This window comes from Rhizobium oryzicola (assembly GCF_030504645.1).
Classification (GTDB): Bacteria; Pseudomonadota; Alphaproteobacteria; order Rhizobiales; family Rhizobiaceae; genus Neorhizobium; species Neorhizobium oryzicola.
The window spans coordinates 1-56847 of sequence record NZ_JAUKWQ010000010.1 but is presented as its reverse complement, the minus strand read 5'-3'; the positions used below and the strand labels follow the sequence as shown (position 1 = coordinate 56847).

The following is a 56847-nucleotide window of genomic DNA, read 5'->3' as shown; positions in this document are numbered from 1 at the left end:
TCCACGGCCACTGGCTAAAGCAGTTTGGCTTGGCAGGCAGTTATGAAGCGATTGAAGTTTGGGAAACCGACTTTCCGGCGTTTGTCAAGTACCTGAAAAAGGAAGCCCTCTATCGCGGCGGCAATGTTACCATTCCTCATAAGGAAAGAGCCTGCCAACTTGTGGATAGGCTGGACGAGACGGCGCGGGAAATTGGTGCGGCCAACACGCTCTGGCTGGAAGACGGGCTGCTGCACGCGACCAATACGGACGCCTATGGTTTTGCGGCCAACCTCGACGAGCGTCATCCCGGCTGGGATCACGTGTCCGATGCGGTTGTTCTCGGAGCAGGCGGCGCAAGTCGCGCTATCATCCAGGCCCTGAAAAGCCGGAGCATCGCGTCGATCCATGTCGTCAATCGTACCGAGGCACGCGCCAGGGAATTGGCGGACCGGTTCGGGGAGCGGGTGCATGCCCATGCCATGCCGGCGCTGACCGAAGTCTTGCAGGGCGCGGGTCTCTTCATCAACACCACGTCTCTCGGCATGGACGGTGAGGGGGAGGTGGACATCGATTTTTCCAGCCTTGCATCCGGGGCTGTAGTTACGGACATTGTCTATGTTCCCTTGGAAACGCCGGTTCTGAAGCAGGCAAAGGCCCAAGGCTTTGCCACAGTCGATGGTCTTGGCATGCTGCTGCACCAAGCCGTACCCGGTTTTGAGAAATGGTTTGGTCAGCGCCCGCAGGTGACGGAAGAACTTCGCCAGCTCATTATCGCGGATATGGCTGGTCATTGAGATGATCAAGCTCGGTCTCACCGGTTCGATCGGCATGGGCAAATCCACAACGGCAAAACTGTTTGCTGACGCCGGTATTCCGGTGAATGACGCCGATGCGGTGGTTCATGATCTTTATCGGGGGGAGGCGGTGCCACTGGTGGAACGGGCTTTTCCGGGCAGTACATCCGGGGGCGAAATCGACCGTACTGTGCTGGCAAGACAGCTTGCGGAGCGGCCGGAACGTTTCAAGGAATTGGAGGCCATCGTTCATCCCCTGGTGCGGGAAAAGGAACGGCAGTTTGTCGAGCGCATGACTGCGGCCGGCTCCGATATGGTCCTGCTCGATATTCCGCTACTGTTTGAAACAAGAGCCGAACAGAGGGTCGATGTCGTCATTGTCGTGAGCTGCTATCCACAGCTTCAGCGCCAGCGGGTTCTTGCGCGGCCCGGCATGACGGAGGACAAGTTCAATATGATTCTTGCCCGTCAAACGCCTGATGCGGAAAAGCGGGCGCGCGCCGATTTCGTGATTGAAACGGATCACGGCCTGGATGCGGCAAGGATACGGGTGAGCGACATCATTGGCATGATCCGAAACGGCAAGCGAAGCGAGCGGATAAATGCGTGAAATCATTTTCGATACGGAAACCACTGGCCTCGAAAACAAGGTTGACCGCGTGATCGAAATCGGCGGCATCGAACTGCTCAATCATTTCCCCACCGGCCGTACCTTCCACGTCTATATCAATCCCGGTGACCGCAAGGTTCATCCGGATGCGCTCGCCGTTCACGGGATCACCGATGAATTCCTGAAGGACAAGCCGAGCTTCGCCGAAATCGTTGACGAATTGCGGGCGTTTTTCGACGGTGCCAAATGGATTGCCCATAATGCGACCTTCGACATGGGCTTCATCAATGCAGAATTCGACCGTCTCGGCCTTCCGCCGGTGCCGAATGATCAGGTCATCGATACCCTCTCACTTGCCCGGCGCAAACACCCGATGGGGCCAAATTCGCTGGATGCGCTCTGCCGGCGCTACGGCATCGACAATTCTCACCGCACCAAGCACGGCGCGCTTCTGGACTCCGAACTGCTGGCGGAAGTCTATATTGAGATGATCGGCGGCCGTCAGGCAGCTCTCGGTCTCGTTGGCAACGAACAGGTTCGCACCGTTGTCGAGGTTGAAGAGGTGGAGGTTTCTGTGTTGACGAGGCCGAGGCCGCTTCCGCCCCGTATCAGTCAAGCCGAAATCGAGGCGCATCAGGCTCTCGTCAAATCCCTCGGCGACAAGGGAATCTGGTCGCGCTATCAATGATTGGCGCAAAAAAAGCCCGGCGGAACCGGGCTTTTTCGATGCATCGATCTTGAAGATCAGCTGTTCAGAACAGTGCCTTCCGAACGGGACTGTTCTTCTGCAAGACGCTGCGCGAACATCTGGCCGAAATCGATCGGGTCGATCATCAGCGGCGGGAAGCCGCCATTACGCGTCACATCCGAAATGATCTGGCGCGCGAAGGGGAAGAGCAGGCGCGGGCACTCGATGAAGAGAACCGGCAGCATGTGCTCCTGCGGGAAACCGGTAATGCGGAAAACGCCGCCATAAACAAGCTCGGCAGCAAACACCACCTTGTCGCCTTCGGTTGCTTCGGCGCTGAGCGCCAGGACGACGTCGAAATCGGTTTCCGACAACGGGTTCGCGTTGACATTCACGTTGATGCTGATCGCGGGAGCCTTGTCGCGCGCCTGGAGCGAACGGGGCGCGCCCGGGTTTTCGAAGGAGAGATCCTTCGTATACTGAGCAAGAATGGTAAGCGACGGGGTCTCAATATCGGTGGACATGGCTGTTCCTCAGCTTGAATAGTCAGCCGCGTCTATCATTTCGACTGCGGCCTTACAACCCTGCCAAGGCTGGGCGGTAGGCAATGCGACGCAACCCATCATCTTTCATCGTCCAGTCGCTTCGTCGACCAAGGCGAGGGACCTTTCTGTTCGCGGCGGTAGTCGTCCGCGTTCAGATCAATCGTGGTACTGCGCGTTTCGCCATCTGAGGAAGATCGGTAGGAGGATGTTCGCACCACGGCCCGCTCTCCTATCATCCGCCAGATCGCATCCCGGACGGGCGGAACGAAAAGCAACAGGCCGAGGATATCTGTAAGGAAGCCCGGAATGATGAGCAGGATGGAACCCAGAACCATCATGGCGCCATCCACGATGGCTTTGGCAGGCACGCGGCCTTGGCGTCCCTCATCATTGATCTGGCGTAAGACCGCCACGCCCTGGGATCGCAGCAGAAGCGAGCCGACCAGTACGGAGAGAAGAACGAGCCCCAGCGTTCCCCAGACCCCGACGGCGCGGCCAACGATGACGAAGCCCGCGATTTCCGCCAGCGGCAGACCAAACAGGATCAGAGGAAAAAGAAAAAGGCGCATGGTTTCCCTTGTTGTTGTCTATCCGTCATCAGCCGCATCCTGGATCAGCGCGGTGCTTGGTATTTGAATGACGGAACATTCAGACTATATGAGATCAAAGGTTCTGCAATTCAAACGAGACCGCGAGTGAAAATGGGCGCCAACGATTTCATAACTTTGTTTTTCCTCGTGGCAGCGGTGCTGATCTTTCTGCAATTGCGCAGCGTTCTCGGCCGGCGGACCGGACATGAAAAGCCTCCAGTAGAGCCGTTTTCTCCGCGAGATGCGGTGCGCCAGCCGGCAGCCGACGATAGCAAGGTGGTAACTTTGCCCAGGCGCGATCAGGTGGATGAGGAACAGCGTTGGAGCGACGTCGATGCGATCGCGAAACCAGGCACCAGCCTGAACCAGGGCCTGCGTGAACTTGTCCAGGCGGATCCCTCCTTCAAGACGAAAGATTTTCTTAACGGCGCACGCATGGCCTACGAGATGATCGTCATGGCTTTCGCAGACGGCGACCGAAAGACCCTGAAGGGCCTGCTGTCGAAGGAGGTCTATGATGGATTTGAGGCTGCCATCACTGAGCGGGAACAGCGTGGCGAAACAGTCAAGTCGCATTTCGTTGGCATCGATAAGGCGGATCTGACCTCGGTACTGGTGAAGGGCAGTGAAGCGCAGGTCACGCTTCGCATTGTCAGCCAGTTGATTTCGTCCACCTATGACCGTGACGGCAAGCTGATCGATGGCGATGCCGAAGCGGTTGCGGAAGTCATCGACATCTGGACATTTGCCCGCGACACGCGCTCCCGCGATCCGAACTGGAAACTGGTCGCAACTGAATCCGAGCAATGAGCAACGATGATCCCTATCGGCTGACAGCCGTCGGCTTCAACGATCTGAGGGGGTGGGAGCGTGATGATCCCCGCCCCCTCTTTTCTGCCATGGCTGCCTGTCTGCGGCATGTGCGAAATGTGAAACCCTACAAGACCGGCTCGCTCGGTCTTTCCGCCTTGGAAGATCTGGCACCTCTGCTGGAAGCTGCGGGTCAGGCAGAAATCAATGATGCCGTTTCGGCCAGACAGTTTTTCGAACGTCACTGCCAACCCTTTTTGATCGAGCGCGAAAGCGGCACACAGGGCTTTGTCACGGCCTTCTATGAGCCGGATGTTGACGTTTCTGATCGGCCGGACTCCGACTATCGTTTTCCTTTCTATCGCCGCCCGGATGATCTGGTGGATGTGGACGACGCCAATCGACCCGCCTCCATGGATCCCTCCTACATGTTCGGGCGTAGGGAGAATGGCGGCATTGGCTTTTATCCGGATCGCCGGGATATCGATCAGGGTTATCTGGAGGGGCGTGGGCTGGAGATTGCGTGGGCAAAATCTAAGGTCGATGTCTTCTTCACCCATGTTCAGGGCGCTGCCCGCCTGCGGTATCGCGATGGTCGCATCGGCCGCATCACCTACGCCGCCAAGGCAGGCCACCCATTTTCGCCGGTCGGACGATTGCTGATCGATCGCGGAGAGCTGGACCGCGCCACGATCTCAATGCAGTCCATTCGCAAATGGCTGGCGGAGAATCCGGCTAAGGTTGATGAGGTTCTCTGGCATAACCGCTCCTACATCTTCTTCCGGGAGGCGGAGGTTGCCGATGATAATCTGGGACCGATCGCGGCTGCCAAGGTACCGCTGGTGCCTGGCCGGTCGCTTGCGGTCGATCGGCTGATCCATACATTCGGCTTTCCTTTCTTCATCCACTCGGAAACGCTCACACATCTGGATGGCGGTGAGCCCTTTGCACGTCTGATGCTGGCGCTCGATACGGGAACAGCGATCGTCGGTCCGGCGCGGGGCGATATCTTCACCGGTTCTGGCTTCGAGGCGGGCGAGCAGGCGGGCACGGTGCGCAATGCCGCTGATTTCTATATCCTCGTACCCAAGGCTGCTGCGGCAAGGTTCGGCGGATGAAGGGTGGGCGCAAACTCAATTCGGAGGAACGCATCCTGTGGGCCAAGGTGGCAAAATCCACCAAGCCCATGCCGGGGCGGCTCGAGGAGCTTTTAGGCTTCGAAGATGAGTTCGTGCCTGAGACAGCGGTGAAAGCATCCACAGAGAAGTCCGATCTAGCCAGCGCGCTCCCAGTGACTGATCCGGCAGATGGAAAGTCTGCCAAGCCGAGCGGTATCCACCATCCGCTGGAAAGGCCGGTCAAGCGCAAGTTGGCGCGGGGCAGGTTATCGATCGAGGCGAAGATCGATCTGCACGGCATGTTCCAGAGCGAGGCCCATGGGGTTCTCCTGGATTTCCTTTTGCGTGCGCATGAGCGCGGCCTTCGCCACGTGCTCATCATTACCGGCAAAGGAAGCTCCTATGGTAGCGAAGGGGCTTTGAAGCGTGCCGTGCCGCTTTGGTTTTCAAAGGCGGAATTTCGTTTCCTGATTTCTTCTTACGAGCCGGCTGCAAGACAGCATGGCGGGGAGGGTGCACTTTATGTGCGGCTGAGCCGCAAGGGGTCCGTGACGTGACGCCCTTCGGGGAGGCGTTGCGGGAACTGCGGCGACGCAAGGGCGTCAGCCAGCAGCAGATGGCCGCTGCCATCGGGGTTACTCCGTCCTATCTCTCGGCGCTGGAGCATGGAAAGCGCGGGAAACCGAGCTTTGACTTCCTGCAGCGCGTGGCCGGCTACTTTAACATCATTTGGGATGAGGCGGATGATCTCTTCCGTGTGGCCTATGCATCGGACCCGAGGGTGGTGGTGGATACAGCGGGACTGCCACCGGAATACACCGCCCTTGCCAACCGTCTGGCGAAGCAGATTCGCACTTTGTCACCAGACATGATAGAGCAACTGATGAAGCTGCTGGAAAATGCCCAAATTCGGGATTAACGCAGGCAGTCATCCCCTGTTTTCAGTGTTCCAACGCTTTGGAAACCACGCAGGAACTTCCTATAGTCCGTGATCAGGACAACGGTGATTCGCCGTCTCACCGTCCGCGACCAAAAGAATTGAGAAAGTCGATTGATGAGTGAAACACCCGTCAGCGCTAGCGCGAGTGCAGAATATGGAGCTGATTCCATCAAGGTCCTCAAGGGACTTGATGCAGTTCGCAAGCGGCCAGGCATGTATATCGGGGATACGGACGACGGGTCTGGCCTCCACCACATGGTCTACGAGGTCGTCGACAACGCGATCGATGAGGCCCTGGCAGGTCATGCCGATATCGTCACGGTCACGTTGAATGCCGATGGCTCCGTGACGGTAACCGATAACGGGCGTGGCATTCCGACAGATATTCATACTGGCGAAGGCGTTTCCGCAGCCGAAGTGATCATGACGCAGCTGCATGCGGGCGGCAAATTCGACCAGAACTCCTACAAGGTGTCCGGTGGTCTGCACGGCGTTGGCGTCTCCGTCGTCAATGCGCTCTCAGTCAAGCTCAGCCTCAAGATCCGCCGCAGCGGCAAGATCCACGAGATGAGCTTCACCCATGGCGTGGCGGATGCGCCGCTGAAGGTGACGGGGGATTACGAAGGCCGTTCCGGCACGGAAGTGACCTTCCTGCCGAGCGCCGAGACATTCACCAAGACGGAATTCGATTACGGAACGCTGGAGCATCGCCTGCGCGAACTCGCTTTCCTGAATTCGGGCGTCCGTATTCTGCTGACCGACAAGCGTAAATCCGACATCCGCCAAGAAGAGATGCTTTATGACGGCGGCCTAGAAGCCTTCGTACGCTATCTCGATCGTTCCAAGAAGCCGCTGGTCGACAAGCCGGTTTATATCAAGGGCGAAAAGGACGGCATCTCCGTCGAAGTCGCCATGTGGTGGAACGACAGCTACCACGAGAATGTGCTCTGCTTCACCAACAACATCCCGCAGCGCGATGGCGGCACGCATATGGCGGGCTTCCGCGGCGCGCTGACGCGCCAGGTCACATCCTATGCCGATACCTCAGGCATCCTGAAAAAGGAAAAGGTTTCTCTGACGGGTGACGACTGCCGCGAAGGTCTGACGGCGGTTCTCTCGGTCAAGGTTCCCGATCCGAAATTCTCCTCCCAGACCAAGGACAAGCTGGTTTCCTCGGAAGTTCGCCCGGTGGTCGAAAACCTGGTCAACGAAGCGCTCTCCACCTGGCTGGAGGAACATCCGGCGGAAGCCAAGGTTCTCGTCGGCAAGGTGGTGGAAGCCGCCGTCGCCCGTGAAGCTGCCCGCAAGGCGCGCGAGCTAACGCGCCGCAAGGGCGCTCTCGATATTGCCTCGCTGCCCGGCAAGCTCGCCGACTGCTCTGAACGTGACCCTTCGAAATCCGAACTCTTCCTCGTCGAGGGTGATTCTGCAGGCGGGTCCGCCAAGCAGGGCCGTTCTCGCGAGACGCAGGCCATCCTGCCGCTGCGCGGCAAGATCTTGAACGTCGAGCGCGCACGTTTCGACAAGATGCTGTCCAGCCAGGAAATCGGAACGCTGATTACGGCGCTTGGCACGTCCATCGGCAAGGACGAGTTCAACCCGGACAAGCTGCGCTATCACAAGATCATCATCATGACGGATGCTGACGTCGACGGCGCCCACATCCGCACCCTATTGTTGACCTTCTTCTTCCGGCAGATGCCGGCGCTGATCGAACGCGGTCATCTCTATATCGCCCAGCCGCCGCTCTATAAGGTGACGCGCGGCAAGTCGGTTCAGTACCTGAAGGATGAGAAGGCGCTCGAAGATTACCTGATCGGCCAGGGTCTGGATGAAGCGCGGCTGGAGCTGGGATCGGGCGAAGTTCGGGCCGGCGCCGATCTGCGCGATGTTATCCAGGATGCGCTCCGTCTTCGCTCGCTGCTCGATGGTCTTCACTCGCGTTACAGCCGATCGATCGTTGAACAGGCTGCCATTGCCGGTGCTCTCAACCCGGAACTCACGGACAATCGTGAACGTGCGCAGCAGACTGCTGACGAAGTCGCAACGCGCCTCGACCTCATTGCCGAGGAAACAGAGCGCGGCTGGAGTGGCCATGTCACCAACGAAGGCGGTCTGCGCTTCGAGCGCATGGTGCGCGGCGTGCGCGAAGTCGCCGTCCTGGATGTGGCCCTGATCGGGTCCGCCGATGCGCGCCATATCGATCAGATGACGTCACGCCTGCGAGAGATCTATGCGGTGCCGCCTGGTCTGGTGCGCAAGGATGGCAAGCTGGAGATCTCTGGCCCGCGCGCTCTGCTGGATGCGATCTTTGCGGCCGGTCGCAAGGGTCTTTCCATGCAGCGCTATAAAGGCCTCGGCGAAATGAACGCCGAGCAGCTCTGGGAAACGACGTTGGACCCCAACGTCCGCTCTCTGCTGCAGGTGAAGGTAAACGACGCAACAGACGCTGATGGCCTTTTCTCCCGCCTGATGGGCGACGAGGTCGAGCCTCGTCGTGAGTTCATCCAAGACAATGCGCTGAGCGTCGCAAACCTGGACATCTAATCAAAAATTGTTTCACGTGAATCTTTTCTGTGGATTGATTCACGTGAAACATCCGTTACCCGTCAACTCAACGGGTGGCACGATAGAGATTATTCTGCGGTGTCTTTCGGAACCGAAAACTCATTCGCAACATTTTCTACAGTGATTGGAAGTGTTTGCGGCGGAAGCCAGCTTTGCCGAGGCGGTTTATGTTGCACTGCACTCTTAACCTGTTAGTTTACTTCCTCATGCTATTGCTCTTTCTATCGCATCATTGTCGTGCGGTTTTGAGCCCCAGAGAAAGGTAGCGCCCGCATGTTTTACCAGCTCTATGAGTTGAATCACGCGGCGATGGCCCCCTTCCGTGCTGCAACGGAAGCCATGCGCCTGTTTTATAGCAATCCGCTCAATCCGTTTTCGCAGACTACCGTTGGGCGAACAATCGCTGCCAGCCTTGAAGTTTTTGAGCGCACGACGCGCCGTTACGGCAAGCCAAACTTTGATTTGCCCACCACCACAGTTGATGGGCAGATAGTGCCGGTGACGGAAAAGGTGGTCTGGTCCAAACCGTTCTGCAATCTGTTGCACTTCGAACGAGCTCTGCCGGAAAAGCGTCCGAAAGATCCCAAAATCCTGATCGTTGCGCCGATGTCCGGCCATTATGCGACACTGCTGCGCGGCACCGTTGAGGCCTTGATGCAAGGCGCCGATGTTTACATCACCGACTGGGTCGATGCGCGCCTCGTTCCGATCACGGAAGGTGCATTCGATCTGGATGATTATATCGATTATGTCATCGAGATGATCCATCACCTGGGGCCCGACACGCACTTGGTGGCAGTCTGTCAGCCTTCCGTGCCGGTGCTTGCTGCGGTTGCCCTGATGGAAGCCGCCGAAGATCCGCTGGCACCCGCCTCGATGACGTTGATGGGTGGTCCGATCGACACACGCATCAATCCGACAGCCGTGAACGAACTTGCCAAGGAACGCCCGTTGAAGTGGTTCAAGGACAATGTCATCATGACGGTTCCGTGGCCGCAGCCCGGCTTCATGCGGCCGGTCTATCCTGGCTTCCTGCAACTGTCGGGCTTCATGTCTATGAACCTCGATCGTCACCTGATCGCGCATAAGGAATTCTTCCAGCACCTGGTGAAGAATGACGGTGAATCCGCCGAGAAGCACCGCGACTTCTACGATGAATATCTGGCGGTCATGGATATGACGGCGGAGTTCTATCTGCAGACGGTTGAAACCGTGTTCATGAAGCACTCCCTGCCCAAGGGCGAGATGATGCATCGGGACGTGCCGGTGAAAACCCAGGCCATCCGCAATGTCGCGCTGCTTACCATCGAAGGGGAGAATGACGATATCTCCGGCGTTGGACAGACCAAGGCCGCGCAGACCATTTGCACGAACATTCCGGAGACCAAACGCCAGCACTATGTGCAGCCCGATGTCGGTCATTACGGCGTCTTCAACGGCTCGCGCTTCCGCCGCGAAATTGCCCCCCGCATTCTCGCCTTCGCAAGAGAACACGGGCGCGCTACCCAGAAGCCGCCGGTGCCGCGGGTCATCAAGGGTGGCAAATCCAGCTGACGTCTGCTGGAATATGCAGATTTCCTGAAATGGAATCAGGGCTTTCGCCGGTTTGGCGAAATCCTGTCTTGAAGGGCGTTTCACCCATCACCACATCGATTCTTGACGAGTTCGCATGAGGCGGCTCGTGACGAACGAGGTGTTGGACATCCATGAACCAGTCAGCAATGATACGTCCGGATTGGACACCGGCCACCATCGCTTTGATGGTGTTGGGCTTTGTGGTCTTCTGGCCGCTGGGCCTTGCCGTGCTCGCCTATATCCTGTTCGGGGAAAGGCTGAAGGATTTCAAGCGCAGCGCCAATGAACGTGCCGATGGCTTTTTCTCCGGATGCCGCAAGGCAAGCCGTCGCTACAATCGTTATGACGCAACCGGCAATGTTGCCTTCGACGATTGGCGCAAGGCAGAGCTTGACCGCATTGAGGAAGAGCGCCGCAAGCTTGACCGTATGCGCGACGAATTCGACTCTTACATGCGCGAGCTTCGCCGTGCCAAGGATCAGGAAGAATTCGACCGCTTCATGCGGGAGCGCAATGGCCGGAGCGACAATGGCTTTTCCGGAGCCTGATCAGCCTACGAGCCAGTGATAAATGCAGCCGGCGCCTTTGCGGTGCCGGTTTTTTGTTGATTCGGATCATCTCGAATCGGATAAACAGGCCCAATGTTTCCTCTCCTGAAGAAGCCGTTACGATCCCGTGTGAAGCCGTTGCGCAAGTTTGAGCGCAGCCTGCAGGTGGCTGACCGCACTCTACCGCTGACGATCCGCGAACATGCGCAGGCAACCCGCATCACCTTGCGCATTGAGCCCGGTGGCCGCGCACTGCGCCTGACGGTGCCGACGGGTTTGAAGGAGCGCGAGATCGATTCTTTTCTGCTTCGCCATGATCAATGGCTGCGGACCAAACTCGCGAAATTTGGATCGGCTGACAGCCTGCAGCCCGGAAGCTATCTGCCATTGCGCGGCGTTCCGCATCGCATTGTCCACACCGGCTCATTGCGTGGCCTGACGGAAGAGAGCCTCGAGGATGGCGAACCGGTCATCCGCGTCAGCGGTCTGGAGGATCATCTTGGTCGTCGGTTGGAAGCCTTCCTGAAGAAGGAGGCTCGGATCGATCTCGAACGTCTGGTCGCCATTCATGCAGGCAGGATCGGCAAGCCGGTCAAGTCCATCACCATGAAGGACACGCGAAGCCGTTGGGGTTCCTGTTCCTGGAACGGCAGCCTCAGCTTCTCCTGGCGCATCGTCATGGCGCCACCGCTTGTGATCGATTATCTGGCCGCGCATGAAGTGGCGCACCTCAAGGAAATGAACCACGGGCCGGACTTCTGGGCGCTTTGCGAGCGGCTTTGTCCCGCCACCGACGAGGCACGGCGCTGGCTGAAGAGCCATGGGTCGCAGCTGCATGCGATCGATTTCGCCTGATCGGCGTGGCCCGATTTTCGATTTGCCTCGACTCAAGACGGTTTTCATGTCACTTCCGCCCACTATGAAAAGACCCGATGTCAAGATTTGCGGATTGAAGAGCGCAGAGGCGATCGATCTTGCGGTCGCGCGTGGCGCAACCCATGTCGGCTTCATCTTCTTTGAAAAGAGCCCGCGCCATATCGATCCGCTGACGGCGGGCGAACTGGCCGACCGGGTGCGCGGCAAGACGAAGATCGTCGCCGTGACCGTCGATGCTGACAATGAAGAGCTGGAAGAGATTATTTCCTTCCTGAAACCGGACATCCTGCAACTGCACGGCCATGAAAGCCCGGAGCGCGTTCTGAACGTGAAGGCGGTCTTCGGCCTGCCGGTGATGAAGGTCTTCTCCGTGCGCGGGCCGGATGATCTCCGCGCGGTTTCCGATTACGAGGGGTTGGCGGATCGCTTCCTCTTCGATGCAAAGGCACCGGCTGGATCGGATCTTCCGGGGGGCAACGGCGTTTCGTTCGACTGGGACGTCATGGGCGCGCTTGACGAAAGCGTCGATTACATGCTTTCCGGTGGTATCAACAGGGATAATGTAGGCAGAGCCCTTTCTGCGACGCGTGCCAGCGGTATCGATGCATCTTCGGGAGTGGAGAGCGCGCCAGGCGTCAAGGACTTGCAGAAGATCAACGCCTTCTTCGATGCGATCGACGAATGGTGCGAGCAAGCGGGATCTAAGGGAGTGACGACGTGAACCAGCCTTTGAAACCCAACAGCTTTCGTGCCGGTCCCGACGAGGATGGGCGTTTTGGCATTTATGGCGGCCGCTTCGTTGCCGAAACGCTGATGCCGCTGATCCTCGATCTCGAGGCGGAATGGAACAAGGCAAAGACCGATCCCGCCTTCCAGGCGGAGCTTGCTCATCTCGGCACGCATTATATCGGCCGTCCGAGCCCGCTTTATTTCGCCGAGCGCCTGACGGCCGAGCTTGGCGGCGCGAAGATCTATTTCAAGCGCGATGAGCTGAACCACACCGGCAGCCACAAGATCAACAACTGCATCGGCCAGATCCTGCTCGCCAAGCGTATGGGCAAGAAGCGTATAATCGCCGAAACCGGTGCCGGCCAGCATGGCGTTGCCTCGGCAACGGTTGCCGCCCGCTTCGGCTTCCCTTGCGTGGTCTACATGGGCGCCACCGATGTGGAGCGCCAGGCGCCGAACGTTTTCCGTATGAAACTGCTCGGCGCGGAGGTCATTCCCGTTACGTCCGGTCACGGTACGCTGAAGGATGCCATGAACGAGGCATTGCGTGACTGGGTCACCAATGTCGAGGATACCTATTACATCATCGGCACGGCGGCCGGTCCGCATCCCTATCCGGAAATGGTGCGTGAATTCCAGTCCGTCATCGGCAAGGAAGCGCGCGAACAGATGATCGCCGCCGAAGGCCGCCTGCCGGACATGGTTGTTGCCGCCGTCGGTGGTGGCTCCAATGCCATCGGTCTCTTCCATCCCTTCCTGGATGATGAAAGCGTTCGCATCGTCGGCGTCGAAGCTGGCGGCAAGGGCCTGGATGGCGAAGAGCATTGCGCATCGCTGACGGCTGGACGCCCCGGCGTGCTGCACGGCAACCGCACTTACCTGTTGCAGGACAGTGATGGTCAGATCAAGGAAGGCCATTCGATTTCCGCCGGCCTCGATTACCCCGGCATCGGGCCGGAGCACTCCTGGCTGAAGGATACTGGCCGCGCGGAATATGTTCCGATCATGGACGACGAGGCGCTGGAAGCCTTTCAGATGCTGACCCGGACCGAAGGCATTATCCCGGCGCTGGAGCCGAGCCATGCGCTCGCAGAAGTCATCAAGCGCGCGCCAAAGATGGGCAAGGATGAAATCATCCTGATGAACCTTTGTGGCCGTGGCGACAAGGACATCTTCACTGTCGGCAAGATTCTCGGAATGGGCCTCTGATCATGACTGCACGTATGGACAAGCGTTTTGCCGATCTGAAGGCTGAAGGGCGCCCCGCGCTCATCACCTATTTCATGGGCGGCGATCCCGATTACGAAACGTCACTCGGCATCATGAAGGCCCTGCCGGAAGCCGGCGCCGACGTGATCGAACTCGGCATGCCCTTTTCGGATCCTATGGCCGATGGCCCCGCCATCCAGCTGGCAGGGCAGCGCGCACTGAAGGCAGGCCAAACTCTGGCCCGGACGCTCGATCTGGCGCGCGAATTCCGAAAGCAGGATCAGGACACACCGATCGTGCTGATGGGTTACTACAACCCGATCTACAGCATGGGTGTCGAGACCTTCCTGGATGCCGCTCTGGAGGCTGGCATCGACGGTCTGATCGTGGTCGACCTGCCACCGGAAATGGATGACGAACTCTGCATTCCGGCCGTTGCCAAGGGTATCAATTTCATCCGCCTGACGACGCCAACGACGGATAACAACCGCCTGCCGCGCGTTCTGCAGAACTCGTCGGGCTTTGTCTATTATGTCTCCATGAACGGCATTACGGGCTCTGCCCTGCCGGATTTGAGCGCGATCGCCTCCTCCGTCAACCGTATCAAGGCGCATACGCCGCTGCCGGTCTGCGTCGGCTTCGGCGTCAAGACGGCAGATCATGCCCGCGCCATTGGTGCCGCGGCGGATGGCGTTGTCGTCGGTTCGGCCATTGTCGCCCAGATCGCTGGCAGCCTTACCAAGGATGGCAAGGCCTCGCCCGATACCATTTCCGCAGTCTCGACGCTGGTGCGCGGTCTCGCCACCGGTGTCCGTTCGGCGCGCCTTGTTGTCGCCGAATAACATCACCACATTGACGAACGTCAATCAGGAGCTAAGCCAGTGAACTGGATCACCAACTATGTTCGTCCCCGGATCAATTCGATGCTGGGTCGACGGGAAGTGCCGGAAAACCTCTGGATCAAGTGCCCGGAAACGGGCGAGATGGTCTTCCACAAGGACCTGGAAGACAACAAGTGGGTGATCCCCGCTTCCGGCTTCCATATGAAGATGCCTGCCAAGGCCCGCCTCACTGATCTCTTCGACGGCGGTGTGTTTGAAAGCTTGCCGCAGCCGAAGGTGGCGCAGGACCCGCTGAAATTCCGTGATTCCAAGAAATACAGCGACCGCCTGAAGGACAGCCGCGTCAAGACCGAACAGGAGGACACGATCCTCGCCGGTCTCGGCAAGGTTCAGGGGCTGAAGCTCGTGGCCGTCGTGCACGAATTCAACTTCATCGGCGGCTCTCTCGGCATGGCAGCCGGCGAAGCTATCGTGAAGGCGGCCGAACGGGCACTGGCGGAAAAGTCCCCCTTGGTGATCTTCCCGGCTTCCGGCGGCGCGCGTATGCAGGAAGGCATCCTGTCGCTGATGCAGCTGCCGCGTACCACCGTCGCCGTTAACATGGTCAAGGAAGCAGGGCTGCCCTACATCGTGGTACTCACAAATCCGACCACAGGCGGGGTTACCGCCTCCTACGCGATGCTGGGCGATGTGCATATTGCCGAGCCCGGCGCGGAAATCGGCTTTGCCGGCAAGCGCGTGATCGAGCAGACGCTGCGCGAAAAGCTGCCGGAGGGCTTCCAGACGGCGGAATATCTGCTGGAGCATGGCATGGTCGACATGGTGGTGAAGCGCCATGACATTCCGAAGACGCTCGCCACCATGCTGAAGATCATGATGAAGAAGCCTGCGGAAGAAACGACCTCTCTCGCTCTCAGCGCATAACATTCAAGAAGACGGCTGCTTAAGAGCCTCCGGGGGACATTCATGAGCCACGTTGCCCATAGCGAGGCCGAAGACGTCATCAACGAATTGATGAAACTGCATCCCAAGGGTTTCGATATGACCCTTGGGCGCATGCGTCGTCTGTTGGAAACCCTTGGCAACCCGCACTTGAAGTTGCCGCCGATGATTCATGTCGCCGGTACCAACGGTAAGGGCTCGGTGTCCGCCTTCTGTCGTGCGCTTCTGGAAGCGGGCGGCTACGCCGTGCATGTCCATACCTCGCCGCATCTGGTGAACTGGCACGAGCGTTACCGCATTGGTCGCAAGGGAGAACCCGGCCAGTTCGTGGAAGACAAGGTTCTGGCCGATGCGCTCCGCCGCGTCGCCGAGGCCAATGCGGGTCAGGCCATCACCGTCTTTGAAATCCTGACGGCGGCAAGCTTTCTGCTGTTTTCAGAAATCCCCGCCGACGTGGTGGTGATCGAAGTCGGCATGGGTGGCAGGCTCGACTGCACCAATGTTGTCGATAATCCCGCAGCCTGCGTCATCATGCCGATCTCCTTCGATCACCAGGCCTATCTGGGCGACCGCGTCGAGCTGATTGCCGCTGAAAAGGCTGGCATCATGAAGAAGGGCCGTCCTGTGGTCATTGGCCATCAGGAATTCGATGCCGTGCATGATGTGTTTCTCTCGCACGCAGAGCGGCTGTCCTGTCCCATCACCTTCTATGGCCAGGAATTCTGGGCGCATGAGGAATTCGGGCGTCTCGTCTATCAGGATGAGTTCGGTCTGGCGGATCTGCCGCTTCCGCGCCTGCCGGGTCGGCATCAGCTCGCCAATGCAGCCGCCGCCATTCGCACGGTGAAGGCGGCGGGCTTTACAGTGACTGAGGCCATGATGGAAACCGCCATGACCAGCGTCGAGTGGCCGGGCCGCCTGCAGCGTTTGACGGAAGGCGATCTGATCGGTCTGGCGCCTGAGGGCGCCGAGATCTGGCTGGACGGTGGGCACAATCCGGGTGCCGGTGAGGTGATTGCCGAAGCCATGGCAGGCTTCGAGGAGCGCCAGCCACGCCCGCTTTACCTCATCATCGGCATGCTCAACACCAAGGACCCGCTGGGGTATTTCCGTGCCTTTGCGGATATTGCCGAATACGTCTTCACCGTGCCGATTCGCGGCAGCGAGGCCGGTCTCGATCCCGTTGTCTTGGCCAATGCCGCCTATGATGCGGGCCTTGTGGCGGAACCAGCTTCGACGGTCGCGGAAGCGCTGAAGGAAATCAAGGAACGTCAGCTAGAAGGCACGCCTCCGCCGCGCATCCTCGTTGGCGGGTCGCTTTATCTCGCCGGCAATGTGCTGGCGGATAATGGGACGCCACCGAAATAAGGTCCGCCCAGCGGCGAGCCTACCCGTTCGGGATGCTCCATGGAAACCTCTCTTTATCTGCCGGTGAAGGCTTTTCTGGAAAAGTCCGGTTACACCGTAAAAGGCGAGATTGGCGGCTGCGATCTCGTTGGCTTGAGCGATGGCGATCCGCCTGTCGTGGTCGTTTGCGAACTGAAACTCAGCTTCAACCTCGAACTCATCCTGCAGGCGGTTGATCGTGCAGCGATCTCGGACGAGGTTTGGATCGCCGCTAGAATTTCGGCGAAAGGCAAGGGCAGGGAGGCGGACAAGCGCTATCGCGATCTTTGCCGTCGTCTTGGCATCGGCATGCTGGGTGTCTCGGACGGTGGCGATGTCAACATTATCGTCAACTCCGTCTCGCCCATGCCGCGCACCAACCCCAAGCGGCGCTCACGCCTGATGCGTGAACACAAGAACAGGCGCGGCGATCCGGCGCTTGGCGGCAGCACGCGTATGCCCGTCATGACCGCCTATCGCCAGAATGCCCTCACATGTGCCGCAAATCTTGTCGACGGACCGGCCCGCGTGGGAGATCTACGCAAGGCGGTCCCGGATGCAGGCAAGATCCTGCTCTCCAATGTCTACGGCTGGTTCGAGCGGATCGAGCGGGGTGTCTACCAGTTGACGGATAGCGGGCGAGATGCGCTAAAGCGATGGCCGCAGGGACAGCCATAAAAAAAGCCCGGCGAAACCGGGCTTCTTTGCATTCCTAGTATCATGCCACTCAAGCGGCGCTGGAAATCCAGCTCGTCAGCGCGGTCTTCGGTGCGGCGCCAACCTTGATGTCGGCCACTTCGCCGCCCTTGAACATGGCGAGCGTCGGGATGGAGCGGACGCCGAACTGGGCAGCCAGTTCTGGGTTTTCGTCGATGTTGAGCTTGGCGATCTTCACCTTGCCGGCGAGTTCGCTGGCAATCTCTTCCAGGCTCGGCGCAATCATCTTACAGGGGCCGCACCACTCCGCCCAGAAGTCCACGACAACGGGCTCTGCGGAATTCAGGACTTCCGACTGGAAGTTGCTCTTATCGACTTTCACGGTAGCCATGGGGCTCTCCCTTCATAAATCTGTGTTGTCTGAAATGTGATGCGCCGCGTCACCTTATTCAATGGTGCCTATCTCACTTTGTGTTGAGCTCCGCAAGCGCACCATCCAGAACCTCTTGTGACAGACTAACCACGCGTGCTGATTCGGTATAGACCAGCACGCATTCGATTTCATGTTTCGGATAAAGCGGCTTCAGGACTTGAGCGTAGATCGCCAGCTGTCCTCGATGAGAGAGCGGAATGTCATGCATGCCGCGCGGCGGGAAGCGGTTGGTCTTGAAGTCCACGATAATGACCCGGCCATCGTCCGTGACGGCAAGCCGGTCGATGCGGCCGGAGACGGCGCGATCCTGGCCCTTGAGCCGGAAGGTGCCCATCAATGACACTTCGGCGCGGCTGCCTTTCGCGAACACTGGCTCCAGCTCTGGCTGCTCAAGCACCCTCAGAACGGCCTCTGCCAGTGCCTTTCGCTCCGCGCCCGGCCAATAGGCGGCGGCGCGCGACAGATAACGTTCAGTCGCCACGCGCCACTCGTTCTTCGGAAAATCCGGCAGCGTTTGCAAAAGACGGTGAAGAAGCCGCCCCTTCTGCAGGGCGCGTCCCGCAGACGCCGTTTCGCCAAACAGCGGTGAGACGAGCATGGTGTCATCATCTTCATCATCGATGCTGATGCCAACACCAGAGGGGCTCAAAGGGCGGGGCAAAGGCGGCATGGGTGGCGGCGGTGCATTAAGTGCCGCTGGCAACCCGATATCAGGCCGCTCCTCATGCCGAGCCTCTTCGCGTGGCAGCGAGCGCTGCGGGCCGGCGGGGGCTCGCCAGCGATAGCCGGCCCATTCCTCTCCGTTGGTCGAAAATTGCGCTGGCAGACACAGATCGGAATTGGCAGCGAGACCACGGGCAATCATCGCCTGCCAGCTGCCGTCATTTTCCAGCTTGCCGCGATAGCCGCAGACGATCAGCCGGTCCGCCGCCCGCGTCATGCCGACATAGAGCAGCCGGCGATATTCCTCTTCCGCCGCATTGCGCAGCCGCTCGTCATCGGCGCTGGTCAGCATATTGGTCAGCGTCTTCGAGGGTATCCAGGCCGGCACCGGCTGGCCCTCGACCTGCAAAAAGCGGAATTTCGGCACATGGGAGTGGACGAAGGCTTTGGAGCCGCTGTCAACCAGGAAGACGACAGGTGCTTCCAGCCCCTTGGAGGCGTGCACGGTCATGATCCGCACTTCGTCGCGACCGCTATCCTGCTCACGCTTGATTTCCGGCGTCTCCACCTCCAGAGCGGAGATGAAGGCCTGCAGGCCCGGCAGCGCTTTGCTCTCCTGCTCCAGTGCCAGAGTCAGGAACTCGTCCAGAACGTCGCTCGCCTCGCCACCAAGGCGACCCAGAAAACGCCGTCGCCCACCGGTGGCGCTCAACACATTTGCAAAGAAGTCGTGGACACTGAGCTGTCGCGACAGGGCCGTTAGCCGCTCAAGTTCATCTGCCACGGCCTTGAAGCGCGGCTGCCCGTCCTCCGCATAGGCCTTGAGGTGATCCCAAGCTGAAGCTTCCTCCGGTCGGAGCGCACAGACGGCAAACACGTCCTCTTCGCTCATGTCAAAGAGCGGGCTCTTCAGAAGTGCCGCGAGCGAGAGGTCGTCATGCGGCTGTAGCACGAAGCGGGCAAGCGCCATCAGGTCTTGGATGGCGATATGACTGGTCAGCTTCAACCGGTCGGCACCGGCAACCGGAATATTACCGCGTTTTTTCAAGGCACGGGTCAGGGCATTCACGAAGGCATCGCGCTTGCGCACCAGAACCAGTATGTCACCGGGGCGGATGAGCCGCTCCGTGCCTTTTTCAATGATCGTTTCACGCCCGACCAGCTCGCCGATATGGGCAGCGATCCGGCTCGCGAGAATGGCGGAGGGCGCCTTGTCGGGCGTCGCATCGAAGGGGGCCGTCCAGTCCTCCTCCATCTCGCTCGCTTCCGGCACGATCGTTTCCCAGAGGTCGACGGCGCCGGGATGACCGATGCGGTTGGAACGATGAATGACCGGATCGTTCCGCGCGCTGAGGCCTCGTGCGTTATCCTCCAGTGCGAAGACTTGATCGACCGCGCTCAACACATCCGAGGTTGAGCGGAAGGAAAGGGGAAGCCGGACGGAATGAAAACTCAGGCCGCTGTGGCGTACCCGGCGCTCGGTCAGGCTGCTTTCCTCGGCGAAGCGTTCCGGCCTCGCTCCCTGGAAGGAGTAGATCGACTGCTTCTCGTCGCCCACCGCAAACAGGGTGCGCCGGGCAGCGCGGGCGCTTTGGCCGGAAAAGAAATCCTCCGCCAGTGACTGGATGACAGTCCACTGCACGGGGCTGGTATCCTGCGCCTCGTCGACCAGAATGTGGTCAATGCCCTGGTCCAGCTTGTAATGCACCCAGGCACCCACGCCGTCGCGGGTCAGCAGGTCGGCCGTGCGGGCAATCAGATCCTCGAAGTCGAGCAGGCTGCGCTGGCGCTTAAGATCTTCATAATCATGGTTGAGCCGCTCCGCCAGAATGAGGGCTGCGCGTGTTGCCTCATACATGCGCACGACCCGCAGCTTCTCCCGGCAGGTCACCACATGCTCGCGGGCTTGAGCCACCGCATCCGCCAGTTGGGGAGCGGCGGTGACCATCGCCTTCGCATAGAGCGAACTATCTGCCTTCGCCTTGCCGTCGCGGGTCAGGAACACCTGATCGAGAATGCGGGCGCGCTGAAACACATCCTGTTCGGCAGTGGCCAGCTTCAGCTGATAGCCGGCTTCGGATGCCTTGGCGCCACCCTTGCTTTCCGCGAGATCCAGATAGAGCGTCAGCAGTGGGCCGGAGAGGCCGGCCAGCGGCCAATAGGCTTCGGCAAGACTGCGTTCCGTTTCATGGGGATCAAGACCGAGACGATCTCGAAGCACCGCATCGCGCCCACCCTCGGCTTCTGCCTGCATGAGGAAGGCGCGGATTGCCGTCCGGCTGGCGATGATATCCGAGAGCAGATTTTCCAGACCCGTCTCGTCGCCAAGATCGAGAACGTGCTCGAAGGCAGCTGCCAGATCCGCATCTTCCTCCGCCGAAGTCGCGGTCAAAAGCGAGCGCCGTGCCTCCGCCAGAAGGGCGGTCGCCGAGGCATCGTCCAGAACCGAGAAATGGCCCGCAACATTGGCTTCCAGCGGAAACTGGTGCAGCAGCGCCTCGCAGAAGGCGTGGATGGTTTGTATCTTCAGACCGCCTGGCGTTTCCAGGGCCTTCGCAAACAGGCGGCGGGCTTCCGCCAGCTTGATGCGATCCGGTTGCACACCTTCAATGGCGGCAATGCGATCGCTCAGCGCCTCGTCGGGCAGAACCGCCCATTCCGCCAGCCGCTGGAAGACGCGGTTGGACATTTCAGAGGCTGCGGCCTTCGTATAGGTGAGGCAGAGAATGGCCGAGGGGCGGCAGCCCGCCAGTAGCAGGCGGATGACGCGCTGGGTCAGCACATGCGTCTTACCGGAGCCGGCATTGGCGGACACCCAGGCCGAACTTTGCGGATCGGAGGCCAGCGATTGCTGGCGCGTCGTCCAGTCGATCCAACGGGCGGGATCATCGCCGAGATCCGTGAGCGCGATATCATCACTCATCGCCATCTCCTTCTTCCGCATCGGCGGTGGCCCACTCCGCCACGCGGGCAAGGTGGTCATATTCGCCGCCGAAATCACTCTGCATGACCGGGATCAGCCGGGATGCGAAGCCGACCTCGCCACTGCGCAGCCGGTTCACGAAGGTGGTGAGCTGTTCGATGGAATCCTGTCCGAGTTCGATGGCTGATTTCGGCTTGCTGCGCGCCGTTTCGCGGCCACCCTCATTGTTCACTTTGTCGCACGTGAAACGTTCGCCGGGACGAAGTCGCACATAGAGCAGATCATCGGGGCGGGTTTCTCCGAGCCCCTTGAAGACACCCGCCTGCAAGGCCGCGGCTTCCAGCGGCAATTGCGGGTCCAGCAGCGCGCGCGCCTGCGAGACGGAGGGGCTGAGGCCCGTCTTGTAATCGATAATGTCAGCTGTGCCCGACCCCTTGATGTCGATGCGGTCGGCGATGCCCGTCAGCCGGATACCGGCTTGCGGCAGTTCGTAGCCGGCGGGCAATTCCGTATAGGTGCGGCGGATGTCATGCGCGCGGGTGGCCTCCCAGCGCAGGAAGGCGCGGGCCACTTCGCGAAAGCGTGGTCGCCAGACCCGATCGATATGGGGTGGCAGTCGTTCAGCATCGAATTCTTCCGCCAGAATCCGGCTCATCTCCTGCCAGGCCTGTGGGCTGCCGGCGTTCAGGTCAAGCCGCGTGTAGCGCTCGATGATGCGGTGATAGAGCGTACCGCGCTCGGCGGCACCCGGATCCTGATTGAACACATCGAGCGGGTCGAGCCGCAGGATACGCCTTGCATAGATGGAATAGGGATCGCGTCTCAACCGGCCCACTTCGCTGAAGGAATATTTCTTCGGCTGCAGGTCTGCGGGCGCGGTGGGGGAAGGGCGCTTCGCCAGCGCCTGGCCTGTGCCTTCGCCGGTGCGATCGATCTGTTCCGCCCAACTGCGATAGACATCGCCCCGCGCACGAAGCGCCTTGGCCAATGGCTCGCCGCCCAGCGCCAGCAGGCGTTGCAGCCATCGCGAGGCAACGGTCGGCGCGCCGCCCTGTTTCAGGGATCGCGAGAAGATCAGATGACGCGTACCGCAGGCCATTTCGAAGTCATGCGCCAACTGGCCGATACGGCGTTCCGGCGGCTCAAGGCCGATATCCGTCTTCATGGTGCGAGACAGGAATGGGTTATTGACGGATTGCCCCGGCCAGGAGCCTTCGTTCAAGCCGCCGAGGATCATGGTGTCGACCCGTTGCAGACGGGCTTCGAGAGTGCCGAAGATGAAGACGCGCGGATGGGCAAGTGACTTCGGCTTTACCGCCTGCGCCGTCAAAAGCGCAGTCATGATGTCGATCCATTGCGGACCATCCGCCTCGATCTGCCCGTCGGTCTCAATGATGTCGCCCAACAGTTCCGCGAGACGCCCGCCAGCTTCCCCGCCCCACAGCGATGCCAGGTCACCCGATGCCGCGCCGGCCACCGCCTCAAGCACGCGGCCGGTTCGTGTCGCCCAGTCCGCCAAGGTCAGCCGAGCGGTAAAGCGGCGGCCATCCGCGCGCTTGCCCACCAATGCAGAGGCCAGGGGTTCAACCGCTTCCGCAATGCGCTCCGCCAGCGCTTTCGCCTGCTCTGCTGCACCCTCCGGCAGCGACAGCCGCCATTGTGGAGGATGGCGATCCGTCTCCTGTTCCTGCAACCGCCGTTCGAGAAGCGGTGCAAGCGTGGCGATATCCATCTCACCGGTGCCGCCGCGCAGGGCCAACAGTTCAAGCGCCTCGCCGGCAATCCTGCAGTGATCTGAGGTGAGGCCGAAACAGGCGAGCGGATGCTTGATCAGCCCGACAATGGCAACGGGGTCGCCGGGCCGCAGGATTGCTTCCAGAAGCAGCGTCACCAGCGTACCCTGCGGCGTCGCGGAAAGCGGCGTGCCAGCCGTATCGTCGGCGGTGATGCCGAAACGGGCCAATTCCGCGCTCACGCGTCTTGCCAGCGCGCGATCCGGTGTGATCAGTGCCGCCTGCGAGGGGCCTGATGCACCCGGCTTTTCCAGCGCCAGGCGAAGCGCAATGGCAATCGCTGTTGCTTCCTCCCGCTCGTTCGCGGTCTCGATCAGCGAGACATCCTGAAAGGCGTCCAGAACATCGGGTATTGATGCCGTCTCGCGCCAGCGGTTCCAGCGATCGGTCGCACCGGCTGGCGCCAGGGCCTGCGAGATGGTTGAGGCGCGGCACTTGAGGTCCACTGGCTCCTCGCCAAGGACGGCGACATCATCGCGCTCCACCTTCAGCTTCTGCAGCAGCCGGAACAGCCCATATTGCGGATGGCTGCGGGTTGTGGGGTCCGGACGGTCGGTTACGACACCGGGAAGCATCGCCCATTCATCATCCGGCATGGACGTATCGAGGCCCGGCAGGATGACGACGCCTTCAGCAAGATTGGCGATGGTGGCAATCAGTTCGGCCGCGGCCGGAACGGAACCGGTCGAGCCCGCAACGATGACAGGCCCCGGATGCAGCCGCTCGGCGATCCGCCGGGCTTCCGCTTTCAGGATGGAGGCTTGATGCTTGGCCGGAGAAGAATGTTTCAGCTCCGCCAGACGCGCCGGCCAGAAGGCGCTGGCAATCTTCAGGAATTCGGCCGTCAGCTGCCACCAGAGCGAATGTTCGCCGGTCTGGAGTTTGTCGAGCTCCGACCAGTCGCGGTCCTCGGTCTCTATGGCGTCGATCAGTTCGGCCAGAGCGCGGGCAAGCCATATCGCATCCGCGGGGCTTGCAGGCGCAATCAGCGGCGAGGTGGAATGAACATCCGTGATCGCCTGCGGCAGCGTGTTGCGCCAGGCGAGGATCAGTCGCCCCAGTTCAAGGAGCCGGGCCGTGCCGCCGATCGGCATGGCGAGATCCATTTCTTCCGGTGCGACCAGATCGAAATAGCCCATGTCGTCATCGGTTTCGCCAAGCGGCCGGATCAGCGGCAGGATGGCGGAGTGACCGCCTAAGAGATCGACGAATTCCGAGCGCAGCACGCGGGCTGCGCGCCGCGTCGGCACGTAGATCGTCACATTGGCAAGCGAGAGGGGGGCAGCGGGATCATAGCGGAAGGCGGGTGTCAGCCGCCCATCACAGAGCGCGGCGGCGACGGTGCCGAGAAACGGTACCGACGGCGGTACCGTGAAAATGCGCTTGGGTGACCCCACGCCCGCCATCAGGCGCGTTCCGGTAGCCGGGCGAGGAAGGCCTCCGCCTCCTGCAAAGCATCCGGGGAGCCGACCGTCAGCCAGTCGCCCTCGAGCGGCGTTCCGAAAAGACGGTCGCGGGCGATCGCCTTGTCGAAGCTGAGGTTCAGGTTGAAGGCATCCGCCGGAGCATCCTCCATGAAGGCGGTGTCCATGGCAAAAGCTCCTGCATAAACGACGGGATTGGCCTGCCCGTCCTGATAGCGGTTCAGCCTGCCGTTCTCTGCCATGTGGAAGTCCTTCTTGCCATCATGGCCGATGGTGCGATCCATGGGAACGCAGAGCATGGCCATGTCCATGCTATCGGGATCATAGAAGGCATTCAGGCGCGTCAGGTTGGAAGGCTGCGCGTGAGGCTCGTTGACCCAGAACAGGTCAGCATTCATGACGATCACGGGGCCGGGCGGCAAAAGCTTCAGCCCCTTCACCAACCCGCCGCCATTGTTCATCAGTCGGGCGCGCTCGTCGGAAATCAGGATCTCGAGATCGCGTCGCGTCTCCAGATGCGCCACCATCTGGTCGGCGAAATGATGCACGTTGATGGAGACCCGCTCCACGCCGGCCCCGGCCAGAATATCCAGCACATAATCGATCATGGGCCGGCCACCAACAGGCACCAGAGGCTTCGGCATCCTGTCGGTAAGGGGTCGAAGACGCGTGCCAAGCCCGGCAGCCAGCACCATCGCATTCCGGATTGTCATTCGAGCACGCCTATTCTTTGCTGAAGGTCATTCCAGCCGCAAGGCACCACGCCTGAAGTTCCGCCAGCGCCGGATGCGACAGCGCACTATCGAGGTAATGCAGCGTTCGCGGCATATGCTTCAGGTAGCCCGGTTTGCCATCCCGCTTCAAGAGCCGGACCCAAAGTCCGGCCAGCTTGCAATTGCGCTGTGCGGCCATGATGGCAAAGGCGGTGCGGAAGCCGTCCGCATCGAAGCCGGCTTGCTGGCCCCGCAAGCGGAGATAATGCGCAAGCAGTTCGCCCTGCAGTTCATCTGGAATGGTGACCCGCGCATCCATGACGAGCGAGGCTACATCATAGGCCGTCGGCCCGATCATGGCGTCCTGAAAGTCGATGAGACCGACGCGCTGAAGCCCTTGTCGATCATCTCGCCAGATCAGGTTGGGCGAATGATAGTCCCGCAAGAGAAGATGAGTTTCCGCCGATTGTGCCGTCTCAATCAGCCCGTCCCATATGCGCGAATAGCTCTCGCGCTCCGCCTCCGTTGCCGGCTCTCCATCACGAAGCCAAGGCAGGTACCAATCCAGCAGCAGGCGCGTTTCGATCTTCATCGCGACGGGATCGAAATCCGGCACCTCGTGGACATGCTCCGGCGTAACCGGAATCCGGCGAACAACCGGCGTCGCATGCAGGTGAGCAAGGCATTCGACAGAGGCCGTGTACCGGTCTGGAATAGGCCGACCATCCGTATCCAGCACGCCAGCTTGGCCAAGATCTTCCAGCAGCATGATGCCGGCGTCGTAATCCACTGCCAGCACCTCCGGTGCCGCAAGGCCGATGGTGCGAAGATGCTGCGCGATCGCCACGAACGGATAGCCGTCTTCTGCGAGATGGGCGACCTTTGGATAGGGCTTGCCGTCCAGAACCGGCGGCCCATCCGGGCGGCGCGGCCAGTCCATCAGCACCAGACGCTGTCCATCCACGGTCGTGATTGTCTCATAGGCGCGGAAGGAGGCGTCGCCGGTCAGATAATGGCGCCAGGCGCCTGCGTAGCCGTGTTGCGTCAGGAAAGAGCGGATCGCAACGACACGTTCGATCCGTGCCAACTTGTCCGCAGGGGCCATTATGGAGGCACGGCGTCCGTCGCCATCGTGGGTGAGGGTGATGCGGATCTGATCCACGGGAAGTGCGTCTTCCGCCACCTCAGGCCACTCGACCAGGCAGATACCGTTCGCCAGCGCCTCGTCAAAGCCGAGCTCGTCCAGCTCCGAGGCATCCGCCAGCCGGTAGAGGTCGAAATGGGCGACCGGAATGGTGAGATCGTAGAGCTGCACCAGCGTGAAGGTGGGACTCGGCACTTCCAGTTCGGGATCATCCGCGAGTGCGCGCAGGAAGGCACGCGCCAATGTGGATTTTCCAGCACCGAGATCGCCGGAAAGAGCAACGCAGTCTCCGACCTTTAATGCCAGCACGAGATCCTGGCCGAGGCGGATCGTCTCCGCCTCATCGCCAAGCGTCAGAACAAACTCGGTCGTTTCGGTCATTCGGCAGCGATGGAGCGGGCCGAGATGGCACTGGGAATGCGGCAGGTAACCGTCGTACCCTCGCCGGCACGCGTGTCGATCTTCACGTCACCATTGTGCAGGGTGACAAAGCTCTCGACGATGGAAAGGCCGAGGCCCGCACCGCTGCGCTTGCCGCCCTTGCCGCTGGAGAAGCGGTTGAACACTGTCTTCAACGTGTCTTCGTCAATGCCGGGACCCTTGTCGGCAACGGAGAAGAAGAAGTCGGTGCCGCTGCGCCAGCTGCTGAGCGTGATGGTGGACCCTTCGGGCGCGAAATTCGCGGCATTGGTGATCAGCTTGATCAGGATCTGCTTGAGGCGCTGCTGGTCGGCAACAATGGTGCCCATGCCCCGCGGCGCGACGATTTCCAGCGTCACCGCGTTTTCATGCAGGCGATCTGCGATCTGCATGGCCACATCGTCCAGCAGGTCATCGATGTCCATCTCGCTGTAATTCAGCTGCATGATGCCGGCATCGACGGTGGCGAGATCGAGGATGTCGTTGACGATGGTCAAAAGCACCGAGGACGATGTCGAGATATGATCGACATATTCCGACTGGCGCTCGTTCAATGGTCCGATGCCTGGTGTCTTCAGAAGATCGGTGAAGCCGATGATGTTGGTCAGCGGTGAGCGCAACTCGTAGGAGACGTGCTGAACGAAATCGTTCTTCAACTCGTCCGCCTTGCGCAGGGCCTCGTTCTTTTCCTTCAACGCTCGCTCGGCGCGTGCGCTATCGGTCATGTTGACGAAGGTCAGCATGGTCTGCGCGTTCGGCAGCGGAATGACGGCATAATCGAGAACGATGCCGGAATAGAGTTCGAAGGTTCCCTGTAGCGAAGGGCGCTGGTCTTCAAAGCTTGTCAGCATCTGGCCGAAATGGCGCCAGCCATCCGGCTTGTCGTATTCCAGTGCGCAAGCCGCCTCGATGGAGCGGATATGCGTGCCCGGTCGCGTCTGGTCCTCGCTGAGACCCCAGAGGGCGCGGAAGGCAGGATTGGAGAGTCGGATGCGCCCATCCGGCCCAAAGACGGCAACGCCTTCGGCCAGGTGATCGATCGTTTCGCCCTGTACCTTGACCAGCGTATTGTAGCGCGTTTCGAGATCGACCTGTTCGGTGAGGTTCTCGAACACCCAGGTGGCCCCACCTTGCGGGTGTGCGGTCGCGATGACCTGCAGGGTCTGGCCGTTCGGCAGATGCCAGCGATTGGTTTGGGTATCGAGCGCGCGGTAGACGGAGAGAACGGATTCCTTCCAGTTGCGCCAGTTGAGCTGTTCCGGAACCTTGTTCTGCGCCCGCAGACGATCCAGAAGCTCGTTGTTGTCGGGCCGGCTTTCCAGGAAGCCGAGATCGAGATCCCAGAGCCGCACAAAAGCCTGGTTATAGAACTGCAGCCGTTGCTCGCGGTCGAAGATGGCAACGGGTGTCGCCAGATGATCGAGCGTCTCCGCATGGCTTTTCAGCGTACGGGTCAATTCGGCCCGCACGCTTTCCGCTTCCGTCACATCGATGGCCATGCCGGCGGAACCTGTCGTTCCCACCACGTCCACCACGTCGAAAACCGTTCGGTTGCCGCGCACCACGGTCGAGACGCGGTCATGGAAGGGCGAGTTGGATGTCGCTGTGGCGCGAATTTTCTCGCGTGCAATCGTGCCCAGGAATTCGCGCGAATCCTGCACCGCATGTTCCGGAGAACAAGCCTCGACAGCCTCGCCATAGGCGTGGTTGACCCAGGCCAGTTGGCCCTCTGCATCACGTTGCCAAACGGGTTGTTCGAGTGCATCCAGAAGCGACTGAAACAGCGTGATGGACGAGACGAGCCGTTCACGCTCGATTTTGAGTTCCGCCAGTTCAGCGCGAAGATTGTTCAGTGCCACGAAACGAACGAAGGCCTTGCCGCCGGAAACGCGGCCCTGCACCTCGAGCACCTCGTCCCTGACGGTTTCGGCCACCATATCGAAGGAGCGGGCATTGGAACGCAGTCCCTCGATGGCGCGTTCGACCTCTGCCGCTGAATGGGCCTTCAGCCAGCGACCGAATGCCAGGAATTCTCTGTCATCAGAGGGAGCGCCTGTTTCGGCAGGCAGTTGGCCGAGAATTTCCGCAGGGGCGCCGCCGGCATCCCACAAAACGATTCTTCGGTTCTTGTCGGCAATCAGGGCTTCGTAACGGGAAATCCTCTGTTGCGCGTCAGAAAGCGCCGAGCGCATCTCTTCCGTTTCCGCTTCAAGATTTCCACGCTGGCGCATCAGCCATGCTGCCGACAGCAGTGCCGCCGCGATGGCGCCGACCGCGAACGAGGAGAAGATCACTTCCGAAGAGGTAAAAAGCTTGCTCGCAGGGTTCGCCGATTGCTGCGCAAGCGCAACACCCGCAACGCCTGAAAGTGCCGTGCCACAAAGCCCTGTTTTCAGCGATCGCAACAGTCCGTTCAGGCGCCCTCGTGCGCCTGCCCGTTCCTGTCTATAGAGTTCCAATGCACCCGAAGAGGAGCCCGCCTTGGTTCCTCTATCGGATTTGGCCCGCTTGCGCTGAGCCGAAAATTTTACCGCCATTCCGGTCTGTCTCCGTCCATGTGCCGCATCGTCGACAAGACATCCCAGTTCGCGCAACGCCTTCGCGGCAGCGCGAATCAAGTCATTAAACAATACTTGCTTCGCACAGCCGCGCAAAGATCTGCGGGCAAAAAAGAAGCCGCGGAAAAGTCAAGTCCGCGGCTACCATATATTGTGGATTAGTCAGCTAATCTTAGTATCTGTAGTGCTCGGCCTTGAAGGGGCCCTGCTTGGATACACCGATATAGGAGGCCTGCTCGTCCGACAGCTCGGTCAGCTTAACGCCGAGCTTGGCGAGATGGAGGCGCGCAACCTTCTCGTCCAGGTGCTTCGGCAGGATGTAGACGTCGTTTTTGTAGGCGTCCGGCTTCGTGAAGAGTTCGATCTGCCCCAGAACCTGGTTGGTGAAGGAAGCCGACATCACGAAGGACGGGTGACCCGTGGCGTTGCCGAGGTTCAGCAGGCGGCCTTCGGAGAGAAGGATCATGCGGTTGCCCTTCGGGAACTCGATCATGTCCACCTGCGGCTTGATGGTCGTCCACTTCAGGTTCCGCAGAGCCGCGACCTGAATTTCGTTGTCGAAGTGGCCGATATTGCCGACGATCGCCATGTCCTTCATCTCGCGCATGTGCTCGATGCGGATGACGTCCTTATTGCCGGTCGTGGTAATGAAGATGTCGGCCGAGGAGACGACGTCTTCCAGCTGAACCACTTCGAAGCCGTCCATGGCAGCCTGCAGGGCGCAGATCGGGTCGACTTCCGTCACCTTCACGCGCGCACCGGCGCCGACCAGCGAAGCAGCCGAACCCTTGCCCACATCGCCGTAGCCGCAGACGACGGCAACCTTGCCGGCCATCATGACATCGGTTGCACGGCGAATCCCGTCGACCAGCGATTCCTTGCAGCCATACTTGTTGTCGAACTTCGACTTGGTAACGGAGTCATTGACGTTGATGGCCGGGAAGGGGAGGAGACCCTTCTTGGAGAGTTCATACAGGCGGTGAACGCCCGTGGTGGTTTCTTCGGTCACGCCCTTGATGGCATCGCGCTGCTTGGTGAACCAGCCAGGAGAAGCCTTGAGGCGCTTCTTGATCTGCGCAAACAGGATCTCTTCTTCCTCGGAGCCCGGGTTCGACAGGACGTCTTCGCCGGCTTCGGCGCGTGCGCCGAGCAGAATGTACATGGTCGCATCGCCGCCATCGTCCAGGATCATATTGGAGAGGCCGCCATCGCTCCACTGGAAGATCTTGTCGGTGTATTCCCAATATTCTGTCAGCGATTCGCCCTTGACGGCGAAGACCGGGATACCGGCCGCGGCAATCGCAGCAGCAGCATGGTCCTGCGTGGAGAAGATGTTGCAGGAGGCCCAGCGCACGTCCGCACCAAGAACCTTCAACGTTTCGATCAGAACAGCCGTCTGGATCGTCATATGCAGCGAGCCGGAAATGCGCGCGCCCTTCAGCGGCTTTGACGTTCCGAATTCCTCGCGGCAGGCCATCAGGCCCGGCATTTCGGTTTCCGCAATATTGAGTTCCTTGCGGCCGAAATCGGCAAGGGCGATATCGGCGACGATATAATCTTTTTCAGCGCTCATGGTGGCTCTCCAGTACACGAGGCTGCCTCTTCTCGAAGGCAGCGGAAGCGCCATTGCCCATGGCAACGGCCATGCCTGCCGTTTAGCAGGCTTACCGGAAACTAGCAATAAGGATATAAAGAAGTCTTTATATGATCGCTACATCTCTTCGCCAAAGCGATCTTCTACGAGATGGGTCAATGCCGCCATGGCGGCCTCCGCGTCTTTGCCGCTGGCGGAGACTTCGATGGTGCAGCCAGGGCTGGCAGCCAGCATCATCAGCCCCATGATAGAGGTGCCGCCGACAGTCATCCCGTCCTTGGATACGGTAACCTCAGCCTCGAAGCCTTCAACAGTCTGCACGAACTTGGCCGAGGCGCGGGCGTGCAGGCCTCGCTTGTTGATGATCAGGAGTTCGCGGGAGATGGTCGTCATCGACACTTTCACTTGCCGCTCAGAACGCGGCTTGCCACGTTGATATATTTCCGGCCTGCATCTGCCGCATCAGCCAGCGCTTTTTGCATGTCATTGTCAGCGCGAACACCTGCCAGCTTGATCAGCATGGGCAGGTTTACCCCTGCAATCACTTCGACCTTGCCGCTGTTCATCACGGAAATCGAGAGATTGGAGGGTGTGCCGCCGAACATATCTGTGAGGATAACCACGCCATGCCCGTCATCTGCTTGGCCTACGGCGTCAAGGATGTCCTGCCGCCTCTGGTCCATATCATCTTCAGGCCCGATGCAAACGGTCTCGATATTCTTCTGAGGACCAACGACATGTTCAAGTGCATGACGAAATTCCTCAGCCAGCTTGCCATGAGTGACAAGCACAAGTCCGATCATGATGAAATCACCCCTCGATACAAGGATACGCGCGGGCTCATGTCGCACTGCAACAGGTACCACGGCGGTGGGAAGCCATCTTGTCCATGTAAAGTTGAAGTGCAAGCAAAAATCTTGAAGCAACCGTCAGCAAAACGGTCTTTCCGCACAAAGTTCGGGTCTAAGCGCCGCAATCGCGGCCAACGGATCGATAAAATCGGCGCGCATACGGATCAGTGGAAGGCTGCCTCCGCAGGGCAGAGAAAACGTTTCATGCTCCGGTGGAAGCCGTTCACAATCGCTCTCCTGCATGCGAATCGCTAGATGCATCACTGCGCGTTCCACGCTTTCAAAGCGTCCGATCCCGCAGCCTCTGAGTTCGATCATTCCCGCAATTGCGGGTGGCCGTCGGGCCAGCACCCTTTCATTGTCGATTGACACGAAGACCTGATCGTCCGCTACGAGTGCGGCAAAAGCACCGCTACGTTTGGCCATCGCGAGGCAGTTGAAGGCGAGCGTGGACTTGCCGCTTCCAGAAGGCCCGGTGATCAGCAGACCCCGCGTGCCGATGACGATTGCCGTGGCATGCAGGTTTACCTCTGAGCTCATGCACTCCCCCCTGGAGGGAGCGATAGCGTAAAGCGGGCACCCATGACATTTCCGGTCTTAGCATCGACCAGATTTTCTGCCTTCAGCGTTCCCCCATGCGCTTCGGCGATCTGCCGGCTGATGGAAAGGCCAAGGCCGGAATTCTGCCCGAAGCTCTCGCCTTCCGGGCGGTCGGTATAGAAGCGCTCGAAAATGCGGTCGATATCCTCGGCCTGGATGCCGGGACCGTTGTCATCCACCTGCACGGTGATGCGCCCGCGGCTCTGGAAGAGACGCAGCGTGATCCTGCCGTTCTTATCCGGCACGAAGGAGCGGGCGTTTTCGATGAGGTTGGTAATGATCTGGCCGAGGCGCAGATCGTGGCCCTGAACCTTGTAGTCGATCTTGACCCCTGGCTTGTGGTCGGCGGAAAACTCGATTTCCACAGGCTTGCGGCCGGTCCGGATCTGCTTGGAAATTTCGACCAGATTACCGACCAGCATCTCCATGTCGACCGGTGCCGAATCAGAGCGCGCGAGTTCTGCATCCAGGCGTGATGCGTCGGAGATATCGGTAATCAGGCGGTCGAGACGGCGCACGTCGTGGAAGATGATGTTGGTCAGGCGCTGTTTGGATTCGTCCGTCTTGGCGAGCGGCAGGGTCTCGACGGCGCTGCGCAGCGAGGTCAGCGGGTTCTTCAGTTCGTGGCTGACATCGGCAGCAAAGCTCTCGATCGCATCGATCCGGTCGTAAAGCGCATTGGTCATGTCGCGAAGCGCGATCGACAGGTTGCCGATTTCGTCCTGGCGTGCCGAAAAATCCGGTATCTCCTCGCGCTGCTTCACACCGCGGCGGACGCGAATGGCAGCCGCCGAAAGGCGCCGCAGCGGGTTGGCGATGGTCGAAGACAAAAGCAGCGACAGCAGTATGTTGACCAGCGTCGCAACGCCGAATACGCGCATGATCGCTAGTCGTTCGGCATGGACGATATTGTCGATATCACCGGCCTGCGTCGACAGAAGCAAAACGCCCAGCACAGCACGGAAGCGCTGGACCGGAACCGCGACCGAGACGATCAGTTCGCCCTTGTCAGTTACGCGCACCACGGCGCCGCGAACACCTGTCAGCGCATTCATCACTTCGGGGTAAATCGAGCCGTCACCGCCCGGCGCTTCCTTATAGGCAGGCAGATTGCCGGGCTGAAGAAGGCGGTTGAAGATGCTGGCAACCCAGTCGCTCCAGGTCGTCGTCGTCTCACCCTCTACTGGCGGCAGATCGTAACGCAGCACCTGACCGCGGGAATAGAGATGACGGGAATCGAGCAGCATATTGGCATCTGCATCGAAAAGGCGTGCACGAGTGCGGGTCGGCGAAATCAGCCGGCGAAGAACCGGCGCCACACGCTCCGGATCGATGGGAAAATCCAGATCCTCATCATTGGGAACCGGTGTGATGCTTTGTCCAGCCTGAAGTTCCAGCAGCTTTTCCGGATCGATGGTGATGGAATTGGTATCGACAGAAGCCGACGCGGAAATCGCACCGGCTATGATTTCGCCCTGCGTCAGAAGGCTTTCGACACGGGCATCGATCAAGCCCTCGCGAAACTGGTTGAGGTAGAGGATACCCGCCACCAACACGACCGTCGCCGCGATGTTGAAGAACAGGATGCGGCGTGTCAGGCTGGAAAACACTGCATTGCCGAAGATGCGGCGGATCAGCGTGAAGGGGTGTGACCAAAGCCTGCGGCCCGTTCGGCGAGCCTCGCCGTCCGACACATTGGTCACATCGCTGTTGATCGTCTGGTCGGCCACGCCTTTCCCTTTCAGCCGGCCGCCGGTTCGGCCCGACGGCCATCATGGGACGAACGGCCTGTCATGCTCAGGCCGCTTCGCGGAACCGGTAGCCTACGCCGTAGAGCGTTTCGATCATATCGAAATCCACGTCAACCATTTTGAACTTCTTGCGAAGTCGCTTGATGTGGCTGTCGATCGTGCGGTCGTCCACATAGACTTGCTCGTCATAGGCGGCGTCCATCAACGCATCGCGGCTCTTTACGACGCCCGGGCGCTGCGCCAGCGAATGCAGGATCAGGAATTCCGTGACCGTCAGGGTCACAGGCTCGCCCTTCCAAGTGCAGGTATGGCGTTCCTGGTCCATCGCTAACTGGCCGCGTTCCAGCGTACGGGCCTGCTGGTCGGCACCGCCGCTTGCCTTCACCGCACCGGGTGCCGCAGCTTGCGCGTCGCGGTTGCTGGAGCGTCGGAGGATGGCTTTGACGCGCTCCACCAACAGGCGCTGCGAGAACGGCTTGGTGATGAAGTCGTCGGCGCCCATCTTCAGTCCGAACAGCTCGTCGATCTCCTCATCCTTGGAAGTGAGGAAAATGACCGGTATATCGGACTTCTGGCGCAGGCGGCGCAAAAGCTCCATGCCATCCATGCGCGGCATCTTGATGTCGAATATGGCCAGATGCGGCGGGCGGGCGAGCAGGCCGTCCAGAGCCGAGGCGCCATCAGTATAGGTTTCGACCCGATAGCCTTCCGCCTCCAATGCGATGGACACCGAAGTGAGAATATTGCGATCGTCGTCTACCAACGCGATGGTCTGCATTCTGTCTGTCTCCGCCATACTGCGCGCATCTCCTGGATTTGAAGCCCAGCCGGGTCATCGATGCCCGGGTGATGCGTGTTTGAGTATAAAGGTGGAACAAATTGTGGCAAAGATAAAGGGGATGCGTATCTGGCAGCCATTGGCGCAGACGGTTTGGCTGCAAAAACTTTTCAATCAAACCGATTTAAAACGGCAAAAAAGTTTTTAAATCGATTAATTATTTGATTTTATTGATATAATTAGAATCGTTCTCTTGCTCTTTTTAAATCCGCTCGTTACCTTGCTGTCATGATCAACGTCAGCTGAAGGAAGGCGCGACATGGAGGAGTTCGGAGCTCACAACACGTCGAACGGCATCGCGACCATCGGTCTCGGCAACGCCGCGCGGGTGAACTACAATCTGAATGAGAGTGAGCTTTACGAAGCTGCCCTGCGTGGTGGCGAGGCTGAGCTGACGGTGGATGGCGCTCTGCGCGCGGTGACAGGCCAGCATACGGGCCGCTCGCCGAAGGACAAGTTCGTCGTTCGCACGGCAGAAACAGAAGACAAGATCTGGTGGGATAACAACAAGCCGATCTCGCTAGAGCACTTCGAACTTCTTCGTCAGGACATGCTGGCCCATGCTAGCGGCAAGACGCTTTATGTGCAGGATCTCATCGGCGGTGCTGATCGTGATTACGCACTTCCGACTCGTGTCATCACCGAGCTTGCCTGGCACGCGCTCTTCATTCGTAACCTGTTGATCCGTCCGGACCGTTCGACGCTGTCGAGCTTCCAGCAGAAGCTGACGATCATCAACCTGCCGAGCTTCAAGGCGGATCCGGCCCGTCACGGCTGCCGCACAGAAACGGTCATCGCCTGCGATCTCACCCGCGGCATTATCCTGATCGGCGGCACGTCCTATGCCGGCGAAAACAAGAAATCCGTCTTCACCGTCCTCAACTATCTCTTACCGGAAAAGCGCGTCATGCCGATGCACTGCTCGGCCAATGTCGGCCCGGATGGTGACGCAGCGGTCTTCTTCGGCCTGTCTGGCACAGGCAAGACGACCCTGTCTGCCGATCCGAACCGCACGCTGATCGGCGATGACGAGCATGGCTGGGGTGAAAACGGCATCTTCAATTTCGAGGGTGGCTGCTACGCCAAGGCGATCCGTCTTTCTGCGGAAGCAGAGCCGGAAATCTATGCCGCGACGCGCCGCTTCGGCACGGTTCTGGAAAACGTTGTTCTCGATGAGAACCGCGTACCCAATTTCGACGATGCATCGCTGACGGAAAATACGCGTAGCGCCTATCCGCTGCACTTCATTCCGAATGCTTCCGAGACGGGTCTTGCGCCACATCCGAAGACGATCATCATGCTGACGGCGGATGCTTTCGGCGTGATGCCGCCGATCGCCAAGCTGACCCCGGAACAGGCCATGTACCACTTTCTGTCAGGCTACACCGCAAAGGTTGCTGGCACGGAAAAGGGCGTGACGGAGCCGGAAGCCACCTTCTCCACCTGCTTCGGTGCGCCATTCATGCCGCGTCATCCGACGGAATACGGCAACCTTCTGCGTGATCTGATCGCTCATCACGGCGTCGATTGCTGGCTTGTGAACACTGGCTGGACCGGTGGCGCTTACGGCACTGGCCGCCGCATGCCGATCAAGGCGACGCGCGCGCTGCTGACGGCTGCCCTGAACGGCGAGTTGAAGAAGGCCGATTTCCGTACCGACGCCAATTTCGGCTTCGCGGTACCAGTGGCCGTGCCGGGTGTCGATACGTCGATCCTCGATCCGCGCTCGACTTGGTCCGATGGTGCCGCCTACGACGCACAGGCCAAGAAGCTCGTCAACATGTTCATCTCGAACTTCACGAAGTTCGAAAACCATGTCGACAGCAAGGTCCGCGACGCTGCACCGGGCGTTCTCGCCGCTGCCGAGTGAGAGCCGGCAGGACTTGACTGAAAGATTCTGGATGCCGCCGGGTTTGCCCCGGCGGTTTTCTTTTACGCGTCTTTATGAAATAGAGCGTCTCCACGAAGACGTTGCAGCTGCCTCCTGATGCGCGACTGCCGGAGACGACCATGGCCAGTGATCCTCTTGTCATTAACAGCCGTATCACCATTGCCGGCTGGGAACTGACAGAACAATTCGTTCTGGCGGGCGGTCCCGGCGGGCAGAACGTCAACAAGGTGTCGACGGCGGTCCAGCTTTTCTTCGATCTCATGAATTCGCCCTCGCTGCCGGAACGGGTCAAGACGAATGCTGCCCAGCTGGCGGGCCGCCGCCTTTCGAAAGACGGCGTTCTGATCATCGAGGCCAATCGTTTTCGTAGCCAGGACCGAAACCGGGAAGACGCGCGCGAGCGGTTGAAGGAGCTGATCCTGGAGGCGGCAAAGCCGCCACCGCCGCCGCGAAAGAAAACAAAGCCGACCAAGGGTTCAATCGAACGCCGGCTTAAGGAAAAGTCGGGCCGGGCCGACATCAAGAAAATGCGCGGTCGCCCGGCCTCGGATTGAGGGAGGACGCCGATGTTTCGATTGCCTGAAGGAATTCGCCATCTGCCTGATCATCTCGATCGCCAGGCCCAGGCTGACCTAGTCGAGGAGATCAGGCTTGTCGTGGCAGAGGCGCCGCTGTTCGTGCCCGTGATGCCAGGCACAGGAAAGCCGATGTCGGTTCGCATGACCAATTGCGGATCACTTGGCTGGGTGACCGACAAGGAACGCGGCTATCGCTATCAGCCCGAACATCCCGTGACCGGCAAGATATGGCCTGCCATACCAGAGCGCCTGCTTTGGCTTTGGAACGACATCACTGCCTACCCGAAGCCGCCGGAAGCCTGCCTCGTCAACTTTTACGACGATACGGCCCGCATGGGTCTGCATCAGGATCGCGATGAGCAGGATCTCGCAGCGCCCGTCTTGTCCATTTCGCTTGGCAATAGCTGCCTGTTCCGGGTGGGTGGGTTGAACCGGAAGGATCCCACGGGCTCTTTCAAGCTGTCGAGCGGTGACGTCGTGGTCATTGGTGGTGAGGGCAGGCTTGCCTTCCACGGGGTCGACCGGATTTATCCTAATACTTCAACACTTCTGAAGAATGGCGGGCGGATCAACCTGACATTAAGGCGGGTGAACCCGTAATTTTCAAAGCTTCCTGAGCGCCACCGTTTCCACCAGATGGTTGCTGCCTTTGCGCAGGATAAGATCGGCGCGCGGCCGGGTGGGCAGGATGTTCTGCCGCAGGTTCTTCAGGTTGATGTTCTGCCAGAGTCCCTCGGCGATCGTCAGAGCTGCATCCTCGTCGATCGTAGCATAGCGGTTGAAGTAGGAGCTTGGATCGCGAAAAGCGGTCTGACGTAGCCGCATAAACCGCTCCACATACCAGTGATGGATCAGTTTCTCATCCGCATCAATGTAGATCGAGAAATCGAAGAAATCCGAGACCATCGGCACAATGGTCCCGTCTTCGGGCAGCGTGCGCGATTGCAGCACGTTGATGCCCTCGAAGATCAGGATATCGGGGCGGTCGATGACGCTGAACTCGTCGGAGAGCACGTCATAGGTCAAATGCGAATATTTGGGTGCCTTCACGTTCGGCTTGCCGGCCTTGATGGAAGACAGGAAACGCAGCAGCGCGCCTATATCGTAGCTTTCCGGAAAACCCTTTCGCTCCATCAGGTTTTCGCGCTTCAGAACCGCATTGGGGTAGAGGAAGCCGTCGGTGGTGACCAGATCGACCTTCGGGCTGGAAGGCCAGCGGGTCAGAAGCTCCTGCAGAATACGGGCGGTCGTGGATTTGCCGACGGCGACCGAGCCTGCAATGCCGATAACGAAAGGCGTTTTTGCCTGGTCGGAAAGGCTCAGGAAACGGTTGCGCTGCTGGAACAGCAGCTGCGAGGCTTCCACATGCGCCGACAAAAGACGCGACAGCGAAAGATAGATGCGCCGCACCTCGTCCAGATCGATCGGGTCATGCAGCGAGCGCAGCCGTTGCACTTCATCCGCTGTCAATGTCAGGGGCGTATCGGCCCTGAATTTCGCCCATTCCTCTGAACTGAACAGAAAGAAGGGAGAATAATTGGTTGCCTTCGATGGCACCGGCGGGATGTCGGATTCGACGGGCTGGCTGGCGATCGTCATGAGGGCTTGCGGCTCGCCTTCTCCTGCAATCCGGATTGGCCGGTGCGGCGTTCGAGTTCGTTCAGAACATCCTGCAACGGAAGCTCGGCAATCTTCAATACGACAATGAGATGATAGAGCAGATCGGCGGCTTCGGCGGTCAGATTTTTGCGATCCTGCCCCATGGCGGCGATCACGGTTTCGATCGCCTCTTCCCCCAGTTTCTTGGCGGCTTTTTCCTGCCCACTGGCAACGAGCTTGGCCGTCCAGGATTCCTCCGGCGATGCCTTGGCTCGTTCGGCGACGATGCGTTCGAGATCGGAAAGGGAAAACATGGTCTATAGCCTTTCTCAATCCAGACGCATGGCAATGCCATGATCGGCCATATAGCGCTTGGCCTCGCCGATCGAATAGGTGCCAAAGTGGAAGATGGAGGCGGCTAGAACCGCCGTCGCATGACCTTCTTTCACGCCCGCAACGAGGTCATCCAGCGAGCCGACGCCGCCGGAGGCGATGACGGGCACGCGAACCGCATCGGCAATTGCGCGCGTCAGTTCCAGGTCATAACCGATCTTGGTGCCGTCCCGGTCCATGGAGGTGACAAGCAACTCGCCCGCGCCACGCTCCACCATGCGGGCGGCAAACTCGACGGCATCGATGCCGGTCGCATTGCGTCCGCCATGGGTGTAGATTTCCCAGGCGCTCATATCGTCTTGGCCCGGGCCTTGGGTGCGGCGGCGCTTGGCATCGATGGAAACCACGATGCACTGGTTGCCGAACTTGTCGGCGGCTTCCGCCACGAAATCCGGGTTGTTGACGGCGGCGGAGTTGATCGACACCTTGTCGGCACCGGCCAGCAGCAGCTTGCGAATATCGCCGATGGCGCGCACGCCGCCACCGACGGTCAGCGGCATGAAACAATGTTCCGCCGTCTGCGCCACGACCTCGAAGATCGTATCGCGATTGTCAGAGGAGGCGGTGATGTCGAGGAAGCAGAGCTCGTCGGCACCGACAGCATCATAGGCTTTGGCAGCCTCGACGGGATCGCCGGCATCGATCAGATCGACAAAGTTTACGCCCTTGACGACGCGGCCGTCCTTGACGTCGAGGCAGGGGATAACGCGGGCCTTCAGCGTCATGCGGCAGCTCCCTTGGCAGCGCGGATCAGTGAAAGCGCTTCAGCCGGATCAATGCGCCCATCGTAAAGGGCGCGGCCGGAAATGGCACCTTCCAGACGGGCAGCATCCGGTTCCAGCATGCGGCGGATATCGTCCAGCGAGGCAAGGCCGCCGGAAGCGATCACCGGGATCGAAACGGCGTTGGCGAGTTCCAGCGTGGAAGCCCAGTTGATGCCGGCCAGAATGCCGTCGCGATCGATATCGGTATAGATGATGGCGGCAACGCCAGCCCCTTCGAATTTCTTCGCCAGTTCGATCACGCCGAGTTCGGACGCTTCTGCCCAACCTTCCACGGCCACCTTGCCGCCCTTGGCATCGATGCCGACGGCGACCTGGCCGGGAAATTTCTGGCAGGCTTCGATGACGAGCGCCGGATTGCGCACGGCCACGGTGCCGAGGATGACGCGGGCAAGCCCGCGAGAGAGCCAGGCTTCGATGTGGTCGAGCGTGCGAATGCCGCCGCCGAGCTGCACCGGGTTCTTGGTGGCCTTCAAGATGGCATCCACGGCAAAGCCGTTGCGGCTTTCGCCGGCAAAGGCGCCGTCCAGATCCACCACATGCAGCCATTCGAAACCCTGGTCTTCAAAGGACTTCGCCTGGGCGGCCGGATCCGGGTTGTAGACGGTGGCCTGCTCCATGTCGCCAAGCTTCAGGCGAACGCATTGGCCTTCCTTGAGGTCGATTGCGGGAAACAGAATCATGTCAGGGGTTCCAGCGCAGGAAGTTGGAAATCAGGGCAAGGCCGAGCTTCTGGCTCTTTTCCGGATGGAATTGCGCGCCAGCCTTGTTGTCCTTGGCCACGAAGGCCGTCACCGGCCCGCCATAGTCCGTGGTCGCCACCACATCATTAGAGGCTTCCGCATCGAGATGATAGGAGTGGACGAAATAGGCATGCAGGCCGTCATTGCCGGTCGGGATGCCCTCGAACAGCGGGTGAGGGCGATTCAGCGTCAGCGTATTCCAGCCAATCTGCGGGATCTTGAGGCCAGGATCGGACGGCGTCATTTCCTTGACGTCACCCTTGATCCAGCCAAGGCCATTGGTCACTTCCTTTTCAAGCCCGCGCGACGACATGAGCTGCATGCCGACGCAGATACCGAGGAAGGGGCGGCCCTTGGCTTCCACGACATCCAGAAGCGCAGCCTCCATGCCGGGGACTGCGGCAAGGCCGCGGCGGCAATCGGCATAGGCGCCAACGCCTGGAAGAACGATACGATCGGCGGCAGCGACGACTTCCGGCCGGTCCGTCAGTTCCACGTGCGCGTCAACCGCTGCTTCACGCACGGAGCGCTCGAACGCCTTGGTCGCGGATCGAAGATTGCCCGATCCATAGTCGATGATCGCAACGCGCATCAGCGTCCTCCGTCATGATCGAAAAGCCCAAGCGCCTGGCCGGTCCAGCCGGCCGCTTGCGGGGCAGGGGAAAGCTTGCTCCAATCGGCAGGCGGGACATCCTGCGCGCTTGACGCGCTTTCCAGATTTGCAAAATAGGCGGCTTCCGCGCTGGCAAGGTCCGTTGCCACAACAACGTCCTGTAGCGTCCAGCACTTGAACCTCAGGCTTTTGACCAGGATATGGTGGCCTTCGAGCCCGATCACCAGAGCGAGCGCCAGATTGGTGAGCATGCCCGCCAAGGAAAGGCCGGGAAGCTCCGCGACCCGCCCGGCCGCAATCTGCAGCCCAAGCACGACGGCGCCGGTCAGCCAGCAACGCTTCCAAAGCAGCCAGAGGCCCGGAAACAGAAAGGCGAGCCAGTTGAAACGATCCGCGATAAAGCGCGTCGAACGGTGATCTCGATCGGCACCGCTGGGTGGCTCAAGCACATATAAACTGATCACGTAAGCTCCTGACTGGCGTCAGACCAGCGTTCCTTTGGTAGAGGGAACGCGGCCCGCCTGGCGCGGATCGATCTCGGTCGCGGTTCTCAACACACGCGCCACGGCCTTGAAGCAGGTCTCGGCGATGTGATGGTTGTTGGCGCCGTAATGGTTCATCACATGTAGCGTGATGCCGGCATTCTGGGCGAGCGCCTGAAAGAATTCCCGCACCAGTTCGGTATCGAACGTGCCGATCTTCGGGGCGCTGAAGGCGACGTTCCAGACCAGGAAGGGACGACCGGAAAGATCGACCGCGGCCTTGGTCATAGTTTCGTCCATGGCAAGATCCAGCGACGCGTAGCGGGTAATGCCACGACGGTCGCCAAGCGCCTTCGAAATCGCCTGGCCGATCGCAATGCCAGTGTCTTCCACCGAATGATGGTCGTCGATATGAAGGTCACCCTTGCAGTCGATCTCCATGTCGATCAGCGAATGTCGCGAGAGCTGCTCCAGCATATGGTCGAAGAAACCGATCCCCGTCGAAATCTTCGAGGTGCCGTTGCCGTTGAGATCGACGGTCACGGAAATGGAGGTTTCATTCGTCTTGCGCGAAATGGTGGCGCGGCGTTCGCTCATCGTCTCTAACCGGTGTCATTCAGCCTTCATCTGGAAGGCTGCTTACCAGCCGCGCCGCATGGGTGCAAACGATTCCGGCATGGACAGGCGGTCGAAGAGGAGGGGAATTGCAATCCCGGTGCCGCCACTTACATGAGGGCCAACGACCGGTATCCACCGGCAGAACAATCGCCCCGCATCGGGGTCACGGGTATCAAGAGTATGACGACAATTATTACAGTGCGAAAAGGCGGCAAGGTGGTCATGGCCGGTGACGGGCAGGTGAGCCTCGGCCAGACCGTGATGAAGGGGAATGCCCGCAAGGTGCGCCGCATCGGCAAGGGTGAAGTCATTGCAGGCTTTGCCGGCGCGACGGCCGATGCCTTCACCCTGCTCGACCGCCTTGAAAAGAAGCTGGAGCAATATCCCGGCCAGCTGATGCGGGCCGCGGTTGAGCTTGCCAAGGACTGGCGTACCGACAAGTATCTGCGCAATCTGGAAGCCATGATGCTGGTGGCGGACAAGAGCGTGACGCTTGCCATTACCGGCAATGGCGATGTGCTGGAACCGGAACATGGCGCGATCGCCATCGGCTCCGGCGGCAATTACGCCTTTGCCGCTGCGCGCGCTTTGATGGATACGGACAAGTCGGCGGAAGAGGTGGCCCGCCAGGCCCTCGATATCGCCGCCGATATTTGCGTCTACACCAACCACAATCTGGTGGTTGAGACGCTGGACGCAGAATAATCTGAACAGAACACCATGAAGGGCTCCGTGGGCCGGGCCGTTTAAGGCCGGCCGGAACGGAGATGCCAAGAGGAAACCATGACAACCTTTTCCCCCCGAGAAATCGTTTCCGAGCTGGACCGCCACATCATCGGCCAGCATGACGCCAAGCGCGCGGTCGCCATCGCGCTTAGAAACCGCTGGCGCCGTCAGCAGCTGGATGACAGCCTGCGCGATGAAGTCATGCCGAAGAACATCCTGATGATCGGCCCAACCGGCGTCGGCAAGACGGAAATCTCCCGTCGTCTGGCTAAGCTCGCCGGTGCGCCTTTCATCAAGGTAGAAGCGACGAAGTTTACGGAAGTCGGCTATGTCGGTCGTGACGTCGAGCAGATTATTCGCGACCTCGTCGAGATCGGCATCGGCCTTGTGCGCGAAAAGAAGCGCGCCGAAGTGCAGGCCAAGGCGCATCAAAGTGCCGAAGAACGCGTGCTAGATGCGCTTGTGGGCGCTACCGCTTCGCCTGCCACACGTGAAACATTCCGCAAGAAGCTGCGCGCCGGCGAGCTTGACGACAAGGAAATCGATATCGAAGTGGCCGATGCCGGTTCGGGCATGCCTGGTTTTGAAATCCCCGGCATGCCGGGCGCCAATATCGGCGTGCTGAACCTCGCGGAAATGTTCGGCAAGGCCATGGGCGGCCGCACCAAGAAGGTGCGTACCACCGTGTCCAAATCCTATGGCGAGCTGATCCGCGACGAGTCCGATAAGCTGATCGACAACGAGGTCATCCAGCGCGAAGCCGTGCGGGCTGTTGAAAACGACGGCATCGTCTTCCTCGACGAGATCGACAAGATCGCCGCCCGTGATGGCGGTCTCGGTGCCGGTGTCTCGCGCGAAGGCGTGCAGCGCGACCTGCTGCCGCTCGTCGAAGGCACGACGGTTTCCACCAAGTATGGGCCGGTGAAGACGGATCACATCCTCTTCATCGCATCGGGTGCCTTCCATGTGGCCAAGCCCTCGGATCTCCTGCCCGAACTGCAGGGCCGCTTGCCGATCCGCGTCGAGCTGAAGCCGCTCTCCAAGGAAGATTTCCGCCGCATCCTGACCGAGACAGAGGCCAGCCTGATCCGTCAGTATATCGCGCTGATGGCAACGGAAGACCTGAACCTCGAATTCACCGAGGATGCTATCGATGCGCTGGCCGACGTCGCGGTGCATTTGAACGCGACCGTCGAGAATATCGGCGCTCGTCGTCTTCAGACGGTCATGGAGCGCGTGCTGGATGAAATCTCCTTCCACGCACCGGACCGTTCGGGCAGTTCGGTCATGATCGACCAGGCCTATGTCCGCGAGCATGTGGGCGACATCGCCCAGGATACGGACCTGTCGCGCTACATCTTGTAATTGGTCCAGCGCTTGAGGGCGTGGCGCATCCGCCACGCCCGACATCACGAGAGCGGCATTTTGTGAAAAATTGAAGGAGACGGACTCGACTCCTCGCCTTGCTTTTCACTAAGGGACTGTCAATCTGAGCGCGGTCTAACGAACCCCCTGATTCGGGGAGCGGTGTGTTGTGACAGGCTCATTGTAACAATCCTTGGGATGTCGATCTTGCGACCTATCGTTCTGGCATTGATGATGACCTTGGCCTTGAGCACGTCTCAGGCAGAAGCAGGTAGCATATCCGTTATGCCGCCCGGCAATCGCAATGCAGAGCAGCCGAAGATCCCTGGAGCGTCGACGCGCCGCACGCGCGATGTTCGCACAACCTTCGACGATAAGTACGAGCGCATCCGCGATCTTCTGGCCAGCGACAAGAGCCTGATGTCGAAGATCAAGCAGACGGCGCGCCAGTACGATATCGATCCCATCCACATCATCGGCGCCATCATTGGCGAGCACACCTATAATGTAGATGCCTACGACCGGCTGCAATCCTACTATATCAAAGCGGCATCTTACGCCGGCGACAGCTTCCGCTTTGGCTATAAAGGCATGTCTGTCGGCGAATTCGTATCGAAGTCGCAGTTCGACCAATGCAAGGAGTTCACCGATTCCTATCGTCTGTGGAGCTGCCGTGAGGATGTCTGGGAAAAGGCCTTCCGCGACAAGACAGTCGATGGCGTCTCCTATCCGGATAACCGCTTCAGTGCGGTCTTCTTCCAGCCCTTTTATGCCGGCCAGACGTTTGGCCTCGGTCAGCTGAACCCGCTGACTGCGCTGATGCATGCCGATATGGTGTCGAAGGTTTCGGGCTATCCCAAGCTTGAAGCATCCGATGCGCAGGGCGTCTACAAGGCCATCATGGACCCGGACAAGACGCTTGCCTACATGGCTGCGACCATCAAGCGGTCCATTGATGATTATGCCGATATTGCCGGAATCGATATTTCGAAGAATCCGGGTATCACGGCGACGCTCTATAATGTTGGGAATTCCGCCAAGCGCGCCGCAGCTCTTGCCGCCAAGAACCGCAGTGGCGGTTTTTCCTGGCCGCAGGAGAATTATTACGGCTGGCTGGTCAACGACAAGCTGGACGAATTGAAATCCCTGCTCTGAGTGCTGATATACGGTTCTTCTGCTAGACGTTCAGGAGAACCCGGTCATGGACATGCGTCCAGAACCTTTTGAGCCTCCCGCACCCGTTCCGCGCACTGTCCCGCCTTCACGGCTGGAGATCATTCGCACCGTGCTGCGCAACCCACTCGAGCTGTGGGGGGAGCCCTCCTATACGCTGCCCTGGATCGATACCAAGTTCTTCTCCGAGCGCACGATCATCATCAATGATCCCGGTCTGATCCGCCATGTACTGGTGGATAATGCCGCCAATTACGAGATGTCGGAAATCCGCCAGCTCATTCTGAGGCCGATCCTGCGCGACGGCTTGCTGACGGCGGAAGGACAGGTCTGGAAGCGATCGCGTAAAGCCATGGCCCCGGTTTTCACGCCGCGCCATGCCAAGGGCTTCGCTGGCAAGATGCTGGCGAAATCGGAAGAGTATGCCGAAAAATATGCGGACATCGGGCTGGATGGCCGCGTGACGGATATCTCCGTCGATATGACCGAGATCACCTTCAACATTCTTTCGGAAACGCTGTTTTCCGGTGAGATCGTCACCGCCAGCAATAATTTCTCTGATGATGTCGATAATCTCCTGCACCGCATGGGCCGAGTGGATCCCATGGACCTCTTACGCGCGCCGCCCTGGGTTCCGCGGCTGACACGGATTGGCGGCAAGAAGGTTCTGGGCAAATTTCGTGAGATCGTGCGGCTCACAATGGAAAAGCGCACGGGTCGCATGGCGGCGGATCGCGCCGGCACGCCGGATGATTTCCTCACGCTTCTTCTCGAACTTGCCGGGCCGGATGGACTGACGCTGGATGAGATCGAGGACAATATCCTCACCTTCATCGGCGCTGGCCATGAGACAACGGCGCGCGCCCTTGCCTGGACGCTCTACTGCGTCGCCAATGCGCCGCATGTGCGCGAGGCGATGGAAGAGGAGATCGATCGTGTCACGGCATCCGGTGCCGACCCTGTCGACTGGCTGGACCTGATGCCGAATGTCCGGGCTGCCTTCGAGGAGGCGCTTCGTCTTTATCCGCCGGCGCCCTCCATCAATCGGGCGGCTATTGAGGATGATGTCTGGACAAGCCCGGACGGCAAGAGCGTTCGCATCGAAGCGGGCACCACGGCGCTTGTCATGCCCTGGACGCTGCATCGTCACCAGCTTTACTGGGAAAAGCCAAGGGCCTTCCTGCCAGAGCGTTTCCTGCCGGAGAACCGCTGCAAGATCCACCGCTTCCAGTATCTTCCCTTCGGTGCCGGTCCGCGCATCTGCATTGGTGCGACCTTCGCCATGCAGGAAGCGGTGATTGCCCTTGCCGTTCTGATGGGGCGCTACCGGTTTGATCCGACACATGAGACCAACCCCTGGCCTGTGCAGAAGCTGACGACACAGCCGAGGGACGGACTTCCCATGCGGGTGAGCCGTCGGCAAAGAACCGCTTGAACCAATGCCGCATTGACTAGCGGCCCTCAGCGCGCAAGAACCTGTTCTCAAGGATAAATGAATGGAGATCAGGATGAGCCGCATTGAAAAACACGGTCTGGCGATCGACGAAGCGCTGCACACCTTTCTGGTGGAAGAAGCGCTGCCGGAGACCGGGATAGAAGCGGATCATTTCTTCGCCGCGTTTTCCGCGCTCGTTCATGATCTTGCACCGAAGAACCGGGCGCTGCTGGACACGCGCGACCAGTTCCAGGCAAAGCTGGATGACTGGTATCGCAAGAATGGCGCGCCTGTCGATCTCGCCGCCTATGAAGCTTACCTGCGCGAGATCGGCTACATTCTGCCGGAAGGCCCGGCCTTCTCGGTGTCCACCGCCAATGTCGATCCGGAAATCGCCGCGATTGCCGGCCCGCAGTTGGTCGTCCCCGTGATGAATGCACGCTATGCATTGAATGCCGCCAATGCGCGTTGGGGCTCGCTTTACGACGCGCTGTACGGAACAGACGCCATTGCTGAATCGGACGGCGCTGAAAAGGGAAAGGGCTACAATCCTGTTCGCGGGGAGAAGGTGATTGCCTGGGCGCGCGATTTTCTCGATCGCTCCGCCCCCTTGTCCGGCGCAAGCTGGCGCGATGCGGCAGGTTTCAAGGTTACCGATCAGGCTCTGTTTGTGGTGCTGGCCAGCGGAACGGAAACGGGGCTCTCTGATCCCACGCAATTTGCCGGCTATCGCGGCGATGCCGCAAAGCCCTCTGCCCTGATCCTGAAGCGCAATGGCCTGCACGTTGATATTCGCATCGATGCTGGTACCGCGATCGGCAAGACGGACAAGGCGCATATCTCCGATGTGCTGCTCGAATCGGCGATCACCACGATCATGGACTGTGAGGATTCGGTTGCCGCTGTCGATGCCGAGGACAAGGTGGTTGTCTATCGCAACTGGCTCGGTCTCATGGAGGGCGACCTGACAGAAGAGGTGACCAAGGGCGACAAGACCTTCACGCGCCGCCTGAACCCGGATGTCGCTTTTACCGGTGCCGACGGTATGGAAAAGACGATTCCCGGCCGCTCGCTGATGCTGGTGCGCAATGTCGGGCATCTGATGACGAATCCGGCGATCCTCGATCGCGACGGTCGCGAAGTACCGGAAGGCCTGATGGACGCCATGGTGACGGCGCTGATCGCGCTTCACGATGTCGGTCCCGGCGGTCGCCGGCAGAATTCGCGCGCGGGTTCCATGTATGTGGTGAAGCCCAAGATGCATGGGCCGGAAGAAGTGGCCTTTGCTTCGGAAATCTTTGCCCGTGTGGAAAAGGCGCTGGGCATGGCACCGAACACCATCAAGATGGGCATTATGGACGAGGAGCGGCGCACGACCGTCAACCTCAAGGAATGCATTCGCGCTGCCCGCGAACGGGTGGTGTTTATCAATACCGGCTTCCTCGATCGCACCGGTGACGAGATCCATACCTCCATGGAAGCCGGGCCGATGATCCGCAAGGGCGACATGAAACAGGCCGCATGGATAGCGGCCTATGAAAATTGGAATGTCGACATTGGATTGGAATGCGGGCTTTCCGGCCACGCCCAGATCGGCAAGGGCATGTGGGCCATGCCGGACCTGATGGCCGCCATGCTGGAGCAGAAGATTGCGCATCCGAAGGCGGGCGCCAACACGGCCTGGGTTCCGTCACCGACGGCGGCCACGCTGCACGCCACGCATTACCACAGCGTTAGTGTTGCTGAAGTCCAGAACGGCCTGAAAAGCCGCTCGCGCGCAAAGCTTACGGATATCCTGTCGGTGCCGGTCGCGCAGCGTCCCAACTGGACGCCTGAGGAAATCCAGCGTGAGTTGGATAACAATGCTCAGGGTATTCTGGGCTATGTGGTGCGCTGGGTCGATCAGGGCGTCGGCTGCTCCAAGGTGCCAGACATCAACAATGTCGGCCTGATGGAAGACCGCGCCACCCTGCGCATTTCCGCCCAGCATATGGCGAACTGGCTGCATCATGGCTTGGTGACCGAGCAACAGATTATCGAGACCCTGCGGCGCATGGCAGCCGTCGTGGATGGCCAGAATGCGGGCGATCCGCTTTATCAGCCGATGGCCGGACGTTTCGACGAATCGGTCGCGTTCCAGGCGGCGCTCGAACTGGTCCTGAAGGGGCGCGAACAGCCGAACGGTTATACCGAACCTGTGCTTCATCGCCGTCGCCTGGAGGCCAAGGCGAAAGCGATCGCGTGATTCGCTGAGGAAGCTTAGTGTAGGGGGCAGCTTCGGCTGCCCTTTTCGTTCGTCGCGACAAACGAAAAACGGCGCGTTTCCGCGCCGTTCCATGCAATCAAAATAAAGATCCGTCTTACTGGATAACGACGACCTTGGCGCTGCGGCCCGGGCGGACGCGGCTGTAGAGATCGATCACATCCTGGTTCATCAGGCGAATGCAGCCGGACGAAGCGGCCGTGCCGATCGAGGCCCATTCCGGCGTGCCGTGCAGGCGGAACAGCGTGTCTTGACCCTTCTCGTTGTAGAGATACATGGCGCGAGCCCCCAGCGGATTGCTGAGACCAGGACCCATGCCGTCATCGACATAGCGGGCGACATCAGGCTTGCGCTGCGCCATTTCCTTCGGGGGATGCCAGGTCGGCCATTCCTGCTTCCAGGCAATATAGGCTTCGCCCGCCCAGGCAAAGCCCTGCTTGCCGACGCCGATGCCGTAACGCATGGCCTTGCCGTCACCCATCACATAGTACAGGAAGCGTTCGCGGGTGTTCACGATGATCGTTCCGGCGCGCTCCTGCGTGTCGAAGTGAACGACCTGGCGATGGAACTTCTTGTCGACGCGGTTGATCGGGATCGCCGGCAGCTTGAAGCCTGCGTCGGTTACCGGACCATAGGCATCGCTATAGATGGTTTCGCTGTCGCCACGGAAGTCGAGGATCTTGGGCTGTGCCAGGGTCGAGGTGGCGCAGCCCAGCAGGGCGAGCATCCCAATAAGACCGGATGCAATCATGCTGGAGCGGGTTCGCATGGATGTCTCTTACGATTTGTTTAGGAAATGAAGATGAGTCGATCATCTTTGATGGGACGTTATTTTCGATTACAACTGCCTTGGCAAGGCATTGAGATGCCGCGACTGTTCGCCGGTGCACAATAGGAATGTGCCATTGCCTTTTTGCAACATTGCCCACCATTGCGGACAAAGTTCATGACACTTGTCAATATCGGTTCCAACAATCCGCTGGTTGACGGGCGGCAATCCGCACGTGCGATGATGGTGCGCAAGGGCGTACAACTCCTGCTGAGCGAAATGCGGCATGCGTTACTGCCGGAACTCTCGCTCTCCAATGGCCGTCGCGCCGATCTCGCCAGCGTCACGGCCAAGGGGGAAATCTGGATCATCGAGATCAAGACGTCGATCGAGGATTTTCGGGTGGACCGCAAATGGCCCGATTACCGCGACTTTTGCGACAGACTTTTCTTCGCCACCCATAAGGATGTGCCGCTGGATATCTTTCCCGAAGAGTGCGGGCTGATTCTCTCGGATGGCTATGGCGCGCATCTGCTCCGCGAGGCACCGGAGCATAAGCTCACCCCTGCCGCCCGCAAATCCTTTATGCTGAACTTTTCAAGAGCTGCTGCGCAACGCCTGCTGGCCGCCGAATGGGCGACCGGCCGATCCTTCGAGGAAATGTAAAGATTACTTCGGAGCGCGCTTCGCCAGAATGCGCTGAAGTGTACGGCGATGCATGTTCAGGCGGCGGGCAGTCTCGGAGACGTTGCGCTCACACATTTCATACACCCGCTGTATATGCTCCCAGCGAACGCGGTCCGCTGACATCGGGTTTTCAGGCACATCCGCCTTCTCACCCGGCCGCTGTGTCAGCGCAGCATAGACATCGTCCGCATCGGCGGGTTTGGAAAGGTAATCCACCGCACCCAGCTTCACGGCGGTCACGGCGGTTGCGATATTGCCATAGCCGGTCAGCACGATCACGCGGGTGTCTTCGCGGCGCTCGCGAATGGCTTCGATCACGTCCAGCCCGTTGCCGTCGCCAAGGCGCAAGTCAATCACCGCATATTTCGGCGGATGTGCGCGGGACTTTGCGATGCCCTCCGCAACAGATTCAGCCACTTCTACAGTGAAGCCACGGCTTTCCATGGCGCGGGCCAGCCGGCGCAGGAAGGGTGCATCATCGTCAACGATCAGAAGCGAAGGATCCGGCCCCAGTTCGCCCAAGGTTTTCACATCGTTTCGCTCAATCTTCTCTGCCACCATTGTATTTCTCCAACTGAGGCTCTCGCGCAATCTACGATCAGGAAGCGCCTCCGGGTCAGTTTACGTCGCCCTGGGTCCCATTTCCATGACCGATCTCGGCCAGGAAACCCGAACCCGGGCCCCATGTTCGCCACCATCCCGGTTTTCAAAGACGAGAGTGGCACCGGAACGTTCAAGAAGCGTTTTCGCGATGAAAAGCCCGAGGCCAAGGCCGCCAGCCGTTTCGTTTTCGCGCCCTCTCGTCGTCATATAGGGTTCCCCGATATGAGATAAAACATCCGCGGGATAGCCCTCGCCATCGTCTTCGATCGTGATCGTCACGCGTTCAGCATCGTGATTCGTGGTGAGAACGACTTGGCTTTGCGCAAAATCCACAGCATTTTCGACGAGATTTCCAAGCCCGTAGAGAATACCCGCATTGCGATTTCCCACCGGCTCACGGCCACGATCGCCTTTTTCGACAAGGACAAGCTCGATTCCGAACTGCCGCTGCGGCGCGATCACCTCCTCGATCAAGGAGGAGAAAGGCAGTCGGCGCATATGCTCCTCATTGTCAGCAGACAGGGAGGTCAGCCGCCTCAATATGTCGCGGCATCTTTCACTCTGGCTGCGCAGGAGCGCGACATCTTCCCGGAACCTCTCATCGCCGGAAAGCTCCCGCTCCATCTCCTTGGCGACAACGCTGATTGTGGCAAGCGGCGTCCCGAGTTCGTGTGCAGCGGCCGCCGCCAGTCCATCCAGTTGTGAGAGATGCTTCTCCCGTTCCAGCACCAGTTCTGTCGCAGCCAGCGCATCGGCCAGAAGCGTCGCTTCGTGTGAGACGCGGTAGGCATAAAAGGCCGCAAACGACATCATGGAAACGATCGCGCACCAGGTTCCCAGCTGCAGAACGGGATGAACCACCAGCTGTTCACCCAGACGCCATGGCACGGCATAGGGCGAGAATGCCAGAAGGGAGGCGCAGGTCACTGCAAAGCCCAGCAGGACAAGCGAGTGGCGAAGCGGCTGCGAAGCAAATGATATGATGACGGGGACGCAGAGAAGCGGAGCGAACGGGTTTGCCAATCCGCCTGTCAGGAAGAGCAGGCCAAGCATCTGCAGGAGATCGAAGGCAAGAAGCGCCAGCGAGGCACCGGGCTCCAGACGATGGGTGGACGGAAAGCGGATGGCCAGCGTCAGATTGACGGTGGCGAGCGCGGAAACCAACAGTGCCGCCGGCAGAAGCGGCAGGGGAAACTGCAGAACCAGCGCCACGACCGCAACGGTGGTCGTCTGGCCAGCAACCGCCAGCCAGCGCAGTCGCACCAAGGTTTGCAGGCGCATGCGCCGGCTTGAGCGACCAAACTGCGTGTCGCGCAGCGATGCCGAGGATGTCTTTGTCATGCGTGTCTCAGGTTCCGCGCGGCTTTGCGCGATGCGTCGGCGGGGCATTGGCAGGATCCTCCGGCCATGGATGTTTGGGGTAGCGGCCGCGCATATCGGCGCGTACGTCCTTCCAGGATCCGGTCCAGAAGCCTGCAAGATCACGTGTCGTCTGGATTGGACGATGCGCGGGAGATGTGAGCTCGAGAAGAAGCGGCAAACGGCCGCCGGCGACGGCAGGATGTGCTTTCAGCCCGAAAAGCTCCTGGACACGAATGGCCAGCACCGGTTCGTCTCCATCATAACGAATCGGATGCCGCTGGCCAGTCGGCGCATCGAAATGGGTCGGCGCCAGGCGGTCCAGATCGCGCATCACCTCATGCGGGATCAATGATTGAAGCCCCTGCGTCAACCCCCCGACGTCCACGCCATCAAGGCTCGTACGGCCTGACTGGAACGGCACGAACCAATTCTCCAACTGCTCCAGCAGCGCTTCATCACTCACATCCGGCCAGGGCGCTCCGATGGTCCGGTGGAGAAAGCCAAGGCGTTCCCGCAACTGTTGCGCATCCTTGGAAAACGGCAGGGCGTCGAGCCCAAGCAGCCGCACGCCTGCAGCCAGTGCTTCCGCTGCAGCCTGTCCCGTTGGGCGGGGTAGTGGCGTCTCTTCCAGCACCAGCGCTCCCAGCCGAACAACCTTTCTGGCGCGCACCTGCCGGCTCTGCAGATCGAAGACACTTTCATCCGCACGGATGATGGCGGGCCCAAGTTCCTCTTCCACGGTCGCACGATCGATTTCGGCTGCGGCGAGAATGCGCGCCTGCGCAGCCCGCCCGGTCAGATCGGCAATCACAAGCATGCGGCTCGCGGCCAATCGCTCGGTCTCGGGCAGCTCGGCACCCCGCCCATTCGCCATCACGAAGCGACCGCGCCCGCCGCGTTGAATCGCTACACGATCCGGATAGGCATGTAGCAATAGGGCACCGGCACTGACAGGCTCGTTGGTCTCCGTGTGCGCTTTTGGCAGTGAGGCGGCCAGACGCGCGGCGAGCTTGCGTGCTGACTCAGCGCGCTCGCCCCGCTCGTTGCGAAACGACCGCAGCCGCTCGTCCAGATCGATGCTCGGCCCGCCCAGTCCCTGTTCGGTCATCAAAACCGCCAGCTGACAGGCCGCCGATGCGTGGCCGGAGGCCGCACCGGCAATCGCCATGGCCGCCAGGCGCGGGGGGAGCGAAAGCGAACGCATCTGCCGACCCATCTCGGTGATGCCGTCTTGGCCATCCAGTGCACCCATCATCCGAAGCAGGTCGCGTGCCTCTTTCAGCGCTGGCGCCGGCGGTTGATCCAGGAAACGAAGATCGGCCGGGTCGCGGACACCCCAATGGGCAAGGTCCAGCGCCAAAGCGGAAAGGTCACTCGCCAGGATCTGCGGTGGCGTGAAGGCGGGAAGGGCAGCCGTCTGCCCGGCATGCCACAGGCGAATAGCGATGCCTGGCTCGGTTCGCCCTGCGCGTCCGGCCCGCTGATCGGCGGATGCGCGGGAGACCCGTAAGGTTTCAAGCCGCGTAATCCCTGTCGAGGGTTCGAAGACCGGAAGCCGCTGCAATCCACTGTCGATCACAATCCGCACACCATCAATGGTAATCGATGTCTCGGCAATGGAGGTCGCCAGTACGATCTTCCGCGTGCCCCCAGGCGCTGGCTTGATGGCGAGATCCTGTTCCTTCTGTGAAAGATTGCCGTAGAGAGGAACAAGAACGGTGGGTGTCGGCAGCCTCTGCTCCAGGCGCTCCTTCGTCCGCAGGATTTCTGCCTGACCAGGAAGAAAGGCAAGGATCGAGCCGCTCTCGCTGGCATGGGCTTCGAGAACCGCCCGCGCCATGGCATCTTCGATGCGTTCCTGAGGTGCCCGGTCGCTGTGGCGGATATCGATCGGAAAACTTCGTCCCTCGCTTTTGACGACAGGGGCCTCGTCCAGGAGGGCTGCGACGCGCTCGACATCGAGCGTCGCTGACATGACGAGCAGCTTCAGATCTTCCCGCAGAGCGCTCTGGGCATCGAGCGCCAGTGCCAGCCCGAAATCTGCATCGAGTGAGCGCTCGTGGAATTCATCAAAAAGCACCGCCGATACCCCATTGAGCTCCGGGTCATCCAGAATCATCCGGGCAAAGACGCCTTCAGTCACCACTTCAATCCGGGTAGCCGCCGAGATCCGGTTATCAAGACGCATGCGATAGCCGACCGTATCACCCACCGCCTCGCCAAGAAGCGAAGCCATGCGGCCGGCCGCGGCTCTGGCGGCCAGCCGTCGTGGTTCCAGAAGGATGATCTTGCCGGTGCACCATGGCTGTTCCAACAGGTACAGCGGCACAAGCGTGGTCTTGCCAGCACCGGGTGGAGCAGAGAGAACCGCCCGGTTTCCCTCTAGCAGCACTCTACCAAGTTCCGGCAGGACGTCGGTAACGGGCAGTTTCGGCAATTGAGAATTCACTGCAGTCATCAGGCTATCTGATTCCCGATCACTGTCTGATAGGCCAGAATGGCGCCAGCCAGGTCCTCAAGTGCTGCGCCAACAGACTTGAACAGCGTGATCTCATCAGCGGATTGACGGCCTGCATGAAGACCCGTTGCGAAATCCTTGAGCTCTGCCAGGATGTCGTCGGCATCAATCACGCCGGACTTGAGCGGGATGGCGATATCGCCGCCCTCCTTTGTGGCACCCTCGCGCGTGTCGACAAAGATGCGGGAACGGCGAATCGCCTCGTCATCGCTTTCACGCATGGCCGGCGTAAAGGCGCCGACCAGATCGATGTGCGTGCCGGGTTTCAACCATTCGCCCTTGATCAATGGCTCGGACGAAAGGGTCGCGCAGGAAATGATATCGGCCGAATGCACCGCAGATGCGAGATTGGTTACGACCTCGGTTTGAAAGCCAAGCGACGCCGCTTGTGCGCTCAGCTCTTCTGCCTTCTGCTGTGAGCGGCCCCAGATGCGGATCCGTTTGAGCGGGCGGTGCACTGCATGCGCTTCGATCAGGTTGAGAGCCAGGCGCCCGGTGCCGACCATCAACATCTCCTCGGCATCCGCTCGCGCCAGATATCTGGCTGCAAAAGCTGACGTTGCCGCTGTGCGCCGCGCCGTCAATTCACCGCCATCGACCATGGCGAGCATTTCCCCCGTCTTGCCGGAGGACAAAAGATAGGAGCCAAAGATCGTGGGAAGTGAACGTGTGTGATTGTCCGGAAAGAGGTTGAGGATCTTCACGCCCATATACTCACCCGGCACCCAGGCAGGCATGAGAAGCATGGTCGCATTCGCCTCTCCCGGCACGCTGACCCCATGATGATGACGAAGCGGCATGACACAGTCGCGCGCGAACATATCCTCAATCGTACCAATGAGGGCAGGGAAGGGAAGTGCGTCCCTCGTATTTTGTTCATCAAGGACAATCATGCGAAAACTCCAGCAAAATAAGGCGCCACATTAGCGGTGCGCTGTCGTATCCGGGAGAGGGAAGAAGAAAAATGACATTTTTTTAAAAACGGGTGTTGACGTTTCCGAGGTGTGGGCGTATAAGCCGGGTCACTGACGAGGGCGGCGGCGCTGCTGGCGACGAAGTTCTTCGTTCTAGTGAAATCTCTGGAAATTGGCTGAATGCTGATTGGTGGGCCGGGTTACGGTTTGGCTCTGAGG

53 protein-coding genes (1 of these 53 only partly in view) are annotated in these 56847 nt (G+C 59.9%); 27 read left to right on the top strand and 26 right to left on the bottom strand.

Features of this window, described 5'->3' with window-relative positions:
• The 3 genes in view from Q2T52_RS21800 to dnaQ are tightly spaced (at most 1 nt apart) and all read left to right on the top strand, a layout consistent with a single transcriptional unit that may run on beyond the window.
• Positions 1-776 carry the 3' portion of a shikimate dehydrogenase gene (locus tag Q2T52_RS21800; RefSeq protein ID WP_302078992.1) on the top strand. It extends 73 nt beyond the left edge of the window, so only the last 776 of its 849 coding nucleotides appear in the window; its start codon lies off the left edge, out of view; its stop codon occupies positions 774-776.
• A gap of 1 nt (position 777) precedes the next feature.
• Positions 778-1386, top strand: coding sequence for a dephospho-CoA kinase (coaE, locus tag Q2T52_RS21795; RefSeq protein ID WP_302078991.1), 609 nt, complete (start codon positions 778-780; stop codon positions 1384-1386).
• On the top strand, positions 1379-2074 hold the full coding sequence (dnaQ, locus tag Q2T52_RS21790; protein ID WP_302078990.1) for a DNA polymerase III subunit epsilon: 696 nt from the start codon (positions 1379-1381) through the stop codon (positions 2072-2074). The genes coaE and dnaQ overlap by 8 nt, the downstream gene beginning before the upstream one ends.
• A 56-nt stretch (positions 2075-2130) precedes the next feature.
• On the opposite strand, the gene secB is transcribed toward dnaQ, so the two are convergent.
• Both secB and Q2T52_RS21780 read right to left on the bottom strand, forming a co-directional pair.
• The gene (gene secB, locus Q2T52_RS21785) at positions 2131-2598 is read right to left on the bottom strand and encodes a protein-export chaperone SecB (RefSeq protein ID WP_302078989.1); all 468 of its coding nucleotides are present in this window, start codon (positions 2596-2598) and stop codon (positions 2131-2133) included.
• 98 nt (positions 2599-2696) lie between these two features.
• Positions 2697-3188 carry an FxsA family protein gene (locus tag Q2T52_RS21780; RefSeq protein ID WP_302078988.1) on the bottom strand — a complete coding sequence of 164 codons (492 nt, stop codon included), beginning with the start codon at positions 3186-3188 and terminating at the stop codon, positions 2697-2699.
• A gap of 132 nt (positions 3189-3320) precedes the next feature.
• On the opposite strand from Q2T52_RS21780, the gene Q2T52_RS21775 reads away from it, so the two are divergent.
• The 14 genes from Q2T52_RS21775 to Q2T52_RS21710 all read left to right on the top strand — a co-directional run bounded on the left by Q2T52_RS21775 (position 3321) and on the right by Q2T52_RS21710 (position 17430).
• On the top strand, positions 3321-4019 hold the full coding sequence (locus Q2T52_RS21775; RefSeq protein ID WP_302078987.1) for a Tim44/TimA family putative adaptor protein: 699 nt from the start codon (positions 3321-3323) through the stop codon (positions 4017-4019).
• Positions 4016-5137 carry a murein transglycosylase A gene (mltA, locus tag Q2T52_RS21770; protein ID WP_302078986.1) on the top strand — a complete coding sequence of 374 codons (1122 nt, stop codon included), beginning with the start codon at positions 4016-4018 and terminating at the stop codon, positions 5135-5137. Before Q2T52_RS21775 ends, mltA begins: the two co-directional genes overlap by 4 nt.
• Complete coding sequence (locus tag Q2T52_RS21765; RefSeq protein ID WP_302078985.1) at positions 5134-5694, top strand: Smr/MutS family protein; 561 nt, start codon at positions 5134-5136, stop codon at positions 5692-5694. The genes mltA and Q2T52_RS21765 overlap by 4 nt, the downstream gene beginning before the upstream one ends.
• Positions 5691-6056, top strand: coding sequence for a helix-turn-helix domain-containing protein (locus Q2T52_RS21760; protein WP_302078984.1), 366 nt, complete (start codon positions 5691-5693; stop codon positions 6054-6056). Before Q2T52_RS21765 ends, Q2T52_RS21760 begins: the two co-directional genes overlap by 4 nt.
• A 135-nt stretch (positions 6057-6191) precedes the next feature.
• Positions 6192-8624: a DNA topoisomerase (ATP-hydrolyzing) subunit B gene (gyrB, locus tag Q2T52_RS21755; RefSeq protein WP_302078983.1), complete on the top strand. Its 2433-nt coding sequence runs from the start codon at positions 6192-6194 to the stop codon at positions 8622-8624.
• Positions 8625-8918: 294 nt separating this feature from the next.
• Positions 8919-10199, top strand: coding sequence for a polyhydroxyalkanoate depolymerase (locus Q2T52_RS21750; protein ID WP_302078982.1), 1281 nt, complete (start codon positions 8919-8921; stop codon positions 10197-10199).
• A 152-nt stretch (positions 10200-10351) separates the two neighbouring features.
• Complete coding sequence (locus tag Q2T52_RS21745) at positions 10352-10768, top strand: DUF2852 domain-containing protein (protein WP_302078981.1); 417 nt, start codon at positions 10352-10354, stop codon at positions 10766-10768.
• A gap of 93 nt (positions 10769-10861) precedes the next feature.
• Positions 10862-11623 carry a M48 family metallopeptidase gene (locus tag Q2T52_RS21740; protein ID WP_302078980.1) on the top strand — a complete coding sequence of 254 codons (762 nt, stop codon included), beginning with the start codon at positions 10862-10864 and terminating at the stop codon, positions 11621-11623.
• Between the two features lie 64 nt (positions 11624-11687).
• On the top strand, positions 11688-12365 hold the full coding sequence (locus Q2T52_RS21735; RefSeq protein WP_302079094.1) for a phosphoribosylanthranilate isomerase: 678 nt from the start codon (positions 11688-11690) through the stop codon (positions 12363-12365).
• The gene (gene trpB / locus Q2T52_RS21730) at positions 12362-13582 is read left to right on the top strand and encodes a tryptophan synthase subunit beta (RefSeq protein ID WP_302078979.1); all 1221 of its coding nucleotides are present in this window, start codon (positions 12362-12364) and stop codon (positions 13580-13582) included. Before Q2T52_RS21735 ends, trpB begins: the two co-directional genes overlap by 4 nt.
• 2 nt (positions 13583-13584) lie before the next feature.
• Positions 13585-14424 carry a tryptophan synthase subunit alpha gene (gene trpA / locus Q2T52_RS21725; RefSeq protein WP_302078978.1) on the top strand — a complete coding sequence of 280 codons (840 nt, stop codon included), beginning with the start codon at positions 13585-13587 and terminating at the stop codon, positions 14422-14424.
• A 39-nt stretch (positions 14425-14463) separates the two neighbouring features.
• Complete coding sequence (accD, locus tag Q2T52_RS21720; RefSeq protein ID WP_302078977.1) at positions 14464-15348, top strand: acetyl-CoA carboxylase, carboxyltransferase subunit beta; 885 nt, start codon at positions 14464-14466, stop codon at positions 15346-15348.
• Positions 15349-15390: 42 nt separating this feature from the next.
• Positions 15391-16734 carry a bifunctional folylpolyglutamate synthase/dihydrofolate synthase gene (locus Q2T52_RS21715; RefSeq protein WP_302078976.1) on the top strand — a complete coding sequence of 448 codons (1344 nt, stop codon included), beginning with the start codon at positions 15391-15393 and terminating at the stop codon, positions 16732-16734.
• Between the two features lie 39 nt (positions 16735-16773).
• Positions 16774-17430 (top strand): DUF2161 domain-containing phosphodiesterase, encoded by a 657-nt coding sequence (locus Q2T52_RS21710; protein ID WP_302078975.1) that lies wholly within the window; start codon positions 16774-16776, stop codon positions 17428-17430.
• A gap of 49 nt (positions 17431-17479) precedes the next feature.
• On the opposite strand, the gene trxA is transcribed toward Q2T52_RS21710, so the two are convergent.
• The 12 genes from trxA to Q2T52_RS21650 all read right to left on the bottom strand — a co-directional run bounded on the left by trxA (position 17480) and on the right by Q2T52_RS21650 (position 35054).
• Complete coding sequence (gene trxA, locus Q2T52_RS21705) at positions 17480-17800, bottom strand: thioredoxin (protein ID WP_302078974.1); 321 nt, start codon at positions 17798-17800, stop codon at positions 17480-17482.
• A gap of 73 nt (positions 17801-17873) precedes the next feature.
• Complete coding sequence (gene addA / locus Q2T52_RS21700) at positions 17874-21428, bottom strand: double-strand break repair helicase AddA (protein WP_302078973.1); 3555 nt, start codon at positions 21426-21428, stop codon at positions 17874-17876.
• A complete protein-coding gene (gene addB / locus Q2T52_RS21695) occupies positions 21421-24627 on the bottom strand; it encodes a double-strand break repair protein AddB (RefSeq protein WP_302078972.1) in 3207 nt (1068 codons plus the stop codon). The genes addA and addB overlap by 8 nt, the downstream gene beginning before the upstream one ends.
• A complete protein-coding gene (locus Q2T52_RS21690; RefSeq protein WP_302078971.1) occupies positions 24627-25358 on the bottom strand; it encodes a nucleotidyltransferase family protein in 732 nt (243 codons plus the stop codon). Before Q2T52_RS21690 ends, addB begins: the two co-directional genes overlap by 1 nt.
• Positions 25359-25368: 10 nt before the next feature.
• A complete protein-coding gene (gene tsaE / locus Q2T52_RS21685; RefSeq protein ID WP_302078970.1) occupies positions 25369-26883 on the bottom strand; it encodes a tRNA (adenosine(37)-N6)-threonylcarbamoyltransferase complex ATPase subunit type 1 TsaE in 1515 nt (504 codons plus the stop codon).
• Positions 26880-29459 (bottom strand): PAS domain-containing sensor histidine kinase, encoded by a 2580-nt coding sequence (locus Q2T52_RS21680; protein ID WP_302078969.1) that lies wholly within the window; start codon positions 29457-29459, stop codon positions 26880-26882. The genes tsaE and Q2T52_RS21680 overlap by 4 nt, the downstream gene beginning before the upstream one ends.
• Before the next feature lie 193 nt (positions 29460-29652).
• Entirely contained in the window at positions 29653-31053 is a 1401-nt protein-coding gene (ahcY, locus tag Q2T52_RS21675) for an adenosylhomocysteinase (protein ID WP_302078968.1), read from the bottom strand.
• A 138-nt stretch (positions 31054-31191) separates the two neighbouring features.
• Positions 31192-31467: an HPr family phosphocarrier protein gene (locus tag Q2T52_RS21670; protein ID WP_302078967.1), complete on the bottom strand. Its 276-nt coding sequence runs from the start codon at positions 31465-31467 to the stop codon at positions 31192-31194.
• 8 nt (positions 31468-31475) lie between these two features.
• Entirely contained in the window at positions 31476-31877 is a 402-nt protein-coding gene (locus tag Q2T52_RS21665; RefSeq protein ID WP_302078966.1) for a PTS sugar transporter subunit IIA, read from the bottom strand.
• A 126-nt stretch (positions 31878-32003) separates the two neighbouring features.
• Positions 32004-32465: an HPr kinase/phosphorylase gene (locus Q2T52_RS21660; RefSeq protein ID WP_302078965.1), complete on the bottom strand. Its 462-nt coding sequence runs from the start codon at positions 32463-32465 to the stop codon at positions 32004-32006.
• Positions 32462-34255, bottom strand: coding sequence for a sensor histidine kinase (locus tag Q2T52_RS21655; RefSeq protein ID WP_436799573.1), 1794 nt, complete (start codon positions 34253-34255; stop codon positions 32462-32464). The genes Q2T52_RS21660 and Q2T52_RS21655 overlap by 4 nt, the downstream gene beginning before the upstream one ends.
• A gap of 67 nt (positions 34256-34322) precedes the next feature.
• Positions 34323-35054, bottom strand: a complete 732-nt coding sequence (locus Q2T52_RS21650; RefSeq protein WP_302078964.1) for a response regulator transcription factor — start codon at positions 35052-35054, stop codon at positions 34323-34325.
• 75 nt (positions 35055-35129) lie between these two features.
• On the opposite strand from Q2T52_RS21650, the gene Q2T52_RS21645 reads away from it, so the two are divergent.
• The 4 genes from Q2T52_RS21645 to Q2T52_RS21630 all read left to right on the top strand — a co-directional run bounded on the left by Q2T52_RS21645 (position 35130) and on the right by Q2T52_RS21630 (position 38183).
• The gene (locus tag Q2T52_RS21645; protein ID WP_302078963.1) at positions 35130-35279 is read left to right on the top strand and encodes a hypothetical protein; all 150 of its coding nucleotides are present in this window, start codon (positions 35130-35132) and stop codon (positions 35277-35279) included.
• Between the two features lie 94 nt (positions 35280-35373).
• The gene (locus tag Q2T52_RS21640; protein ID WP_302078962.1) at positions 35374-36984 is read left to right on the top strand and encodes a phosphoenolpyruvate carboxykinase; all 1611 of its coding nucleotides are present in this window, start codon (positions 35374-35376) and stop codon (positions 36982-36984) included.
• Positions 36985-37124: 140 nt separating this feature from the next.
• A complete protein-coding gene (gene arfB, locus Q2T52_RS21635) occupies positions 37125-37559 on the top strand; it encodes an alternative ribosome rescue aminoacyl-tRNA hydrolase ArfB (RefSeq protein WP_302078961.1) in 435 nt (144 codons plus the stop codon).
• Positions 37560-37571: 12 nt separating this feature from the next.
• Entirely contained in the window at positions 37572-38183 is a 612-nt protein-coding gene (locus tag Q2T52_RS21630; RefSeq protein ID WP_302078960.1) for an alpha-ketoglutarate-dependent dioxygenase AlkB, read from the top strand.
• 3 nt (positions 38184-38186) lie between these two features.
• On the opposite strand, the gene coaA is transcribed toward Q2T52_RS21630, so the two are convergent.
• The 7 genes from coaA to hisB are packed head-to-tail and all read right to left on the bottom strand — an operon-like array spanning position 38187 to position 42792.
• Entirely contained in the window at positions 38187-39182 is a 996-nt protein-coding gene (coaA, locus tag Q2T52_RS21625) for a type I pantothenate kinase (RefSeq protein WP_302078959.1), read from the bottom strand.
• A complete protein-coding gene (locus Q2T52_RS21620) occupies positions 39179-39496 on the bottom strand; it encodes a phosphoribosyl-ATP diphosphatase (protein ID WP_302078958.1) in 318 nt (105 codons plus the stop codon). Before Q2T52_RS21620 ends, coaA begins: the two co-directional genes overlap by 4 nt.
• Positions 39497-39511: 15 nt before the next feature.
• Complete coding sequence (gene hisF / locus Q2T52_RS21615; protein WP_302078957.1) at positions 39512-40300, bottom strand: imidazole glycerol phosphate synthase subunit HisF; 789 nt, start codon at positions 40298-40300, stop codon at positions 39512-39514.
• Entirely contained in the window at positions 40297-41040 is a 744-nt protein-coding gene (hisA, locus tag Q2T52_RS21610; protein WP_302078956.1) for a 1-(5-phosphoribosyl)-5-[(5-phosphoribosylamino)methylideneamino]imidazole-4-carboxamide isomerase, read from the bottom strand. Before hisA ends, hisF begins: the two co-directional genes overlap by 4 nt.
• 1 nt (position 41041) lies before the next feature.
• The gene (gene hisH, locus Q2T52_RS21605; RefSeq protein ID WP_302078955.1) at positions 41042-41692 is read right to left on the bottom strand and encodes an imidazole glycerol phosphate synthase subunit HisH; all 651 of its coding nucleotides are present in this window, start codon (positions 41690-41692) and stop codon (positions 41042-41044) included.
• The gene (locus Q2T52_RS21600) at positions 41692-42177 is read right to left on the bottom strand and encodes a DUF2628 domain-containing protein (protein ID WP_302078954.1); all 486 of its coding nucleotides are present in this window, start codon (positions 42175-42177) and stop codon (positions 41692-41694) included. The genes hisH and Q2T52_RS21600 overlap by 1 nt, the downstream gene beginning before the upstream one ends.
• A gap of 18 nt (positions 42178-42195) precedes the next feature.
• The gene (hisB, locus tag Q2T52_RS21595) at positions 42196-42792 is read right to left on the bottom strand and encodes an imidazoleglycerol-phosphate dehydratase HisB (RefSeq protein WP_302078953.1); all 597 of its coding nucleotides are present in this window, start codon (positions 42790-42792) and stop codon (positions 42196-42198) included.
• A 201-nt stretch (positions 42793-42993) separates the two neighbouring features.
• On the opposite strand from hisB, the gene hslV reads away from it, so the two are divergent.
• From hslV to Q2T52_RS21570, 5 genes are all read left to right on the top strand, one after another.
• On the top strand, positions 42994-43518 hold the full coding sequence (gene hslV, locus Q2T52_RS21590; RefSeq protein ID WP_302078952.1) for an ATP-dependent protease subunit HslV: 525 nt from the start codon (positions 42994-42996) through the stop codon (positions 43516-43518).
• 78 nt (positions 43519-43596) lie between these two features.
• Positions 43597-44904 (top strand): ATP-dependent protease ATPase subunit HslU, encoded by a 1308-nt coding sequence (hslU, locus tag Q2T52_RS21585; RefSeq protein ID WP_302078951.1) that lies wholly within the window; start codon positions 43597-43599, stop codon positions 44902-44904.
• A gap of 207 nt (positions 44905-45111) precedes the next feature.
• The gene (locus Q2T52_RS21580) at positions 45112-46059 is read left to right on the top strand and encodes a DUF1402 family protein (protein WP_302078950.1); all 948 of its coding nucleotides are present in this window, start codon (positions 45112-45114) and stop codon (positions 46057-46059) included.
• Between the two features lie 46 nt (positions 46060-46105).
• On the top strand, positions 46106-47512 hold the full coding sequence (locus Q2T52_RS21575) for a cytochrome P450 (RefSeq protein ID WP_302078949.1): 1407 nt from the start codon (positions 46106-46108) through the stop codon (positions 47510-47512).
• Positions 47513-47585: 73 nt separating this feature from the next.
• Complete coding sequence (locus tag Q2T52_RS21570; protein ID WP_302078948.1) at positions 47586-49757, top strand: malate synthase G; 2172 nt, start codon at positions 47586-47588, stop codon at positions 49755-49757.
• A gap of 115 nt (positions 49758-49872) precedes the next feature.
• Here Q2T52_RS21570 and Q2T52_RS21565 read toward each other — a convergent pair whose 3' ends face one another.
• Entirely contained in the window at positions 49873-50544 is a 672-nt protein-coding gene (locus Q2T52_RS21565) for a L,D-transpeptidase (protein WP_302078947.1), read from the bottom strand.
• 177 nt (positions 50545-50721) lie between these two features.
• On the opposite strand from Q2T52_RS21565, the gene Q2T52_RS21560 reads away from it, so the two are divergent.
• Positions 50722-51210 carry an MmcB family DNA repair protein gene (locus tag Q2T52_RS21560; protein WP_302078946.1) on the top strand — a complete coding sequence of 163 codons (489 nt, stop codon included), beginning with the start codon at positions 50722-50724 and terminating at the stop codon, positions 51208-51210.
• 3 nt (positions 51211-51213) lie between these two features.
• On the opposite strand, the gene Q2T52_RS21555 is transcribed toward Q2T52_RS21560, so the two are convergent.
• The 4 genes from Q2T52_RS21555 to lhpI are packed head-to-tail and all read right to left on the bottom strand — an operon-like array spanning position 51214 to position 56607.
• A complete protein-coding gene (locus tag Q2T52_RS21555) occupies positions 51214-51792 on the bottom strand; it encodes an ActR/PrrA/RegA family redox response regulator transcription factor (protein ID WP_302078945.1) in 579 nt (192 codons plus the stop codon).
• A 60-nt stretch (positions 51793-51852) separates the two neighbouring features.
• A complete protein-coding gene (locus Q2T52_RS21550; RefSeq protein ID WP_302078944.1) occupies positions 51853-53175 on the bottom strand; it encodes an ActS/PrrB/RegB family redox-sensitive histidine kinase in 1323 nt (440 codons plus the stop codon).
• Positions 53176-53182: 7 nt separating this feature from the next.
• Positions 53183-55654, bottom strand: a complete 2472-nt coding sequence (gene hrpB / locus Q2T52_RS21545; protein ID WP_302078943.1) for an ATP-dependent helicase HrpB — start codon at positions 55652-55654, stop codon at positions 53183-53185.
• Complete coding sequence (gene lhpI, locus Q2T52_RS21540) at positions 55654-56607, bottom strand: bifunctional Delta(1)-pyrroline-2-carboxylate/Delta(1)-piperideine-2-carboxylate reductase (RefSeq protein WP_302078942.1); 954 nt, start codon at positions 56605-56607, stop codon at positions 55654-55656. The genes hrpB and lhpI overlap by 1 nt, the downstream gene beginning before the upstream one ends.
• Between the last annotated feature and the right edge of the window lie 240 nt (positions 56608-56847).

Bases quoted from the DNA above. Each gene is read 5' to 3' on its own strand.
- hslU (WP_302078951.1), top strand. From the start codon at position 43,597: ATGACAACCTTTTCCCCCCGAGAAATCGTTTCCGAGCTGGACCGCCAC.
- lhpI (WP_302078942.1), bottom strand. From the start codon at position 56,607: ATGATTGTCCTTGATGAACAAAATACGAGGGACGCACTTCCCTTCCCT.
- Q2T52_RS21640 (WP_302078962.1), top strand. From the start codon at position 35,374: ATGGAGGAGTTCGGAGCTCACAACACGTCGAACGGCATCGCGACCATC.
- hisA (WP_302078956.1), bottom strand. From the start codon at position 41,040: ATGATTCTGTTTCCCGCAATCGACCTCAAGGAAGGCCAATGCGTTCGC.
- Q2T52_RS21775 (WP_302078987.1), top strand. From the start codon at position 3,321: ATGGGCGCCAACGATTTCATAACTTTGTTTTTCCTCGTGGCAGCGGTG.
- Q2T52_RS21560 (WP_302078946.1), top strand. From the start codon at position 50,722: ATGACACTTGTCAATATCGGTTCCAACAATCCGCTGGTTGACGGGCGG.
- Q2T52_RS21670 (WP_302078967.1), bottom strand. From the start codon at position 31,467: ATGACGACCATCTCCCGCGAACTCCTGATCATCAACAAGCGAGGCCTG.
- Q2T52_RS21745 (WP_302078981.1), top strand. From the start codon at position 10,352: ATGAACCAGTCAGCAATGATACGTCCGGATTGGACACCGGCCACCATC.
- Q2T52_RS21765 (WP_302078985.1), top strand. From the start codon at position 5,134: ATGAAGGGTGGGCGCAAACTCAATTCGGAGGAACGCATCCTGTGGGCC.
- Q2T52_RS21630 (WP_302078960.1), top strand. From the start codon at position 37,572: ATGTTTCGATTGCCTGAAGGAATTCGCCATCTGCCTGATCATCTCGAT.
- secB (WP_302078989.1), bottom strand. From the start codon at position 2,598: ATGTCCACCGATATTGAGACCCCGTCGCTTACCATTCTTGCTCAGTAT.
- Q2T52_RS21565 (WP_302078947.1), bottom strand. From the start codon at position 50,544: ATGCGAACCCGCTCCAGCATGATTGCATCCGGTCTTATTGGGATGCTC.
- hisF (WP_302078957.1), bottom strand. From the start codon at position 40,300: ATGACGCTGAAGGCCCGCGTTATCCCCTGCCTCGACGTCAAGGACGGC.
- hisB (WP_302078953.1), bottom strand. From the start codon at position 42,792: ATGAGCGAACGCCGCGCCACCATTTCGCGCAAGACGAATGAAACCTCC.
- dnaQ (WP_302078990.1), top strand. From the start codon at position 1,379: ATGCGTGAAATCATTTTCGATACGGAAACCACTGGCCTCGAAAACAAG.
- trxA (WP_302078974.1), bottom strand. From the start codon at position 17,800: ATGGCTACCGTGAAAGTCGATAAGAGCAACTTCCAGTCGGAAGTCCTG.
- Q2T52_RS21735 (WP_302079094.1), top strand. From the start codon at position 11,688: ATGAAAAGACCCGATGTCAAGATTTGCGGATTGAAGAGCGCAGAGGCG.
- coaE (WP_302078991.1), top strand. From the start codon at position 778: ATGATCAAGCTCGGTCTCACCGGTTCGATCGGCATGGGCAAATCCACA.
- Q2T52_RS21750 (WP_302078982.1), top strand. From the start codon at position 8,919: ATGTTTTACCAGCTCTATGAGTTGAATCACGCGGCGATGGCCCCCTTC.
- Q2T52_RS21570 (WP_302078948.1), top strand. From the start codon at position 47,586: ATGAGCCGCATTGAAAAACACGGTCTGGCGATCGACGAAGCGCTGCAC.
- gyrB (WP_302078983.1), top strand. From the start codon at position 6,192: ATGAGTGAAACACCCGTCAGCGCTAGCGCGAGTGCAGAATATGGAGCT.
- Q2T52_RS21575 (WP_302078949.1), top strand. From the start codon at position 46,106: ATGGACATGCGTCCAGAACCTTTTGAGCCTCCCGCACCCGTTCCGCGC.
- trpA (WP_302078978.1), top strand. From the start codon at position 13,585: ATGACTGCACGTATGGACAAGCGTTTTGCCGATCTGAAGGCTGAAGGG.
- Q2T52_RS21660 (WP_302078965.1), bottom strand. From the start codon at position 32,465: ATGAGCTCAGAGGTAAACCTGCATGCCACGGCAATCGTCATCGGCACG.
- coaA (WP_302078959.1), bottom strand. From the start codon at position 39,182: ATGACGATCGCCAGCCAGCCCGTCGAATCCGACATCCCGCCGGTGCCA.
- Q2T52_RS21620 (WP_302078958.1), bottom strand. From the start codon at position 39,496: ATGTTTTCCCTTTCCGATCTCGAACGCATCGTCGCCGAACGAGCCAAG.
- Q2T52_RS21665 (WP_302078966.1), bottom strand. From the start codon at position 31,877: ATGATCGGACTTGTGCTTGTCACTCATGGCAAGCTGGCTGAGGAATTT.
- hslV (WP_302078952.1), top strand. From the start codon at position 42,994: ATGACGACAATTATTACAGTGCGAAAAGGCGGCAAGGTGGTCATGGCC.
- addB (WP_302078972.1), bottom strand. From the start codon at position 24,627: ATGGCGGGCGTGGGGTCACCCAAGCGCATTTTCACGGTACCGCCGTCG.
- Q2T52_RS21650 (WP_302078964.1), bottom strand. From the start codon at position 35,054: ATGCAGACCATCGCGTTGGTAGACGACGATCGCAATATTCTCACTTCG.
- Q2T52_RS21680 (WP_302078969.1), bottom strand. From the start codon at position 29,459: ATGGCGGTAAAATTTTCGGCTCAGCGCAAGCGGGCCAAATCCGATAGA.
- Q2T52_RS21780 (WP_302078988.1), bottom strand. From the start codon at position 3,188: ATGCGCCTTTTTCTTTTTCCTCTGATCCTGTTTGGTCTGCCGCTGGCG.
- addA (WP_302078973.1), bottom strand. From the start codon at position 21,428: ATGAGTGATGATATCGCGCTCACGGATCTCGGCGATGATCCCGCCCGT.
- Q2T52_RS21715 (WP_302078976.1), top strand. From the start codon at position 15,391: ATGAGCCACGTTGCCCATAGCGAGGCCGAAGACGTCATCAACGAATTG.
- Q2T52_RS21690 (WP_302078971.1), bottom strand. From the start codon at position 25,358: ATGACAATCCGGAATGCGATGGTGCTGGCTGCCGGGCTTGGCACGCGT.
- Q2T52_RS21710 (WP_302078975.1), top strand. From the start codon at position 16,774: ATGGAAACCTCTCTTTATCTGCCGGTGAAGGCTTTTCTGGAAAAGTCC.
- ahcY (WP_302078968.1), bottom strand. From the start codon at position 31,053: ATGAGCGCTGAAAAAGATTATATCGTCGCCGATATCGCCCTTGCCGAT.
- arfB (WP_302078961.1), top strand. From the start codon at position 37,125: ATGGCCAGTGATCCTCTTGTCATTAACAGCCGTATCACCATTGCCGGC.
- tsaE (WP_302078970.1), bottom strand. From the start codon at position 26,883: ATGACCGAAACGACCGAGTTTGTTCTGACGCTTGGCGATGAGGCGGAG.
- Q2T52_RS21550 (WP_302078944.1), bottom strand. From the start codon at position 53,175: ATGACAAAGACATCCTCGGCATCGCTGCGCGACACGCAGTTTGGTCGC.
- Q2T52_RS21740 (WP_302078980.1), top strand. From the start codon at position 10,862: ATGTTTCCTCTCCTGAAGAAGCCGTTACGATCCCGTGTGAAGCCGTTG.
- hrpB (WP_302078943.1), bottom strand. From the start codon at position 55,654: ATGACTGCAGTGAATTCTCAATTGCCGAAACTGCCCGTTACCGACGTC.
- hisH (WP_302078955.1), bottom strand. From the start codon at position 41,692: ATGCGCGTTGCGATCATCGACTATGGATCGGGCAATCTTCGATCCGCG.
- Q2T52_RS21555 (WP_302078945.1), bottom strand. From the start codon at position 51,792: ATGGTGGCAGAGAAGATTGAGCGAAACGATGTGAAAACCTTGGGCGAA.
- mltA (WP_302078986.1), top strand. From the start codon at position 4,016: ATGAGCAACGATGATCCCTATCGGCTGACAGCCGTCGGCTTCAACGAT.